Here is a 54340-nt window from a genome sequence, read left to right as displayed (position 1 = left end):
TCATCGGCGCGAGCATGAAGCGGTTGGCCATGCTCGGGCCGTGGGCGAAGGTCAGCGGTTCAAAGGCCGAGGCGGGCATGCGTTCGCCAGGCATAGCACGCTCGTTTTGTTCGGACGAAGGCTCACTCCGACCGCTGGGGAGGCTCGGTCCGGCGTAGGCGTTGGGGCGAGCTCCGAGGGATGCGCTCGAGCTCTCCCCGAGCCTCCAGATCTGTCTTTGTGTAGCGGGTGTAGTTCGTCATTCGACCCTTGGGGAAGCGCTCGTGCGAGCCGAGCTGGTCCTGGACGACGACCTGGACGTCGCGCAGCAGGACCTCACCAGAGGGGTCCGCGAGGGCCTCGACGGCGTCGAGGATGGCGCGGCGGAGCAGGGTGTACTGCTCCGCTTCGATGGTGAAGGCCTCCGAGTAGTTCGGCTTGTTCGCGTTCAGGATCAGCGCTCGACCCTCGCTCCAGGCCTGGGCGACCCTCGCCTGGACCTCGGCGCTGAGTTGACGGCGCGCGCGTCGACTGAGCCCCGAGCTGTCGAGCTCGTCCTTGGGGGTCCTGGGAGGGCGCTTGGCCACGGCTCCGCCCTGCTCAGAAGTGTTTTCCGGCGAAGTGGAAGTTGCGCACGAGCTCGAGCCGGGCCTGCTTGCCGCGGCCGGGCTTGGGACCCAGGCGCGCGAGCACGTCCCCGGCCGGCGTCGCCCCGCGCTCGACCTGGGCGTCGAGGGCGTCGAGGAAGCGGGCCTCGGTCCGGCCCTTGGAGTCGCGGACGTCGAGGCGCTCGAGGCCGCCCCGGGCCAGGGTCAGGAGCTTGCGGCACTTGTCGAGGACCTCGGGGTCGCTCAGCCCGTCGGTGCGGCCGCGCTTCCACAGGTCCATGCGCCCGGCGAAGTCGAGGTTGGCGACGAGCTCCCAGGCGCCCTCGCGGGCGTCGTCGTCATAGAGGATGCCCTTGCACAGGGCCGGGAGCGCGCACACGGTCTTGCTGCCCACGGAGTCGGCCCCGCGGATCTCGATGAAGGGCTTGATCCGCACCTCGGGGAACAGGGTGCTCAGGTGCAGCTCCCAGTCGGCCTGGGTGGCGCGGTGGGTGGTGCCGGCCTCGTCGGTGTAGCCCTCGGCCAGGAAGCGCCGGAAGGGGACGTGGTGGGCGTTGTAGCGGCCGCCGCGGTAGACGAAGAACATCGGCACGTCGAGGGCCCAGTCGACGTAGCGCTGCCAGCTGAAGTCCGGCTCGAACACGAAGGGCAGCAGGCCGCAGCGGTCGGGGTCGACGTGCTCCCAGGTCGCCGAGCGCATCGAGCGGGTCCCGCGGTGCTCGCCCTCGACGTAGGGGGAGTTGGCGAACAGCGCGGTGATCAGCCCGGAGATGCCCATGATCATGCGCAGGCGCAGGCCGCACTGGGCCTCGTCGCGGTAGTCGAAGTTGGCCTGCACGGTGCAAGTCCGGAACATCATGTCCAGGGCTCGCTCCCCCTTGGTGGGCAGGTAGGACTTCATGACCGCGTAGCGCCCCTTGGGCATCACGTCGATCTCGCCGCGGGTAGCGAAGGGGTGGAAGCCGCTGGCGATCCAGGCCACGCCCATGGGCTCGGCGACGGCGTGGAGCTCGTCGTAGTGGGTGCTGAACTCCGCGCAGGTGTCGTGGACCGTGGGCAGGGGGGCGCCGCTGAGCTCGAACTGGCCGCCGGGCTCGAGGGTGATCGAGGCGCCGTCGCGCTCGAGGGCGATGAGCTCGCCGTGGATGCCCCGGGACTTGGACTCGCGCCAGCCAAAGCGATCGCGCAGCCCCTCGAGGGTGGGCAGGACGTGCTCGCGGTAGCGGACCGGGGTCGGCACGTCGGCCTCGCCGTCGACGGTGCTCAGGTAGAGGCCGAACTTCTCTTGCTCCGTGCCGATCAGGTGTCCGTCGGGGCGGCAGGCCTTCTCGAACCACTGGACGAGCTCGTCGGTGTGCTCGATGGTCGTTGCGCCTCCGCGCCAGGTCGCCTCGCTCATCGCCGGAGGCTCCGGGCCAGGGCGGGCGAGGGGAGGGGAGCGGAGACAGAGGCGGACAGCTGGGCTCGAGTCACGGACTTTCCGATCGGCGTTCGGGGCCGGGTACGGCCGTCTATCGTTTGCGTTACGTGGACGGAGCGTTCCGGCCCGGGCGGCTTCTAGCACTCCGCTACCCCCGAGCCCAGCCAGAGGGCCGAAAGAGAGATCTCATGGCCGCGCACTGGCCCCGCGATGGGTGTTTCCCAGTGGTTGCCTACGCGCGCTGGGATCGGGTGTGCCGCGGCGGCCCACGGGACCCCTCGCAGGAGGCAAAAGAGCTCGAAAACAGCCTGTAGACGCTATTTCGCGCGGCTTCTGAACGCCCGCGAGTTGTCTTGACCCAGTGGGGGCGCGGTTGTAGCCTGCGTCGGCTCGCTCCCCCGAGGACCTTTCATGGCAATTTCCACGGCTCCGGACGCCCCTTGCGTCATCGGCAATCAGATCACCATTCGAGGCACCCTCGTCGGCGAGGAAGACCTCCTCGTCGAGGGACGCGTCGAGGGCGCGGTCACTCTCGCTGGCCACCTCACCGTCGCCACCCAGGGCATCGTCGAGGCGAACCTCGACGTCGACAGCGTCGAAGTCCGCGGCGAGGTCGTCGGTGACATCTCGGCCACGCGCTCCATCACCATTCATCAAGGCGCGCGCGTCCGGGGCAACATCTCCGCCCCCCGCGTGATCGTCCACGACGGCGCGGGCTTCCGCGGCTCCGTGGCGATGACCGTCGACCTCCCCGAGGATCTCGCAAAGGCCCTCGCACGGTCCTGATCCTTTCTGCTCCCACCCTTTCCAGCACAGAGTTTTCGGAGAACACCTCCCATGGCCAACACCGTCATAGGCTCCACCATCGTCATCGACGGCGAGATCACCGGCGACGAGGATCTGGTCATCCTCGGCACCGTCAAGGGGCAGATCAGCCTGCGCGAGAACATCGTCGTCGAGCGCGACGGCGTCGTCGAAGCCAACGTCGAGACCGCCACGATCACCGTGCACGGCTCGGTGACCGGCGACATCCAGGCGACCGATCGCGCCGAGCTGCGCGCCGAGTGCCGCGTCGTCGGCGACATCCGTGCCCCTCGCATCCTCATCGCGGACGGAGCCTCCTTCAAGGGCAACGTCGACATGGACGGCTAGTCGATGGCGACGCCGCGTAGCACTGGCGACGAGGTCGCCGAAGAGACCCTGGTCGGGCCCGACATCGCCATTCGTGGGCGCATCGAGGGTGAAGAGGACCTGCGCGTCGAAGGTCGCGTCGAGGGCTCGGTCTCGCTGACCGAGACCCTCTACGTCGAGCCCTCCGGCGTCGTGATCGCCACCATCGAGGCCCGCGACGTCGTCGTGTCCGGCATCGTCCTGGGCGACATCACGGCGGGCAACAGCGTGACGCTCAACAAGAACTCGAAGCACGTCGGCAACATCCGCGCCCCGCGGGTCATCATCGCCGACGGGGCCAGCTTCCGCGGCGACGTGGCCATGGGTGACGAGCCCATGCCGACCACCCGCGAGCGCAGCCGGGCCACGAACACCGCCCCGCGCAGCAGCCTCAGCAGCAGCCGGACCAGCCGCCCCCGCCCGGCGACCCGCAGCAGCGCTGCTCCGTCGGCGCCGTCGCGCCGCGAGGGCTCTGGGCCCCGCGCCTCCGCGGCCCCGGCCCCCGCCCCCCGGCGCAAGAAGAAGGACGACGACGACGTGACCGTGGTCATCAAGCACGCGTCCATGCGCAAGGGCGAGGCTCCCCCGGAGGAGGACGAGCCCAAGCGCCGCCGCGCCAAGAAGTCGGCTCGCATGCCGGCCCGAGGCCGCCGCAAGGCTGGTCGCAAGTCCTAGGCTCGGGCCAAAAGACCAGTCGAGAACACTCGACCTCGAGAGAGCTCGCCGAACCCGGCGAGCTCTCTTCGTTTGTCGCTCGCATGCGCACACGAGGAGCAAAAACGGGTACCATCGGCCGCATCGAGGTCAGCCCATGCGCAAGTACGTGCTCCGTCCCCTGTTCGCCGCGCTGCTCGCGGTCTCCGTCGCTTCCACCGTCGCTTGCAAACAGGGCGATCCCAACGCCCTAGAGACCCACGTCAAGAAGCTCGACGACGAGGCCGCCCGCTCGGAGGCCTTCAACCAGCTCGAGCGGATCGTCAGCGGCATCGTCACCGACCCCGAGGATCCCCGGCGCAAGGAGTTCGCCGAGAAGGTCCTGCCGAAGTTCGAGGAGATCTGGGACGGGGCCGAGCCCTACCGCGAGCAGATGCTGACCATGGCCCTGCAGATGGAGCGCCCGGAGGCCGCCGGCATCTGGTCCAAGGCGGTCGTCACGGACGGCAGCGCCGAGGGCCACAAGCAGGCCCTGCTCGCGCTCCAGGGCGTCCGCGTGGCCAACGCCACGGGCGCGGCCGGGGCCATCGTCGCCGAGTTCAAGAACCTCTCGGACAACCCCAGCAAGGACATGGGCGCCGGCCAGGAAGGCGCGCTGCGCTACGAGATGGCCAAGACCCTCGGCGAGCTCCGGGCCAAGGAAGCGGTCGAGCCGCTGATCGCCGCGCTCAGCATGCCCGAGGAGAAGCAGCCCAAGCCCGTCTACAAGGCGGCCATCGACGCCCTCGGCCAGATCGGCGACCCCGCTGCGGTCGACGCCCTGATCCAGGTGCAGTTCGCCGTCGCCGACGCGCCCGGGACCCAGTCCATCGGCGAGCGGGCCGTCCGTGCCCTCGGCGCCATCGGGGCCCCCGCGGTGCCCAAGCTCATCGAGACGATGGAGGGCAAGAACGAGAAGGTCAACGGCGTCGCGGCCGAGAAGGGCGTCGACGTCCAGATCGTCCAGCAGAGCGCCGTCCGCATCCTCGGCGTGATCGGCTCGGCCGACGCGACCGAGGGCATCGTCGCCTACATGCCGCAAAAGGACTGCGGCGAGGAGCCCGAGGAGATCGACGACGAGGAGAAGGCCCGCGGCGTGGGCCTGCGCGCCTTCGCGGCCAACTCCCTCGGCTACATCGGCGACGCCAAGGCCGTCCCCGCGCTGTGCGGCTGCCGCAACGCGACCCGCAACCCGGGCGACCTGTGGGAGATCACCTCGGCCCTCGGCCGCATCGGCGGCGACGAGGCCTTCGCCTGCCTCACCGACATCTTCACCCAGGGCTACTACGACCCCGAGGAGGCGGTGAACTCCGACTTCAAGTTCCAGATCCGCTGGGAGGGCATGCGCTGGCTGGTGCTCGCCGCCGCCCCGGGTCAGGCCGGCGACATCAAGGCCGCCCTCGAGGGCAACGACGCCAAGGTCAAGGAAGAGGTCGAGAAGCTCGGCTGGTCCAAGGGCGTGGCCGTGCTCGAGGAGTGCAAGGAGGACAAGGCTTGCTACGAGAAGGTCATGGGCGACGCGACCCGTGACTGGTTCGAGCGCGAGGTCGCGGGCTTCAACTACGCCCGCATGTCCGAGACCGGCGACGTCGCGGCCGCGACCGCGCTGGCCAAGGCCTTCAAGACCCGCGACGCCGGCGCGCGCATGAACTTCGCCTGGCTCACGGCCAAGGTCGCCGGCGAGTCGGACTGCCAAGAGTGCGCCGACGCCCTCGAGGGCGTGATGAAGGCCGAGGAGCTGACCAAGGACATGACGATGCAGGGCGCGTGGTTGATGGCCCGCCAGAGCATCGCCAAGGTCGAGGGCGGCGCGGCTGCTGCCGCGGCCGGAGGCGACGCGCCGGCCGAGGAGAAGCCCGCCGAGTAGTCCTCGCTCGGGCGACCCGACGAAAAAGACCACGCCCGCGCGGCGTGGTCTTTTTCGTTTTCGTGATGGGTCAGAGGTCCCGGGCGCTCGCGGGTACGGGCCCTGGGTGGCTCCCCTGGGCCTCGCCCTGAGCCGTCGCGGAGTCGGGCTCGGGGGCCGTCGCCGTGGTCGCGGCGGGTTGGAGCCGGAGCAGCCGTCGCTCGTAGGCCTCGAGCTGCTCGGGGGGCAGGCCCTGCGCGGCCGCGCGCTCGAGGCTGGCCCAGGCGCCGTGGTAGCTGCGCTCGGCGGCCTCGACCTCGCCCGCGAGCTCGGCGAGGGGGTCCTCGGGGGTCTCGCTGGCCTCGCTCGGCGGCGGGGCCTCGCTGCGAGGACTGTCCCGCCAGTTCGACTGGCTCGCGCGCCGATCCTGGAGGGCCTCGCCGAGGAAGCCCGCGGTCAGGGCCGCGGCGGCCAGGATGCCCAGGGCGGCGACCAGGCGCACGCGCTGGCGGGCGGGAGATTGGAGCGCGGGCGCGGGCTGGGGAGCGCTGTGGATCGGGGGCGTGCTCGGCGGGGGAGCGCTGCGCTTGGAACTCGCCACGGCTCCAGCATACCCATGCGTCGATGCAGCCGGCATGTCATTCTCCCCTCGTGCGACTCGATGCCTCGCCCCTCGCTCGCGCCTGCTTGCTCGTCGTGCTCGGGGGAGCGCTGGGCTGCGCCGCCCAAGTCGGGGGGCCCGGTGGCTCGGCCGCTGCGACGACCAACCCCGACGCGCGTTCGCAGGGCGAGCCGGGATCCAGGGCCCAGCCGGGAAGCCACGCGGACGCGCCCGAGGGCTCGCCCAGCGACTGGGTCGCCCGGGGCGAGGCGGCCCTCGAGGACGGCCAGCCCGCTCGGGCAGCCGCGCTCTTTGCCCGCACCCTCGGCGCGAGCGGGGCCGGCAGCGACGCGAGCGGCGAGCTGGGCCGGGCCTACCTGGGCCTGGCCCGCGCGCAGGAGCAGCTCGGCGACTTCGAGGCCGCGATCCGAGCCTACGACGGCTTCATCGCCCGCTTCCCCGACGACGCGCAGCTCGCCACCGTGCTCGCGCGCCGCGGAGCCTGCGAGGCCGAGCTCTACCAGTGGGAGCGCTCGGCGGCCTCCTTCGCCCAGATCCTCACCCTCGGCGAGCAGCTCCTGCCCAGCGAGCGCGTCGAGGCCCTCGCCCGCGAGGGCCTGGCCCTGTTCCAGCTCGACCGCCTCGACGAGGCCGACGCCCGCTTCGCCGAGGCCGACGCGATCTACACGGAGGCGAGCGAGAGCGGCACGGAGCGCTTCTCCGACACCTACTTCGTCGCCATGGCTCGCTTCTACCGGGCCGCGGTCGTCCACGTCCGCTTCCGCCGCGCGCCGATCCGCCTGCCCGAGGCGCAGATGGCCAAGGACTTCGACGCCAAGCTCGAGCTGCTGCAGGAGGCCCAGGAGGCCTACAACGAGGTCATCCGGACCCGCCACGTGTTCTGGGTCTCGGCGGCCGGCTACCAGCTCGGGACCCTGTTCGAGGAGTTCTACGACGCGGTGATGCACGCCCCGGTCCCGGACTGGCTCGACGAGAGCCAGCGCGCGGTCTACTACGCCGAGCTCGAGGAGCAGCTGCGCCCCGTGGTCGAGAAGGCCGTGTGGGTGTTCGAGAAGAACCTCGAGACCGCCCGCAAGCTCGGCTACGAGAGCGACTTCATCGCCCAGACCCGAGATCGGCTCGCCTCCCTTCAGGCGGTGATGCTCGGGCGTGACGGCGGGGGGGCTCCGGTCCCGCGTCTCGCGCCGACCCTGGCCCCGGAGACCGGGGCCGCGGAGCCCACATCGGCCCTGGAGAGCCTCCCAGGCGTGGAGAGGAAGCTCTTCGTGCCCATGCCGACCACCCTCTGAGGGGCAACGAAGGCGCTGGGGAGGCCCTCGAAGGGGCGCTCCGTCCTTGGCTAAGCGATCGAAAATAGTGAGTTTTCGGCCACTTTCGGGATGCCGGACGGCCCGGTGTGGCGCCTTGACCCCCGGAAAAACCGACGCTATACACCGCCTCCACTTCGCCCAATCGGGCGGAGGAACCCCCAGGCTTCCACCTCCACGGAGAACCCCCCGAGCATTCACGCTGGCGTAGCTCAACTGGCAGAGCACCTGATTTGTAATCAGGCGGTTGCGGGTTCGACTCCCACCGCCAGCTCTCAGAGCCCCAGCCTACCAACCCGAGAACGAGTCTGACCTACATGGATGGGTGCCCGAGTCGGCCAAAGGGAGCGGACTGTAAATCCGCCGCGTTTACGCTTCGAAGGTTCGAATCCTTCCCCATCCACTCAACCTCGCGGGAGTAGCTCAGTTGGTAGAGCGTCAGCCTTCCAAGCTGAATGTCGCGAGTTCGAACCTCGTCTCCCGCTCCATTTTTTGCGAAGCACACGGCCCCAGCCCTCTCACAGATCGCGTAACCGGGTCGTTACGCCCTTGTAGCTCAGTTGGTAGAGCGCATCCTTGGTAAGGATGAGGTCAGCGGTTCAAGTCCGCTCAAGGGCTCCATTTTCATCCCCTGCTCCATCGAGCCAGTCAGTCGAAGAAATCAAGGCGAGACCATCATGTCGAAGGAAAAGTTCGTCCGCGAAAAGCCCCACGTGAACATCGGGACGATCGGTCACGTGGACCACGGCAAGACCACGTTGACCGCGGCCATCACCAAGGTCCTGGGTGACCGCGGTTGGGCCGAGAAGGTCGACTTCGAGAACATCGACAAGGCTCCGGAGGAGCGCGAGCGCGGCATCACCATCTCGACCGCGCACGTCGAGTACAACTCGGAGATCCGCCACTACGCGCACGTCGACTGCCCCGGGCACGCCGACTACATCAAGAACATGATCACGGGCGCGGCGCAGATGGACGGCGCGATCCTGGTCGTGTCGGCGCCCGACGGCCCGATGCCGCAGACGCGCGAGCACATCCTGCTGGGCCGCCAGGTCGGGATCCCGGCGCTGGTCATCTTCCTGAACAAAGTGGACCAGCTGGACGACGAGGACGAGGAGATGCTCGAGCTGGTCGAGGCCGAGTCGAGGAGCTGCTCGAGAAGTACGAGTACAACAAGGACGGGGTGAGCTCGCCGATCGTCCGGGGCTCGGCGCTCAAGGCCCTGCAGGCGCCGAGCTGGGAGCACGAGGACGCGAAGTGCATCTTCGAGCTGATCACGGCTTGCGACACGCACATCCCGGAGCCGCAGCGCGAGCTGGACAAGGACTTCCTGATGCCGATCGAGGACGTGTTCACGATCTCGGGTCGGGGCACGGTGGTCACGGGCCGGATCGAGCGCGGCAAGCTGCACGTCGGCGACGAGATCGCGATCGTGGGTCTGCGCGAGACGCAAAAGACCACGTGCACGGGCGTGGAGATGTTCCGGAAGCTGCTCGACGAGGGCTTCGCGGGCGACAACGTCGGCTGCCTGCTTCGTGGCGTGAAGCGCGACGAGGTGGAGCGCGGCCAGGTGCTGTGCAAGCCGGGTTCGATCAACCCGCACACGACCTTCAAGGCGGAGGTGTACATCCTTCGCAAGGACGAGGGCGGACGTCACACGCCGTTCTTCAAGGGCTACAAGCCGCAGTTCTACTTCCGTACGACGGACGTGACTGGTTCGGTGACCCTGGAAGAGGGCACGGAGATGGTGATGCCGGGCGACAACGTGACGTTCACGGTCGAGCTCGGGAAGACCATCGCGTGCGAGCAGGGGTCGAAGTTCGCCATCCGCGAGGGTGGTCGTACGGTCGGCGCCGGCATCGTCACCGCCATCATCGAGTAGCCTCGAACTCATCGGCCTCGGCGCTCAGGCGTCGGGGCTCTTTGGCGACAGAAGGCGTGGGATCCTCTGGGACCCACGTCTTCTCCGTCTCTGGAACCCTCGGGCGTGATCGGCGCCCAACTGCTCAAAAGTCCCGTTTGTGTGCGTGAGAGGGCCCTCGCTGGGCGCTCAGCACCCCAACCAGAAAAACAACCCCAAGAGCTTGAATGCTGGAACGCGGCTTGCTACAAGCCTCCTCCTCGCAGCCAAGGACTCCTCATGGCCAAAGCTGGAAATCGAATCATCTTCTCACTCGAGTGCAAGGTCTGCAAGCGTCGGAACTACTCGACCACCAAGAACAAGCGGACGAACCCTGAGAAGGTGAAGCTCAAGAAGTACTGCGCCTTCTGCCGTCGCCATACGGAGCACAAGGAGACCAAGTAGGTCTTCGTCGGGGCGTGGCTGGCCAACCCCGCCAGCCACCTCGAAGGGCGTTAGCTCAGCTGGTAGAGCAGCGGACTCCAAATCCGCAGGCCGCGGGTTCGATCCCTGCACGCCCTGCTCCTTCCTCTCCGCCCCGACCGCTCACCCCTCAGCCGCCACGTCGGTGCCCTTGGCGCCGGTCCGTGAGCGGCTGGATCCCCATCCAGGCCCCCATTTCACACCTGAACCCCGCCTCCCCAGACCCCACCCGGTCAGATCGCAAGGTAGCAATGCCATCTTGCCCGCGGGAGTGACGAAGAAACATGGCGCGAGCACGAAAACGCAACAAGCCTGTCGGCCCGAAGGAGTTTGACCCTTCGCGGTGGGCACACGTCGTCTTCGCCGCTTTTGCGGGGATCTCGGCCTGGGTGTTTGGCAACCTCGTCGAGAACGTCTGGGGTTGGGGCTGGGCCCAGTGGCCGGCGACGATCCCTCGACCCAACGAGTTTTGGGCCCAGGGCATCGGCGCCATCATCGGCATCTCGCTGATCGTCTACCTCTGGTCGCGCGAGCAGCACTTCAAATTCATCTCCGACGTGGCGACCGAGGTCTCTCAGATCGTCTGGCCGACCCGCGCGGAGACCCGGGCTGCGACCGTGGTCGTCGTCATCATCACTCTCATCTGCTCCGGCATCTTGTGGCTCATGGACACCTTCTGGAGTCAAGCCACCAGCTGGCTCTACGAGCTCTGAGCCGGACCCACCCCAAGCGCCGCCATGCCTGAAGCAACGACCGATACTCCGCTGCAGTGGTTCATCGTGAACACCTTCTCGGGGTACGAGAACACGGTCAAGAAGTCGCTCGAGGACCGCATCAAGAAGAACGAGCTCGAGGAGTGCTTCGAGGACATCCTCGTGCCTTCCGAGCAGGTCATCGAGCAGCGTGGCAAGCGCCAGGTGAAGCAGACCCGCAAGTTCTTCCCAGGCTACATCTTCGTGCGCATGCGGCTCACGAAGCCGGCCTGGCACCTGGTCAAGAACACCCCCAAGGTCAGCGGCTTCCTGTCTAGCGGCAAGACGCCCAAGCCCGTCTCGCAGCGCGAGATGGACCGCATGCTCGGCAAGACCGAGCCCAAGCAGGTGACCGAGGAAGAGGTGGTCGTGCCCGACATCGACTACTCGGTGGGCGACCAGGTTCGCGTCAAAAGTGGCGCCTTCGCCAACTTCAGCGGTGAAGTTGAGGAGGTGAACACCGAGAAGCGAAAGATCAAGCTCTCGGTCTCGATCTTCGGGCGTCCCACCCGAGTCGAGGTCGACTTCTCCGAGGTCGAGCCGGACTCCCCGAGCTGAACGACCCCAACCCCCGCGATTTCCACTCTAGATTCGAGCGAACAAAGCCATGAAGAAGGTCACTGGGCAAATCAAGCTGCAGATCAAGGCTGGCCAGGCCAACCCCGCGCCCCCCGTCGGCCCCGCCCTGGGTGCCAAGGGCGTCAACATCATGGACTTCTGCAAGCAGTTCAACGCGCGCACGCAGAAGGACCAGGGCATGGTCATCCCGGTGGTCATCACGGTCTTCTCGGACCGCTCCTTCACCTTCGAGACCAAGAGCCCGCCCGCCGCGGTCTTGCTCCTGAAGGCCGCCGGCATCCCCAAGGGCTCGGGTGAGCCCAACAAGACCAAGGTCGGCAAGGTCACCGAGGACGATCTGCGCAAGATCGCCGAGACCAAGATCAACGACATGAACGCCTACACCATCGAGCAGGCCATGCTCAGCATCGCTGGCACCGCTCGGTCCATGGGCCTCGAGGTCGTCTGAGTTCCCGAACTCTTCTGAGTTCAACCAAACAACCTTCAGACCGGGGGAGGGGGCGAGCGCCCCTGCATGGACCCCGGGGAGCACACCAACATGGGTAAGAAGTACAAAGAGGCGCGGTCCAAGATCGACCGCGATAAGCGCTACGGCCTCGTCGAGGCCTGCGAACTGGTCAAGGTGGTCGCCCCCGCCAAATTCGACGAGACCGTCGAGTGCGCGGCCCGTCTGGGCGTCAACCCCCGCCACGCCGATCAGATGATCCGCTCGTCGGTGTCCCTGCCGCACGGCACGGGCAAGAGCGTCCGCGTGCTGGTGTTCGCCAAGGGCGACCGGGTCAACCAGGCCAAGGACGCGGGCGCGGACTTCGTCGGCTCCGACGACATCGTCGCCAAGATCCAAGAGGGCTGGCTCGACTTCGACGTCGCCATCGCCACGCCCGACATGATGGGCCTCGTCGGCCGCCTCGGCCGCATCCTCGGACCTCGCAACCTGATGCCGAACCCGAAGGTCGGCACGGTCACGATGGACGTCAAGAAGGCCGTCACCGAGCGCAAGGCCGGCCGCATCGAGTTCCGGACCGAGCGCACGGGCATCATCCACGCGCCCATCGGCAAGGTCAGCTTCGAGGCTGTCAAGCTTCAGGAGAACCTCGAGACCTTCCTGCGCACCCTGCAGCGCCTCAAGCCCGCCACGGCCAAGGGCAAGTACTTCAAGAGCGTGTCTTTGTCCTCGACCATGGGTCCCGGCATCCGCCTGGACACCAACGAGGTCCAGAGCATGGTCACCGCCGAATAATCCGCCAACCCAAACCAAGATACGAAGACCCAAGGAGGCCATAGCACCGCAAGGTCATTGACCCACACGCCCCCGGGACCGTTCATCGGGGGCACTCCTGCTCGAGACAGCCGGTGGTCCATCTGGACCTCAATTTCCGGCCTAAGCGGGGGAGAGGAACGAACGGCACAGCGGCCAGAGCCCGCCGCGCTCGAGAGAGCAGGGGGGTAGACACTGGTGCAGCAGCCGGCCTCTCTCGCGCAGACAGCCGAGAGCGAGCCGGCTCCCCAAGCGGGAAGGGAGACAACCATGGAAAAGAGCATCAAATACGCCCAATCCGCCGCGCTCCGCGAGGAAGTCGAGGACCTCACGGCCCTCGTCGTCGTGGAGTACGACCGGCTCACGGTGGCCGAAGCCGAAGAGCTTCGTGGCCAGTTCCGTGACGCCGGCTGCACCTACCGTGTCTACAAGAACTCGGTGATTCGCTACGCGATCGCCGGGACCTCCCACGAGCCCCTCTCGCCCTTCCTCAAGGGTGTGTCCGGGCTCGCCTACAACGCCGACGATCCGGGTGCTCCGGCCCGCGTCGCGCGTGACTTCGCCAAGAAGAACGACAAGCTGCGCCTCAAGGCCGGCGTCGTCGAGGGCGAAGTTCTCGAGGGCGAAGCTTGCAACAAGCTCGCCGACATGCCTGGCCCCCGCGAGATCAAGGCCAAGCTGCTGATGCTGTTCAAGACCCCGGCAACCCGCATGGTTCAGGTCATGCAGGCCGCGCCGCGGGACTTCCTCCGAGTGCTCAACGCCAAGAAGAAGAAGGACGAGGAGGCGGCCTGAGCCGGCCGTACTCCAGTCCCTGATTGGCAAACCAGGTTTCCTAGAAAGAAGAAGAACAAAAAATGTCCGACAACATCACCCGTGAGCAGGTCATCGATTTCCTCAGCAACCTCTCGGTCATGCAGATGGCCGATCTGGTCAAGGAGCTCGAGGACAAGTGGGGCGTCGAGGCTGCCGCCGGCGGCGCCGTGATGGTCGCTGGCCCGGCCGCCGAGGAGGCCAAGGAAGAGCAGACCGAGTTCGACGTCGTGCTCAAGTCCTTCGGCGCCAAGAAGATCAACGTGATCAAGGCCATCCGCGCCCAGATCTCCGGCCTGGGCCTCAAGGAGGCCAAGAGCCTCGTCGAGAGCGCTCCCGTGGCCGTCAAGGAGGCCGTCTCCAAGGAGGAGGCCGAGGAGCTCAAGAAGATCCTCGAAGAGGCCGGCGCCGAGGTCGAGGTCAAGTAGTCCTCGAACGGCCGCGCCTGCGCCCCGTGGACGGGGAGCGCAGGCGCGTCCGTGCGTTTTTGAGAACCCCGTCCACACCCCCAAAAACTGAATTAACCCGCGAGGGCGGTCTGAGACCGACAACACAGCGAGGAGACCGGATGGCGCGAATCCAGAACAACTTCAGGGTCCGAAAAAACTTCGGCAAGCTCAAGAAGATCATCGAGGTTCCCAACCTCATCGACATCCAAAAGCGCTCCTACGACAAGCTTTTGCAGGCTGACGTCCCCGCTGACGAGCGCGAGATGGTCGGCCTTCAGGCCGTGTTCAGCTCGGTCTTCCCGATCAAGGACTTCGGCGAGACCTCGAGCCTCGAGTTCGTCAGCTACTCCCTCGACCGTCCCAAGTACGACGTCGACGAGTGCCGCGCCCGCGGCATGACCTTCGCGGCGCCGATCAAGGTCGTCGTCCGCCTGGTCGTGTGGGACGTCGACGACGAGACCGGCACCCAGTCGATCCGTGACGTGAAGGAGCAGGAGGTCTACTTCGGCGAGATCCCGCTGATGACCCAGCACGGCACCTTCATCATCAACGGTACCGAGCGCGTCGTCGTCTCGCAGCTGCACCGCTCGCCCGGCGTGTTCTTCAACCACGACCGCGGCAAGACCCACAGCTCCGGCAAGAAGCTGTTCAGCGCCCGCGTGATCCCCTACCGCGGCAGCTGGCTCGACTTCGAGTTCGACCACAAGGACTTCGTCTACGTGCGCATCGATCGGCGTCGCAAGCTGCACGCCTCGGTCATCCTGCGCGCGCTGGGCTACTCCACCCAGGAGCTGCTCGACTACTACTACGACAAGGAGACGATCCACCTCCGCGACGGGAAGATCTCGCGCGAGGTGGACTACGACTTGATCGCGGGCCAGCGCTCCACCCAGGAGATCCGCGACCCCGAGAGCGGGCAGGTCCTGGTCAAGAAGGGCAAGAAGCTCAACAAGGTCCTCATCAAGCGCATGCGCAACGCGGGCATCTCCGAGATCCCGCTCGAGCCCGAGGAGCTCATCGGCAAGGTCGCCGCCGAGGACGTGTTCGACGAGGACACCGGCGAGGTCCTGCTCAACTGCAACGACGAGGTCACCGAGGACGTCCTGGCCAACATCGTGGAAGCGGGCATCGACTCCTTCCGGATCTTGTTCATCGACGACTTCAACGTCGGCTCCTTCCTGCGCGACACCCTGATCGCCGACAAGCTGACCTCCTCGGAGGACGCGATCATGGAGATCTACCGGCGCCTGCGCCCGGGCGATCCGCCGACCATCGACACGGCGCGCAACCTGTTCGAGTCGCTGTTCTTCCGCTCCGACCGCTACGACCTCTCGACGGTCGGCCGCCTCAAGCTCAACCACAAGTTCGGCATCGACGAGCCCCTCGAGACCAAGGTCCTGACCAAGCGGGACATCCTCGAGACCGTCCGCTACCTCGTCGAGCTCCGCAACGGCCGGGGCAAGATCGACGACATCGACCACCTCGGCAACCGCCGCGTCCGCGCGGTCGGTGAGCTCATGGAGAACCAGTACCGCATCGGCCTGGTTCGCATGGAGCGGGCCATCAAGGAGCGCATGAGCATGTCCCAGGAGATGGACGCGCTCATGCCCGCCGACTTGATCAACGCCAAGCCCGTCTCGGCCGTGGTCAAGGAGTACTTCGCCAGCTCGCAGCTGTCGCAGTTCATGGATCAGACCAACCCGCTGAGCGAGGTGACCCACAAGCGTCGCCTCTCGGCCCTCGGGCCCGGCGGTCTGACCCGCGAGCGCGCCGGCTTCGAGGTCCGCGACGTGCACGCCACGCACTACGGCCGCATCTGCCCGATCGAGACCCCGGAGGGTCCGAACATCGGCCTGATCGCGTCGCTGTCGACCTACGCGCGGATCAACGAGTTCGGCTTCATCGAGACGCCCTACCGCACGGTCGAGGGCGGCAAGGCCACCAGCGAGGTCGCCTACTACTCGGCGCTCCAGGAGCAGGGCCACTACATCGCCCAGGCCAACTCGCAGATGGACGCGGCCGGCAAGTTCATCGGTGAGACGGTCCAGTGCCGTCACAACGAGGAGTTCGAGATGGTCTCCCCGGCCGAGGTCACGCTGATGGACGTCTCGCCCAACCAGCTGGTCTCCGTCGCCGCCTCGCTCATCCCCTTCCTCGAGCACGACGACGCCAACCGTGCGCTCATGGGCTCGAACATGCAGCGGCAGGCGGTCCCCTGCCTGCGCACCGACGCCCCGCTGGTCGGCACCGGCATCGAGACCAACGTCGCCCGCGACTCGGGCTCGACCGTCGTCGCCCACCGCGACGGCATCGTCGAGCAGGTCGACGGCGGCCGCATCGTCGTCAAGCCGGTGTCGGGCCGCGGCGAGGAGGATCGCAGCATCCTCGGCGCCAAGCCCGATATCTACAACCTGGTCAAGTTCCGCCGCTCCAACCAGAACACGGCGCTCAACCAAAAGCCGATCGTCAACGTCGGCGACCGGGTCAAGTCGGGCGACGTCATCGCCGACGGGGCGGCCACGGAGCGCGGCGAGCTGGCGCTGGGCCAGAACCTGCTCGTCGCCTTCATGCCCTGGCAGGGCTACAACTTCGAGGACTCGATCCTGGTGTCCGAGCGGCTGATCCGCGAGGACGTCTACACCACGATCCACATCGAGGAGTTCGAGTGCGTCGCCCGCGACACCAAGCTGGGCAAGGAGGAGATCACCCGCGACATCCCGAACGTGGGTGAAGAGGCCCTCAAGAACCTCGACGACGCGGGCATCGTCCGCATCGGCGCCGAGGTCCACGCCGGCGACATCCTGGTCGGCAAGATCACGCCCAAGGGCGAGACCCAGCTCAGCCCCGAGGAGAAGCTGCTCCGCGCCATCTTCGGTGAGAAGGCCGGCGACGTCCGCGACACCTCCCTGCGCCTGCCGCCGGGCGTGTCGGGCATCATCATCGACGCCCGCGTGTTCGCCCGCAAGGGCGTCGACAAGGACGTCCGCGCCCAGCAGATCGAGGACGCCGAGCGCGAGCGCCTGAGCCAGGACCACCACGACAACGTGGCCATCGTCTCGGCCGGCTACCACAACCGCATCAAGGAGATCCTGCTCGGCAAGACGACGGCCGCCAAGCTCGTCGACGACCAGGGGGCGATGCTCGTCGACGCCAACGTGCAGCTGACCGCTGCCCTGGTCGACGCCGCGCCGCGCAAGTACTGGTCGCAGTTCTCCCTGACCACCGCCGAGGACACCGAGCTCATCGAGGCTCTGGGTCGCCGGCTCGAGAAGGACCTCGACGAGATCGAGACCATCTACCGCGAGAAGCTGGCCAAGCTGACCAAGGGCGACGAGCTGCCGCCCGGCGTCATCAAGATGGTCAAGGTCTACGTCGCCATCAAGCGCAAGCTGCAGGTCGGCGACAAGATGGCCGGCCGCCACGGCAACAAGGGCGTCATCTCGCGCATCCTCCCGACGGAGGACCTGCCCTACCTCGAGGACGGCACCCCCGTGGACATCGTCCTCAACCCCCTGGGCGTCCCCTCGCGCATGAACGTCGGCCAGATCCTCGAGGTCCACCTCGGGTGGGCCGCGCGCGAGCTCGGCAACCAGATCAACGCCTACATGGAGACCAACTACTCCGCGGAGGTGCTGCGCGCCCAGCTCAAGAAGATCTACGAGACCGAGGAGGCCATGCGCTTCATCGAGCAGCTGCCCGATGACGACGTGATCCGCTTCGCGGACAAGGTCCGCCGGGGCATCCACGTGGCCACGCCGGTGTTCGACGGCGCCCACGAGAGCGAGGTCAAGGGCTTCCTGCAAAAGGCCGGCCTGCCCGACTCGGGCCAGGCGATCTTGTTCGACGGCCGCACCGGCGAGGCCTTCGAGGAGGACGTGACCGTGGGCATCATGTACATGCTCAAGCTCCACCACCTCGTGGACGACAAGATCCACGCCCGGAGCATCGGGCCGTACTCGCTGGTCACCCAGCAGCCCCTGGGCGGCAAGGCCCAGTTCGGCGGTCAGCGCCTCGGTGAGATGGAGGTCTGGGCCCTCGAGGCTTACGGGGCCGCCTACGCCCTGCAGGAGCTGCTGACCGTCAAGTCGGACGACGTCGTCGGGCGCATGCGCATGTACGAGTCGATCGTCAAGGGTCAGCCGACCATGCAGCCCGGCGTGCCCGAGTCCTTCAACGTGCTCCTCAAGGAGCTCCAGGCCCTGTGCCTCGACGTCGAGCTCATCAACGTCGAAGACCCCGGCTACCGTCGCGGCCCCCTCTCGGCGGCCGAGTGATCCGAACTCCCGAATCCGCGTGAACCCACGCACCGCAGGTCGGGGACGCCCGGCCTGCACCCCCGCGGGCCGAGGACGCTCGACCCGCACCACAGGAAGGAACCCCGATGCGCGACATCTTCAGCTTCTTCGAAAAGCCCAAAGAGGCCGAGGTCTTCAACGCACTGCGGATTGGCGTCGCTTCGCCCAAGGCGATTCGCGAGCGCTCCCACGGTGAGGTGAAGAACCCCGAGACCATCAACTACCGGACCTTCAAGCCGGAGCGGGACGGGCTGTTCTGCGCGAAGATCTTTGGCCCGATCAAGGACTACGAGTGCTTGTGCGGCAAGTACAAGCGCATGAAGCACCGCGGCGTCGTGTGCGAGAAGTGCGGCGTCGAGGTCATCCACTCCAAGGTCCGGCGTGAGCGCGCCGGCCACATCGACCTGGCCACGCCGGTCGCCCACATCTGGTTCCTCAAGAGCCTGCCCTCGCGCATTGGCACCATCCTCGACATCCCGCTGACCAAGCTGGAGAAGGTGCTCTACTGCGAGAGCTACATCGTCATCGACCCCAAGGACTCGGGCCTCGAGGTCGCCGAGATCCTGTCGGAGGAGCGCTTCGATCAGCTCTACGACGAGATCGGGCTCGACGCCTTCGACGCCGGTATGGGCGCCGAGGCGATCAAGGAGCTGCTCTCGCGCATCGACCCCGTGGTCGAGGCCCGCACCGTCCGTGCCGAGCTCGCCGCCGCGACCTCGGAGGCCAAGCGCAAGAAGCTGGCCAAGCGCCTGCGCGTGCTCGAGGCCTTCCGCAACAGCGGCAACAAGCCCGAGCACATGATGCTCGACGTCATCCCGGTGCTGCCGCCGGACCTGCGCCCGCTCGTCCCCCTGGACGGCGGCCGGTTCGCGTCCTCCGACCTCAACGACCTCTACCGCCGGGTCATCAACCGCAACAACCGGCTCAAGCGCCTGCAGGAGCTCGCCGCCCCGGAGATCATCATCCGCAACGAGAAGCGGATGCTGCAGGAGGCCGTCGACGCCCTGTTCGACAACGGCCGCCGCGGCAAGACCATCACCGGCCCCAACAAGCGCCCGCTCAAGTCGCTCTCGGACATGCTCCGGGGCAAGTCGGGCCGCTTCCGCCAGAACCTGCTCGGCAAGCGCGTCGACTACTCGGGCCGCTCGGTCATCGTCGTCGGCCCGGAGCTCAAGCTCCACGAGGTCGGCCTGCCCAAGAAGATGGCGCTCGAGCTGTTCAAGCCCTTCATCTACAACAAGCTCGAGCAGCGCGGCCTGGTGACCACCATCAAGTCCGCCAAGCGCATGGTCGAGCGCGAGGCCGAGGAGGTCTGGGACATCCTCGAGGAGGTCATCAAGGAGCACCCCGTGTTCCTCAACCGCGCGCCCACGCTGCACCGCCTGGGCATCCAGGCCTTCGAGCCCGTGCTCATCGAGGGCAAGGCCATCCAGCTCCACCCGCTGGTCTGCACCGCCTTCAACGCCGACTTCGACGGCGACCAGATGGCCGTGCACGTGCCGCTGTGCATCGAGGCCCAGATGGAGGCCCGCGTGCTGATGATGTCGACCAACAACATCCTCAGCCCGGCGTCCGGCAAGCCGATCATCGTCCCCTCCCAGGACATCGTCCTCGGCCTCTACTACATGACCCGCGAGCGCTACTTCGCCCCGGGTGAGCGCAACGAGGATCCCGGCAAGGACGGCTTCTTCGTCGGCATGTACGGCTCCCCCGAGGAGGTCCGCATGGCCTACGACCACGGCTCGCTGCACCTCCAGGCGCGGATCAAGGTCCGCATGGAGCCCGGCGCCCCCATGGTCGACACGACCTGCGGCCGCGTCCTGCTCTACGAGGGCGGCATCCCCAAGAAGCTGCCCTTCGAGATGGTCAACAAGCCGCTGGGCAAAAAGCAGCTCAACGACCTGATCGACCGCTGCTACCGCGTGTGCGGCCAAAAGGCCACGGTGCTGATGGCCGACTACCTGCGCAGCACCGGCTACACCGAGGCGACCAAGGCCGGCATCTCCATCTGCATGGACGACATGGCCATCCCGGCCGAAAAGCGCACGCTGCTCGACAACGCCAACAACGAGGTCCGACAGATCAGCGAGCAGTACGCCGACGGCCTGATCACCTCGGGCGAGCGCTACAACAAGGTCGTCGACATCTGGGCCAAGGTCTCCGAGGAGATCACCAAGGCGATGATGGACGGCATCTCCAAGGAGGAGGCCGTCGACCGGCGGACCGGCGAGAAGAAGACCCAAAAGTCCTTCAACTCGGTCTACATCATGGCCGACTCCGGCGCCCGTGGCTCGAAGCAGCAGATGCGCCAGCTCGCCGGCATGCGCGGCCTGATGGCCAAGCCCTCCGGCGAGATCATCGAGCAGCCCATCACCACGAACTTCCGTGAGGGGCTGACGGTCCAGCAGTACTTCATCTCGACCCACGGCGCGCGCAAGGGCCTGGCCGACACGGCGCTCAAGACCGCCAACTCCGGTTACCTGACCCGCCGCCTCGTCGACGTGGCCCAGGAGGCCGTGATCACCGAGTACGACTGCGGCACCTTCCAGGGCATCGAGGTCTCGGCGCTGATGGAGGACACCGAGGTCATCGAGGCCCTCGGCGACCGCATCCTCGGCCGCGTGGCGCTCGAGCCGGTGTACCGCCCCGGCACCGACGAGATCCTCTCGGACGAGGGCGAGCTCATCGACGAGAAGACCGCCAAGCTCATCGACGAGGCCGGCATCCAGACCGTGGTCCTGCGCTCGGTCCTCACCTGCGAGGCCATGCGGGGCATCTGCGCCAAGTGCTACGGCCGCGACCTGGCCCGGGGCCACCTCGTCGACGTCGGCGAGGCCGTGGGCATCATCGCCGCGCAGTCCATCGGCGAGCCCGGCACCCAGCTGACCATGCGCACCTTCCACCTCGGTGGTGCGTCGATGACCACCGTCGCCAAGAGCGAGCTCGAGGCCCGCTTCGGCGGCAAGGTCCAGATGGTCGACGCGCAGCTCGTCAAGCGCTCGCGCGTGGATCCCAAGACCGGCAACAACGTCGACTACTGGGTGGTGATGAACCGCCACTCGCAGATCCACCTGCTCGACGAGCGCGGCCGCGTGCGCGAGCGCTACGATCTGTTCTACGGCTCGCACGTGCTCGTCGGCGAGGGCGACACGGTGTCCGAGAAGACCGTGCTCGCGCGCTGGGACGCCCACGTCATCCCGATCCTCACCGAGGCCAGCGGCACGCTCGCGTTCGGCGACATCGTCGAGAACGTGACCATGCGGATCACCACCGACGAGGTCACCGGGCACAGCTCGATGGTCATCGTCGAGAGCCGCGACAAGGACTCGCGCCCGCGCCTGGTCATCCAGGACGACGACGGCGAGACCGTGATGATCGGCCGTCACCCCGCCCGCTACTTCCTGCCCGTCGGCGCCGTGTTCAACGTGCAGGAGGGTCAGAAGGTCGAGGCCGGCGACGTGCTGGCGACCATCCAGCGCGAGGCCCAGAAGACCAAGGACATCACCGGCGGTCTGCCCCGGGTGGTCGAGCTGTTCGAGGCCCGCACGCCCAAGGAGCACGCGATCATCGCGACGACCGACGGCATCGTGTCCTTCGGCAAGGACAAGGGCGCCAAGCGTCGGGTGATCATCTCCCCCGAGGACGGCAGCGAGATCCACGAGTTCCTCGTGCCCAAGCTGCGCCACCTCCAGGTCCGCGAGGGCGACCGCGTGCGCGCGGGCGAGAACCTCATGGACGGTCCTTCGAACCCCCACGACATCCTCGCGGTGCTCGGTGAGAAGGCCCTGGCGACCTACCTGCTCGATCAGATCCAGGAGGTCTATCGCCTGCAGGGCGTGAAGATCAACGACAAGCACATCGAGGTCATCGTTCGCCAGATGATGCGCCGGGTGAAGATCATCGATCCGGGCGACACCAACTTCCTGGCCGAGGATCACGTCGAGCGGAAGCTGTTCCGTCAGGAGAACCTGCGCGTGTCCTCCCTCGGCGGCGCCGAGGCGACGGCCCAGCCGCTGCTGCTGGGCATCACCAAGGCCTCGCTGTCGACGGAGTCCTTCATCTCGGCGTCCTCCTTCCAGGAGACGACCAAGGTGCTGACCGAGGCCGCGCTCCAGGGCAAGGTCGACTACCTGCGCGGGCTCAAGGAGAACGTCATCATGGGTCGCCTGATCCCGGCCGGCACCGGCCTGTCGGTCTACGAGCGGCTCAACATGGAGACCGACGACCGCACCGGCGAGTCTGGCGAGCCGACCGTGCGTCGCGCGAGCGACCGCGAGGCCGCCGACTGAGCTCCGAGCTCGAGGCTCGAAGCAGGAGCGCCGTCCGCACAGCGGGCGGCGCTCTTTGCTTGCCAAAAGAGCCCGAAACCGGCCCCCCAACCTGCGCGTAGGGCGGATGATCTTTGGATCTACTCGGGATCAGTTCAGGATCTGCCCAGAGTTGGGCCCGGATCGCCCTCGAGATCCCACGAATCGTGCGGAAGCCCCCATTTTAACCCCCACTCAGCGCACTGATCCCCTTGATCAGCGGGGCAACTTCCATATACTCCGCCTCCCACCGCCGCGGGCTAGGTTCCGCGGCGGAGCTTTGTTACCGCAAAGACCGAGATACCAAATGCCCACGATTCAGCAGCTCGTCCGCAAGGGACGCCAGCGTCAGCCCAAGAAGGAGACGGCCCCTGCGCTCAAGGGCTGCCCGCAGCGGCGTGGCGTCTGCGTTCGCGTCTACACCTCGACCCCGAAGAAGCCGAACTCGGCGCTGCGCAAAGTCGCGCGTGTTCGCCTGACCAACGGCATCGAGGTCACGAGCTACATCCCCGGTGAGGGGCACAACCTTCAGGACCGCAGCATCGTGCTCGTCCGCGGCGGTCGCGTGAAGGACCTGCCCGGCGTTCGCTACCACATCGTGCGCGGCACCCTCGACACCGTCGGCGTCGACGGTCGTCGTCAGCGCCGGTCGAAGTACGGGGCCAAGCGTCCCAAGTGACGCCCTGCCGTTCGGAGTAAACCAAGATGTCGCGCAAGGGAATCAAGGCCAAGCAGCGCAAGCGGATCATCTACGAGATCCGCTACACCGACCACCCCGCGGACGTGAACCGCAACATCGCCAAGTTCGTCAACGTGGTGATGCTCGACGGCAAGAAGTCTGTCGCCGAGAAGATCGTGTTCTCCGCCTTCGAGATCATCTCGGAGAAGACCAAGGACGACCCGGTCAAGGTGTTCGAGAAGGCCATCGCCAACGTTCGCCCCCGCCTCGAGGTTCGCGCCCGTCGCGTCGGCGGCTCGAACTACCAGGTGCCCATGGAAGTCCGCTCCGAGCGGAGCCAGGCCCTGGCCTTCCGCTGGCTCGTGGGCTTCGCCCGCAAGCGCCCCGAGAAGACCATGCGTGAGCGCCTCGCCAACGAGATGCTCGACGCGGCCCAGAACCGCGGTCTCGCCGTCAAAAAGCGCGAAGACGTGCACAAGATGGCCGACGCCAACAAGGCCTTCGCTCACTACCGCTGGTGATCTGCACCGAATGAACTGAGCCAACCCCACAGCTTTTGATGGCGATGTCGCCGACGCACGGACCGTGCGCCGGCTCAGCCACGCCGGGCCCGGGCCCTGCCACACCCCCTCCCCCTTGGAGACGGATGGCAGCCCCCGCGGCCCTAGCTCAGTTTCCGACTTCGATCCCGCCCTTTCTCTCCCCCCGCCTTTCCCGCACCTCGTCATGAGCGCCAAGTACGACGTCGAGCTCGGCATGATCCGGAACATCGGGATCATGGCCCACATCGATGCGGGCAAGACCACGACGACCGAGCGCGTGCTGTTCTACACGGGCAGCTCGCACTACATCGGCGAGGTCCACGACGGAGCCGCGCACACGGACTTCGACGAGGAGGAGCAAAAGCGGGGCATCACGATCTACTCGGTCGCCACGACCTGCTTTTGGAAGCCCGGCGACCCCGAGGCCCACACCGCCGAGGACGGTGCGCACCGCATCAACCTCATCGACACCCCCGGGCACGTCGACTTCACCGTCGAGGTCGAGCGATCGCTGCGCGTGCTCGACGGGGCCATCGCGGTGTTCGACGCCGTCGCCGGCGTCGAGGCCCAGTCCGAGACGGTCTGGCGCCAGGCCGACCGCTACTCCGTCCCGCGCATCTGCTTCGTCAACAAGCTCGACCGCGTCGGCGCGACCCTCGATCGCACCGTCTCGATGATGCGCGAGCGCCTGGACGCCCACCCCATCGTGATCGCGCTCCCCGTTGGCCTCGAAGGTGACTTCGAGGCCATCGTCGATCTGGTCACCATGGAGCTGCTGACCTGGCCCAAGGCCGAGGACGACAAGGACAAGGGCCGGACCTTCACGCGCGCCTCGCTGCCCGAGGAGCACCCGATCTTCGAGGACGCCACCTTGGCCCGCGAGGCCATGATCGAGGCCCTCGCGGACGTCGACGACGAGATCATGGAGGTCTTCCTCGGCGAGGCGACCGACTCGCTGAGCGTCGAGGACATCCGCGCTGGGCTGCGCCGAGCGACCTTGAGCCTCAAGGGCTTCCCGGTCCTGTGCGGCTCGGCGCTCAAGAACCGCGGCGTGCAGCTGCTGCTCGACGCGGTCATCCACTACCTGCCCTCGCCCCTCGACATGCCCCCCGTCGAGGCCGAGATCACCGCGGGCCGCGGCCAGGGCGACCGGGTCATCCGCGAGGCCGACCCCGACGGGCCCCTGCTCGCGCTGGCCTTCAAGCTCGTCCAGGACTCGCACCGCGGCGCCGTCGTGCTGTTCCGGGTCTACTCGGGCACGCTCAGGGCCAAAGACCAGGTCCTCAACGTCACCCGCGACCGCAAAGAGCGCGTCAACAAGCTCTTGCTCGTGCTCGCCTCGAAGACCGAGGAGATCGACGCCGTGGGCCCGGGCAACATCGCCGCCGCCGTCGGCCTGCGCTTTTCGACCACGGGTGACACGCTGATCCTCTCGAAGGACAAGCAGCGCGTGGTCCTCCCGGGCATGAGCATCCCGGACCCGGTCATCTTCCGCTCCGTCGAGGCGCGCAGCGCCGCGGACCAGCGGGACCTCGACCAGGCCCTCGAGCGGATCCAGAAGGAAGATCCGAGCTTCACGGTCTACGAGGACAAGGACTCGGGCCAGACGCTGATGGCGGGGCAGGGCGAGCTCCACCTCGAGGTCATCGTCAACAAGCTGCTGCGCGATTACCGGGTCGAGGCTCGGGTCGGCAAGCCGCAGGTCGCGTACCGCGAGAGCAGCCGCGCGCCTGCGCGCACGGACTTCGAGTACGCCCGCGAGGTCGGCGGTAAGCGCCAGTACGCCAAGGTCAGCGTCGAGATCGCCCCCCGCGAGCGCGGCGAGGGCAACCTCGTCGAGTCCGGGCTGCCGGAGACCGACGAATACATCAAGTTCCCCAAGGAGTTCGTGGCCGCCGCCGTCGAGGGTATCTCTGACGCGCTCACCCGCGGGCCGATCTTGGGCTACCCGGTGCTCGACGTCGCTGTGCGTTTGGTCGCTGCCGAGTACATCGAGGGCGACTCCAGCGTGGCCAGCTTCCGGGCTGCGGCGACCATGGCGACCAATAAGCTGGTCGTCGAGGGCGGCGCACAGCTGCTCGAGCCGGTCATGGACGTCGAAGTGGTCGGTCCCGACGAGTTCGTCGGCAACGTCCATTCAGATCTGAACACTCGCCGAGGTCGCGTTCTGGGCATGAACCCCCGTGGGAATGCCCAGGTCGTCGAGGCCCGCGTGCCCTTGGCAGAGATGGTTGGCTATGCTACTGCGCTTCGCTCCGTGACCCAGGGGCGGGCGAGCCACACGATGCAGTTCGCCGCCTACTCGGAGGTTCCGAGCAGCCTCCAGGAAGACATCGTCAAGAAGGTCCGCGGTTACTGACCGGACCCCAAGTTCTCACTCGCCTCATCAGGCACCAGGAAAGTTCGTCATGTCGAAGGAAAAGTTTGTCCGCGAAAAGCCCCACGTGAACATCGGGACGATCGGTCACGTGGACCACGGCAAGACCACGTTGACCGCGGCCATCACCAAGGTCCTGGGTGACCGCGGTTGGGCCGAGAAGGTCGACTTCGAGAACATCGACAAGGCTCCGGAGGAGCGCGAGCGCGGCATCACCATCTCGACCGCGCACGTCGAGTACAACTCGGAGATCCGCCACTACGCGCACGTCGACTGCCCCGGGCACGCCGACTACATCAAGAACATGATCACGGGCGCGGCGCAGATGGACGGCGCGATCCTGGTCGTGTCGGCGCCCGACGGCCCGATGCCGCAGACGCGCGAGCACATCCTGCTGGGCCGCCAGGTCGGGATCCCGGCGCTGGTCATCTTCCTGAACAAGGTGGACCAGCTGGACGACGAGGACGAGGAGATGCTCGAGCTGGTCGAGGCCGAGGTCGAGGAGCTGCTCGAGAAGTACGAGTACAACAAGGACGGGGTGAGCTCGCCGATCGTCCGGGGCTCGGCGCTCAAGGCCCTGCAGGCGCCGAGCTGGGAGCACGAGGACGCGAAGTGCATCTTCGAGCTGATCACGGCTTGCGACACGCACATCCCGGAGCCGCAGCGCGAGCTGGACAAGGACTTCCTGATGCCGATCGAGGACGTGTTCACGATCTCGGGTCGGGGCACGGTGGTCACGGGCCGGATCGAGCGCGGCAAGCTGCACGTCGGCGACGAGATCGCGATCGTGGGTCTGCGCGAGACGCAAAAGACCACGTGCACGGGCGTGGAGATGTTCCGGAAGCTGCTCGACGAGGGCTTCGCGGGCGACAACGTCGGCTGCCTGCTTCGTGGCGTGAAGCGCGACGAGGTGGAGCGCGGCCAGGTGCTGTGCAAGCCGGGTTCGATCAACCCGCACACGACCTTCAAGGCGGAGGTGTACATCCTTCGCAAGGACGAGGGCGGACGTCACACGCCGTTCTTCAAGGGCTACAAGCCGCAGTTCTACTTCCGTACGACGGACGTGACTGGTTCGGTGACCCTGGAAGAGGGCACGGAGATGGTGATGCCGGGCGACAACGTGACGTTCACGGTCGAGCTCGGGAAGACCATCGCGTGCGAGCAGGGGTCGAAGTTCGCCATCCGCGAGGGTGGTCGTACGGTCGGCGCCGGCATCGTCACCGCCATCATCGAATAATCACTGAGGCCCCTAGCCCAAGGTAAGGAAACACCGTGGCCAACAAGCTTCGCATCACCCTGAAGGCCTACGACCACAAGCTGCTCGAGCAGTCGGCGACGGAGATCTCCGAGACCGCGCGCCGGGCCGGGGCCCAGGTGGTGGGACCGATCCCACTGCCGACCAAAATCAACAAGTACACGGTCCTCCGTGGACCTTTCATCGACAAGAAGTCGCGCGAGCAGTTCGAGATCCGCACGCACAAGCGTCTCCTCGACATCATCGAGCCCAACCAGCAGACCCTGGACGCGCTCATGAAGCTCGACCTTTCGGCCGGCGTCGACGTCGAAATCAAGACCTGAGGTAAGCATGGCCAAGCTCAACGTCAAAGACCTAGAGGGCAACGACGTCGCGGAGATCGAGGTCTCCGACGAGGTGTTCGCCGCGGAGGTCAAGGAGCACCTCCTGTGGGAGGTCGTTCGCTGGCAGCGGGCCAAGAAGCGCGCTGGCACGGCGAAGACCAAGGAGCGCAGCGAGGTCCACGGGACCCGCTCGAAGATGTACCGCCAAAAGGGCACCGGTAACGCCCGACACGGCTCGCGCCGCGTCAACGTGTTCCGGGGCGGCGGCCAGGTCCACGGACCGCGCCCCCGCGACTACACCTTCTCGGTCAACAAGAAGGCTCGCGCCGGCGCCCTGCGCTCGGCCCTGAGCCTGCGCGCCTCCGAGGGCAACCTCGTCGTCATCCGCGACTTCGAGGTCCCCGACGCCAAGACCCGCAACCTCGCGGCGGCCCTGGGCAAGCTCAACGCGCCCAAGTCCCTGCTCGTCGACGGCGGCGACAACATGTCGCTGGCTCGCAGCGCTCGCAACCTGCCGACGGCGCAGCACATCGTCCCCGAGGGCGTCAACGTCTACGACATCCTGCGCTTCCCCAAGCTGCTGATCTCCGAGAGCTCGCTGCGCGCGCTCGAGGCCCGGCTGCTCGGGACGCCGGCCGAGCCCGCGAAGGAAGGTGCCGCGTGACCCCGCAAGAGATCATCATCCGCCCGATCCTGAGCGAGAAGAGCACCCAGCTCGAGGCGATCAACAACCAGTACACCTTCGAGGTGCACCGCCAGGCCAACAAAATCGAGATCCGCAAGGCGGTCGAGATGGTCTTCGGCGTCCGCGTCGAGAAGGTCCGGACCATGGTCATGCGCGGCGACCTGCGCCGCGTCGGTCGCTTCTACGGCAAGACCCGCCAGTGGAAGAAGGCCGTGGTCACCCTCCACCCCGGCGACTCCATCGAGCTCTACGGAGAGGACTGAGCCATGGGCATCAAGAAGTACAAGCCGACCTCCCCGGGCCGTCGCAACATGACGTCGACGGACCGCGCCCAGGTCACCGCCAAGAAGCCGTTCAAGAAGCTCGTCTCGATCAACCACCGCAAGGCGGGTCGGAACAACTACGGTCGCATCACCTCGCGCTTCCGCGGCGGTGGTCACAAGCGCCTGTACCGGCAGATCGACTTCAAGCGCGACAACTACGGCGTGCCCGGCAAGGTTGCGACCATCGAGTACGACCCCAACCGGACCACCTACATCGCGCTGATCCACTACGCCGACGGCGACAAGCGCTACATCCTCGCGCCCGAGGGGCTGACCGTGGGCGACACGATCATCAGCTCGGCCAAGGCCGACATCAAGCCCGGCAACAGCATGCCGCTGTCGGCCATCCCGGTCGGCACGATCATCCACAACATCGAGATCAAGATCGGTCGCGGCGGTCAGTTCGTCCGCTCCGCTGGTGTCGGTGCCCGGCTGATGGCCCGCGAGGGCAACTGGACCCAGATTCGTCTGCCCTCCGGCGAGGTCCGCCGCGTGCACGTCAAGTGCCGCGCGACCATCGGCACGCTCAGCAACGGCGAGCAGGCCAACGTCAACATCGGCAAGGCCGGCCGCACGCGCTGGCTCGGCCGTCGCCCGCACCAGCGCGGCGTCGTCATGAACCCGGTCGACCACCCCATGGGTGGTGGTGAGGGCCGGACCTCGGGCGGCCGCAACCCGACCACTCCTTGGGGCAAGCCCACCAAGGGCTACCGCACCCGTCACAACAAGCGAACTGACGTGTTCATCGTCTCGCGGAGGAAGAAGTAATGCCGCGTTCCATTCGCAAGGGGCCGTTCGTCGACCAGAGCCTCTACAACAAGATCACCACCGCCATCGAGGCCGGTGGCCACAAGCCCATCAAGACCTGGTCGCGCCGCTCGACCATCCTCCCGGAGTTCGTCGGCGCCAACGTCATGGTCCACAACGGCAACAAGTTCATCCCCGTCTACGTGACGGAGAACATGGTTGGCCACAAGTTCGGCGAGTTCGCGCCCACGCGGACCTTCAAGGGCCACGCGGCCGACAAGAAGAGCAAGCGTTAGTCATGGCCGTCGCACGACTCAGGAACCTCCGAATCGCGCCTCGCAAGGCTCGCATCATCGCCGACCTCGTGCGCGGCAAGGACGTGAGCTCCGCGATCAACAGCCTGCGCTTCATGAACAAGTCGGGCTCGCGCGAGTTCTTCAAGCTCATCGTGTCGGCCGTCGCCAACGCGGAAGACCAGGGCAACGCCGACGTCGACAACCTGGTCATCACCCGGGTGACCGTCGACCAGGGCCCGACCCTCAAGCGCTGGCGCCCCCGGGCCCAGGGCCGCGGCACTCGCATCCAGAAGAAGACCAGCCACGTCACCCTCGAGGTCCAGCCGGCGCAAGCCGAGGCCTGAGCCCTCCTCAAGAACGGACAGGAATATGGGCCAAAAGACTCATCCCATCGGCTTCCGCCTCGGCATCGTCAAGACCTGGAACTCGCGCTGGTTCGAAGAGGGCCGCTACAAGCAGTGGCTCCACGAGGACCTGCAGCTGCGCGGCTTCCTCAAGCGCAAGCTGATCTCCGCCAGCATCTCCGAGATCACCATCGAGCGCGCCGCCAACAAGGTGAAGATCAACATCTTCTCCGCGCGCCCGGGCATCATCATCGGAAAGCGCGGCGCCGAGGTCGAGAAGATCCGCCGCGAGGTCCAGAAGATGACCGACTCCAAGGTCTTCCTGAACATCCAGGAGGTCCGCAAGGCCGAGGTCAACGCCCAGCTCGTCGCCGAGAACATCGGCCAGCAGCTCGAGCGCCGCATCGCCTTCCGCCGCGCCCTCAAGCGCGCCGTGCAGACCGCGATGAAGTTCGGGGCCAAGGGCATCCGCGTCAACGCGGCCGGCCGCCTCGGCGGCGCTGAGATGGGTCGCCGCGAGTGGTACCTGCAGGGCCGCGTGCCCCTGCACACCCTCCGCGCCGACATCGACTACGGCTTCCACGAGGCCCGCACCCCCGCCGGTCGCATCGGCATCAAGTGCTGGATCTTCAAGGGCGAGGTCTACGGCTCGATGAGCGGCGTCGATCCCCGCTTCCCCCGCCCTGCGAACAAGCGCAGCTAGAAAGGACCATCGACCATGCTTTCGCCCAATCGCGTCAAGTATCGGAAGATCCACAAGGGTCGCATGAGGGGCACCGCCAAGGGCGGTACCGAGGTCTCCTACGGCGACTTCGGCCTTCAAGCCCTCGAGTGCGGCTGGCTGACCTCGCGCCAGATCGAGGCCGCTCGTATCGCCATCAACCGCCGAGTCAAGCGCGGCGGCAAGCTCTACATCCGGGTGTTCCCGGACAAGCCCATCTCCAAGAAGCCCGCCGAGACCCGCATGGGTAAGGGTAAGAGCGGCCCCGAGTACTGGGTCGCCGTCGTCCGCCCTGGCCGGATGCTCTACGAGATCGAGGGCATCGACGAGGAGCTCGCCCGCAAGGCCTTCCTGCTCGCCCACCACAAGCTCCCGATCAAGACCCGCTTCGTCAAGCGCGAGCGCGTGGTCTGAGGAGGTATCGAACGATGAAGCCCTCCGAACTCCGTGACAAAGACGACGCCGAGCTGGTCGAGCTCGAGACCTCGCTGCGCGATCAGCTGGTCCGACTCCGCATCGGCAAGGCCACCAGCAAGGCCGTGAACACGGCCGACTTCCGGCGCATCCGGCGTGACATCGCCCGGATCAAGACCATCCAGACCCAGCGCGCGAGCGCGGGCGCCAAGGACTGAAGGCATGAGCGACACCAACAGCAAGTCACAGCGCCGGACCCTGAGCGGCGAGGTGGTCTCGGACAAGATGGAGAAGACCATCGTCGTCCAGGTGATCCGCCGCTACCGCCACCCGCGCTACAAGAAGTACGTCCAGGAGCGCATCCGCTACAAGGCGCACGACGAGAACAACGAGGCGCGCACGGGTGACACCGTCCGCATCATCGAGGCTCGTCCCCGCTCGAAGGACAAGCGCTGGGCCCTCCAGGCCGTGCTCGAGAGGAGCGTGGGCTGACATGATCCAGGTCGAATCGGTTCTCGACGTCGCCGACAACTCCGGCGCTCGCAAGCTCCGCTGCATCAAGGTGCTCGGCGGCTCCAAGCGTCGCTACGCCAGCATCGGTGACGTCATCGTGGTCTCGGTCCGTGAGTCCCTGCCCAACTCCAAGATCAAGAAGGGGCAGGTCATGAAGGCCGTGATCGTGCGGACCAAGCAAGGCGTTCGCCGTCACGACGGCAGCCTGATCCGCTTTGACACCAACAGCGCCGTGCTGATCAACAACGATCGTCAGCCCATCGGCACGCGCATCTTCGGGCCGGTCGCGCGCGAGCTTCGCTGGAAGCGTTTCCTGCGGATCGTCAGCCTGGCCCCGGAGGTCCTGTAATGCAGAAGATTCGCAAGGGCGACTCCGTCGTCGTCATCACCGGCAAGGACAAGGGCAAGAGCGGCGAAGTGCTGCGCGTGCTCCCGTCCGACAACCGGGTCCTCGTGCAGGGGGTCAACGTGATCACCAAGCACGTCAAGCCCACCCGCCAAAACCAGCGTGGCGGCCTCGAGAAGCGCGAGGCTCCGATCCACATCTCCAACGTCATGATCGCCGATCCCCGTGACGGGGAGCCGACCCGGGTCCAGATCAAGACCCTCGAGGGTGGCCAGAAGGTGCGCGTGGCCGTTCGCTCCGGCGAACAGATCGACAGCTGAGGTTTGAACCATGGCCAAGGCAGCAGCTACCCAGAAGAAGAAGCCCGAAGCGGGCTACGCCTTCAAGTTCCCGAAAGTCCGCAACGAGCCCGTCGATCGCGGCGACTTCGTGCCGCACACCCGCACGCTCTACCGTGAGAAGGTGATCCCGGCGCTGAAGGAGGAGTTCGGCTACAAGAACCCGAACACCATCCCGACCGTCGAGAAGGTCGTGCTCAACATCGGCCTCGGCGAGGCCATCAAGCAGCCCAAGCTGCTCGAGCAGTCCTTCGAGTGCCTCGGCAACATCACCGGCCAGCGCCCCGTCGTGACCCGAGCCAAGAAGTCCATCGCCGGCTTCAAGCTGCGCGAGGGCATGAAGATCGGGGCCATGGTCACCCTGCGTCGCACCGCGATGTGGGACTTCCTCGACCGTCTCTTGATGGTCGCCCTGCCCCGTACCCGCGACTTCCGTGGCGTCAGCCGCAAGGCCTTCGACGGGCGCGGGAACTACACCCTCGGGATCAAGGAGATCTTGATCTTCCCCGAGGTCGACATCGAAAAGTTGAACGCCGTCCCCGGCATGAACGTCTGCATCCACACCTCGGCCAAGACCGACGACGAGGCGCGAGCACTGCTCAAGCACCTCGGGATGCCCTTCCGTCAATAAGGAGCGCGAGCACCATGTCCATGACCGATCCCATCGCCGACATGCTGACCCGCATCCGGAATGGTCTGCGTGCAGGCCACCGTGCCGTCACCATCCCCGGCTCCAAGGCCAAGCGCCGCATCGCCGAGATCCTCCAGCAAGAGGGCTACATCGAGGGCTTCGAGTGGTCCGAGGATGGCCGCCAGGGCCAGCTCGAGCTCCAGCTTCGCTGGGTGGGCGATCAGCCCGCCATCGAGGGCATCTCCCGCGAGAGCCGCCCTGGCCAGCGTCGCTACGCCCGTAGCAAGGAAATCCCGCAGGTCCGCAACGGCCTCGGCATCATGGTCATCAGCACCTCTCGGGGGATGATGACCGACCGCGCGGCTCGCAAGGCCGGCATTGGTGGCGAGCTGATCTGCAGCGTCTGGTAGCCACCCGGCAGCCCAAGGAGTTTCGCAATGTCCCGCATTGGCAACGCACCCATCGAGATCCCCAAGGGGCTCAAGGTCAAGACCGAGGGCCAGACCATCGCGGTCGAGGGGCCCAAGGGGAAGCTCAGCTTCGACGTCCCCGAGCCCATCACCTTTGGCATCGAGAACGAGGTCATCACCTTCAAGCGTCCCAACGACGAGCGCAACGTCCGTGCCCTGCACGGCATGGCGCGCGCCATGACCAACAACATGGTCGTGGGCTGCTCGGTGGGCTTCAAGAAGACCCTCGAGATCATCGGCGTCGGTTACCGCGCCATCGTCAAGGGCAAGAACGTCGACCTGACCCTGGGCTTCTCGCACCCGATCAGCTACCCGCTGCCCGAGGGCGTGACCGCCGAGGTCGACAAAGAGGGCAAGCTGCACCTGAGCTCCGCCGACAAGGCGCTGCTCGGGTCGGTCGCCGCCGACATCCGTCGTTACCGTCCGCCGGAGCCCTACAAGGGCAAGGGCGTCCGCTACGCTGGCGAGCACATCATCCGTAAGGAAGGTAAAGCTCGCGGCAAGAAGTAACTCGCACCCGCCGACCCGCTCCCAGCCTCTGGGGGCTCTGCGGCGGCGGTATCCGAGACGAGACACATGGCCAAGAAGAACAAGATTCAAGCGCGCCTGCGCCGGAAGAAGAGCATCCGCCGTCGGATCACCGGCTCCGCCGAGCGTCCGCGCATGTCGGTCTTCCGCAGCAACAAGCACATCTACGTGCAGGTCATCGATGACGACGCGGCGAAGTCGCTGCTCACCGTCTCCGACCTGGGCAAGGACCTCAACACCGAGCTCGAGGCCTGCGAGAGCAAGGTCGACCGCGCCAAGGTCGTGGGCCGCGCTGCGGCCAAGGCCTGCCTCGACAAGGGCATCACCAAGGTCGTGTTCGACCGCAACGGATACCTCTACCACGGGCGCGTGAGCGCCCTTGCCGACGCCGCCCGCGAGGCCGGCCTTCAGTTCTGAGAGAGCACCCATGATCGACGTCGAATCGCTCGGAGATCTCGTCGACCGCGTGGTCGACATCAACCGCGTTGCCAAGGTCGTCAAGGGCGGCCGTCGCTTTGCCTTCTCGGCCCTCGTGGTCGTCGGCAACGAGAACGGCTGGGTCGGCTACGGCTACGGCAAGGCCCGCGAGGTCCCGGAGGCCATCCGCAAGGCCAACGACATCGCGCGCAAGAACCTCTTCCAGGTCCCGCTCCAGGGCGCGACGATCCCCCACCGGATCGTCGGCCACTTCGGCGCCGGTGAGGTCCTGCTCGTCCCCGCCTCCCCCGGTACCGGGGTCATCGCTGGCGGCGCCGTGCGTGCCGTCGTCGAGTGCGCGGGCATCCACGATGTGCTGACCAAGTGCATCGGCAGCAACAACCCGCTCAACGTCATCCACGCCACGGTGACCGCGCTCAAGGGCCTTCGCAGCCCCGAGCAGGTCGCGCGCCGTCGCGGCATGACGGTGAGCCAGATGATGGAGGCCTGAGATGGCGCTCAAGCTCAAAGTCACCCTGGTCCGGAGCCCGATCGACCGGACCAAGAAGCAAAAGGACACGGTCCGCGGCCTCGGCCTTCGACGCATGAACCACTCCGTGGTGCTCGAGGACACGCCGTCGATTCGCGGGATGATCCGCAAGGTCCAGCACCTCGTCGCCGTCGAGCCGGCTGACGACGCCAGCTAGTCAGGAGTCTCAGATGGGTACCGAACTGCACAACCTCAAGCCCCCCGCCGGCGCGCGCAAGCGCAAGAAGCGGGTCGGTCGCGGACCGGGCTCCGGCAACGGCAAGACCTCCGGTCGCGGCATGAAGGGCCAGCGCGCCCGCAACACCGTCCGCCTGTCCTTCGAGGGCGGTCAGAACCCGATCCACCGTCGGGTTCCCAAGCGCGGCTTCACCAACATCTACCGCGTCGAGGTCCACGGCGTGAACGTCGGTCGCCTCGACCAGCTCCCCGAGGGCACCGAGGTCACCCCCGAGCTCCTGCACGACAAGGGGATGGTTCCCAAGAAGGCGACCATCATCAAGGTGCTCGGTGACGGTGAGCTGACCAAGAAGCTGACCATCAAGGTCCACCGCATCAGCGGCAGCGCCAAGAACAAGGTCGAGGCCGTCGGCGGCACCGTCGAGCTGATCTCGGCCAAGCCCGCCCAAGAGGGCGAGTCCGGCGAGTCGGGCGACGCTCCCGCCGCGAGCGAGTGAGCCGAGCTCTCTCCAGGAAAGCCCCAGCGCCCACCGGCCTGGGGCTTTTCGTGCAACTGAGCGCTGCATGCGCGCTCGCAACGGTGTAAATACGGGCGTCGCCCAGTCCCATCTCGCGTCGTCGCCCCTGTCAGAAAGGCGCGGCGGTCCGGCAAACTGAGCGCCATCGAGGAAGCCCCATGGGCGTCATCATCAACATTTTCAAGCTGCCTGAGCTCCGGCGCCGCGTCCTGTTCACGCTGGCGATGCTGGCTGTCTATCGCTTCGGAATCTTCGTCGCCGTCCCCGGCGTCGACCGGACCGTGATGGACAAGCTGGTCTCGCAGCAGACCGGCGGCTTCCTGGGCTACTTCAACATGTTCTCGGGCGGGGCGCTGTCCAACCTCTCGGTCTTCGCCCTCGGGATCATGCCCTACATCAGCGCCAGCATCATCATGCAGCTGATGACCGTCGTCATCCCGAAGCTCGAGCAGCTTCAAAAGGAAGGCGAGACGGGCCGGCGCAAGATCAACCAGTACAGCCGCTACGGCACCGTCGGCTTGGCGTTGGTCCAGGGCTACTTCATGGCCAGCTGGCTCGAGGGCCAGAACACGCCCGGGCAGACCCTGGTGCTCGAGACGGGCCTGCCCTTCAAGCTGATGACCATGCTGTCGCTGACGGCGGGCACCTGCTTCCTGATGTGGCTGGGCGAGCAGATCACCGAGCGCGGGATCGGCAACGGCATCTCGCTGATCATCTTCGCCGGCATCATCGCCGACATGCCCACGGCCAGCTATCAGCTGGCCCAAAAGGCCATCGACGACCCCGAGAACTTCGGCCCGCTGCCCCTGGCCATGCTCTTGGTCGTGGTCCTCGTGGTGATCGCCTTCGTGGTCATCATGGAGCGGGGCCAGCGGCGGATCCCGGTCATCTACGCCAAGCGCGTCGTCGGCAAGCGGATGTTCGGCGGGAGTCAGAACTATCTACCGCTGCGCATCAACAACGCCGGCGTCATCCCGCCCATCTTCGCCTCCTCGATCATCATGTTCCCCGCGCAGATCGCGGGCATGACCGGCAACCCCTACCTGCAGCGCTTCGCGGCCGCGTTCAGCTACGGCAACTGGCTCTACCTGACCGTCTACGTCGCCCTGTGCATCTTCTTTTGCTACTTCTACACGCAGATCCAGTTCAACCCCGTTGACCTGGCGGACAACCTGAAGAAGCAAAACGCGTCGATCCCGGGCGTGCGCCCCGGCAAGCGGACGGCCGAGCACATCGAGGCCATCCTCGGGCGCCTGACCTTCGCCGGCTCCTGGTACATCTCCGCGGTCTGCGTGCTCCCGGTCTTCCTCCAGACCGAGTTCAACGTGCCCTTCTACTACGGCGGCACCTCGCTGCTCATCGTCGTCGGTGTCGCCCTCGACACCGCCCAGCAGATCGAGAGCCACCTGGTCACCCGCAGCTACGAGGGCTTCGCGGGGCCCAAGGGTCCCCGGATCCGCGGCCGCAAGAACTAGGCTGCGCGGGCTCTCGAGGCCCAGGCACCGAAGGCTCCTCTGTCCGGCTGGGCAGACGGGGCCTTCGGCCGTTCAGTAGCCTTTCTCTCTGGCCAGTGAGCCTGTTCAGCGGGAGCGAACCAGGCGCCGCAACGGCTCGAAAAACCTGTGAAAAACCTCAACTGGGGAGGTTGGCATGGCCAGCTCAGCGGGTGGACACCCGGCACACCCGGTGGCATTGTCCACCGCCCCCGGTCCTCGGACCGGGCTTACTGCATTGCAGTCCTAGCTTCCATGACTCCTCCAGCCACCCTCGAGGCGACGGTCGTCGCTGAGTTGCCCCAGCAGCTGTTTCGCCTCGACTCCAACGAAGGTCAGCTCGTCGCTGGTCCCTCCGAGGAGTTCCGGCGCTTGGGAGTCTCCATTCGGACGGGGCAACGTGTGCTGGTCCGCCGGGCCAGCCTCGATCCGGGCCGCGGCGTCATCCTCGGACACGCGCGCGGCTGAGGTGAGAAATGAAAGTACGAGCAAGCGTCAAGAAGATCTGTGACAAGTGCAAGGTCGTGCGCCGACGAGGAGTCGTGCGTGTGATCTGCGAGAACCCCAAGCACAAGCAGAGGCAGGGCTAGATGGCACGCATCTCTGGAGTCGACCTCCCCCGCAACAAGCGTGTCGAGATCGCGCTGACCTACATCTACGGTGTGGGCCGCACGACCTCTCAAGAGATCCTCGTCAAGGCAGGCGTCGGCGGCTCGATCCGCACGGACGACCTCAACGAGGAGCAGCTGAGCGCCATCCGCCGGGTCATCGAGTCGGACTACAAGGTCGAGGGTGACCTCCGCCGCGAGGTCCAGACCAAGATCAAGCGCCTGATGGACCTCGGCTGCTACCGCGGCCTCCGTCATCGCCGCAGCCTCCCCGTCCGCGGCCAGCGGACGCACACCAACGCGCGCACCCGCAAGGGCCCCAAGCGGGGCCAGGTCGCCATGAAGAAGAAGTGAGCTGAGCGATGGCACAATCTCGCGGACGCAAGAAAGTCAGGAAGAACATCCCCACCGGGATCGTTCACATCCGTTCCACCTTCAACAACACCTTGGTGACGATCACCGACGTCAACGGCAACACGATCTCGTGGGCCTCGTCGGGCGTGCGTGGCTTCAAGGGCTCGCGCAAGTCGACGCCCTTCGCCGCCCAGCTCGCCGCCGACCAGGCCGCCCGCGCGGCGCAGGACCACGGCATGCAGAGCGTCTCGATCCGCGTGTCCGGTCCCGGCGCGGGTCGTGAGCAGGCGCTGCGGGCCATCCAGTCCGCCGGCCTGCGCGTCACGTCCATCAAGGACGTCACCCCCATCCCCCACAACGGTTGCCGCCCGCCCAAGCGGCGGAGGGTCTGATCCATGGCTCGTTACACTGGACCCGTGTGCCGGCTGTGCCGGCGCGAAGATCAGAAGCTGTTCCTCAAGGGCGACCGCTGCTTCTCCGAGAAGTGCGCCTACGACCGCCGCCAGTACCCCCCCGGCCAACACGGCCAGGGTCGGCGCCGCCGCCCGAGCGACTACGGCCACCAGCTGCGCGAGAAGCAGAAGGTCAAGCGCATGTACGGCCTGCTCGAGAAGCAGTTCCGCGGCTACTACTTCAAGGCTGCGCGCATGAAGGGCATCACGGGTGAGAACCTGCTGAGCCTGCTCGAGCGCCGCCTCGACAACGTCGCCGTGCGCTGCGGCTTCGCTGCCAGCCACGCCGAGGCCCGCCAGCTGGTCCGTCACGGCCACTTCACGATCAACGGCAAGAAGGTCAACATCCCGAGCTACCAGGTCCGCGAGGGCGAGGAGATCGTGGTGCGCGAGAAGAGCCGCAAGATCCAGAAGATCGTCGACGCGCTCGCCAAGCTGGACCGTTCGCCGTTGCCGACGTGGCTCGAGATCGACCGCGACAACTTCAAGGCCAAGATCAAGAACGTGCCGCAGCGTTCGGACATCAGCGCTGACATCGATGAGCAGCTGATCGTCGAGCTCTACAGCAAGTGATCCGAGGGGGACCCGCATGCAGGACTACAACACCATCGCCCGCAACTGGCGGGATCTGATCCGGCCCAAGAAGCTGGACGTCGACAACGACTCGCTGACGGACAGCTACGGCAAGTTCACCTGTGAGCCGCTCGAGCGTGGATACGGCATCACGATCGGCAACAGCTTGCGCCGCGTCTTGCTGTCCAGCCTGCAAGGCGCCGCGGTCACCACCGTGCGCATCGAGGGGGCGCTCCACGAGTTCACCTCGATCCCCGCCGTCGTCGAGGACGTCACCGACATCATCCTCAACATCAAGGCGCTGCGCCTGTCCATGGACGACGCCACGCCTCGGACCTTGCTGATCAGCAAGACCGGTGAGGGCCCGGTGACGGCCGCCGACATCCAGGCGCCCAGCGGCGTGCACGTGCTCGATCCCAGCCAGCACATCGCGACCCTGAGCAAGGGCGGTCGCCTCCAGATGGAGATGACCTGCGCCATGGGCCGCGGCTACGCCACCGCTGACCAGAACAAGACCGAGGGCATGCCGATCGGGGTCATCCCGATCGACTCGCTGTTCTCGCCGATTCGCAAGGTCAACTACCGCGTCACCAACGCGCGCGTCGGTCACCGCACCGACTACGACCGGCTGATTCTCCAGGTCTGGACCGATGGCTCGGTCAAGCCCGACGACGCCCTGGCCTACGCGGCCAAGATCGTCAAGGAGCAGCTGTCGATCTTCATCAATCACGAGGAGATCGAGGAGACCCAGGCTCCCAGCCAGAGCGAGCAGGACAAGCTCAACGATGTCCTGTGGCGCTCCGTCGACGAGCTCGAGCTCTCCGTTCGCTCGGCCAACTGCCTGCAGAACGCCAACATCCACTACATTGGCGACCTCGTGCAGCGCACCGAGGCTGAGATGCTCAAAACCAAGAACTTCGGGCGCAAGTCCCTCAAGGAGATCAAGGAAATCCTTGCTCAGATGGGGCTCTCGCTCGGCATGAAGATCGAAGGTTGGCAGGGTCCGCCCCCCAACCGTGAAGGGGAGTAAGCCATGCGCCACCAAAAATCTGGCCGCAAGTTCAACCGGAACTCGAGCCACCGCAAGGCGATGTTCCGCAACATGGTGACCTCGCTCATCGAGCATGAGCGCATCACCACCACGGCCGCCAAGGCCAAGGAGCTCCGGGGCAAGACCGAGCGCGTGATCACCCTCGCGCTCCGCCTCGGGGACCTGCTCGACAAGCCCAAGGAGGAGCGCACCCGCGAGGAGCAGGTCCGCTACGCCCACGCGATGGCGCAGGCCGGCAAGGTCATCCGCACGCGCGAGGTGCTCCACAAGCTGTTCGAGGAGGTCGCGCCTCGCTACCGCACCCGCCCGGGTGGGTACACCCGCGTGATCCGCCTGGGTCAGCGTCGGGTCGGTGACGCCGCCGAGATGGCGATCATCGAGCTCGTCGAGGCCCCCAAGGCCACCGCCGAGTAGCCGACTAGCCGAGTAGTCGACCCAGTCGACTCGAAGAGGAGCCCGCGTCTTTGGACGCGGGCTCTTTGCATTGGTTGGGCTGCGGTTGGATGCTGGGCCTCGCGACCATGAGCAAGGACGACCCCGCGCTGCCTCCCGAGCTGGGCCTCGAGCCCGAGCGCCTCCTGGACCTGGTCCGGTGGCGCATGCCCTTTGGCAAGTACGCCGGCGTGGCGATCCTCGACCTGCCCGAGCGCTACCTGCTGTGGTTCCGGGACAAGGGCTTCCCGGCGGGGCGCCTGGGCGAGACCATGGCTCTGGCCCTCGAGGTCAAGCTCAACGGCCTCGAGCCTCTGCTCGCGCCGCTGCGTAGGCCCCAGTAGGCCGCTGAAAATCCGAAAATTCGCCTGCTGGAGCCAGCTGCGTAAGCTGCTGGCCGATCATGGTGATGGACGCGTTGACCTTGGCGGTGGCGGGGCTGGGACCGATGCGCTCGGTCGTGGGGTTGCTGCTGGTCTTGCTCGCGGGGCTGACCTGGCTGAGCCGTCGCCAGGGAGGACGGGCGAACGCCAGCCCGAGCCCGATCGCGCTGACCAACCAGCACGCCGTCCACGTCGTCGAGCTCGAGGGCCGGCGCCTGTTGATCGGCACCGGCCCGAGCGGGGCGCCGCAGCTGATCACCGAGCTCGAGGCGGCGCAGGCCGACGCGCCCGAGCCCGTCGCCGCGGAGCTTGGCGATGAGCATGGCGACGACGCCCGGCCCGCGTGGGTGCGCGCGGTGGCCTACGGAAAGGGCGTGCTTCGGGCCGAGGCGAGCGGCGATGGGCGCTGAGGCCTGGCTGGAGCTGTCCTGGGCGGATCTGGGTCTGTCGCCGACCTTGGCCGCGTGGCTGGTGCTCGCGGCCTTGCCCCTGGTGCTCGCGGCGTGCACGGCCTTCACCAAGATCGCCATCGTGCTGGCCGCGGTGCGCCAGGGCTTGAGCGCCGATCGCCTGCTGCCGGTGAGCTCGATGCTCGCCCTGGGCGTCGCGCTCACGGCCGTGGTCATGGCCCCGGTCGCGGGCGCGTGCGCCGAGGCCCTGGCGGCGCTGCTCGACGCGAGCGCGGCGGGGGAGGGCGTGGCCCTGAGGCAGTGGCTGGGAACCCTCGAGCCCCTGCGCGGGTTCATGGCGACGCACACCGATCCGGCCGAGCTCGAGCGCCTCGCCGCGGCCAGCGAGCGGGGCGTCGACGACCCGCTGATCCTCGTCCCCGCCTTTTTGGTCAGCGAGCTCGGGGCGGGCCTTCAGCTCGCGGTCTTGGTGCTCTTGCCCTTCGTCGTCATCGACCTGATCGTCGCCGAGGTCCAGGCCCTGCTCGGCCTGCAGCAGACGCCGAGCGTGACCTTCGCGCTCCCGGCCAAGGTCCTGGTGTTCCTCGCCGCCGACGGTTGGCATTTGGTGGTCGTGGGTCTGGTGGAGGGCTACCAGTGAAGGTCGAGGCCCTCGAGCTCGCGCTGCGCGAGGGCCTGGCCGTGGTCATCGCGGCGCTCTCGCCCGTGCTCGTGACCGTCGCGGTGGTCGGCGTGATCGTGGGCCTGGCGAGCGCGCGCCTGGGCCTGCGGGATCCGGCGGTGGCTCAGCTCGCCCGGGCGCTGGCGGTGTGCGCCTGCCTGGGCCTCGCGGCTGAGCCCCTCGCGACGCTGGCGGTGGACTACGCCCGGGCGAGCTGGTCGAGCTTGGGGCGCGTGGACACAGCGGAGACCCCGTGAGCGCCTGGCTGCTCGCGCTGGCGAGCGCGCGGGTGTTTGCGATCGTGCGCGCCCAGATCAGCTGGCGCGCGGCCGTGGGCCAGCCGCGCTGGGAGCTGTGCAGCGCGATCTTGGCGGTCGGGTTGAGCCTGGCGTGGCTGCCCGCGCTCGGGCTCGGGATCGCGCTCGAGAGACCCCCGGACGCCGCGTCGATGGCGGTGGCGATCGGCGTCGAGCTGTTGATCGGCGCCGTCATGGGAGCGGGCGCGAGCGTGCTCTCCGGCGCCTTGGTCGGCGCGAGCCAAAGCTGCGAGGCCCGGCTGGGCGCAGGACCGGTGGGCCTCGAGCCCGGTACGGGCGGGAGCCTGTCGGCGCTGCTGATCGCGGCCTCGCTGGCGGCGAGCCTCAGCCTCGGCCTGCACCTCCCGGCCCTCGTCGCGATGCGCGGCTTGTTGACCCGGGTGCCCCTCGGCGCGGGGGCGCGGCTGCTCGACGGCGCGGGCGCATCGCTCGACGCCCTCGCGATCGCGACCGAGCTCGGCGGGGTGGCCTTCGAGGCCTGCGTGCTCGGGCTGGCCCTGGCGACCCCGGTGTTGTTGACCCGAGCGGTCGTCGACCTCGGCGTGGGGGTGCTCGGCCGCGGGCCCGACCCGGCGCCGGCCGTGGTCGAGGCGCTGAGCCCGGGCCTGCGCCTGCTCGCCGCGCTCGTCGCCCTGGGCGCGGCGTGGTCGATCCACCCCGAGGCCTACGTGCGCTACGCGGTCCTGTGAGCGGCAAGAGCAGTTCGTGGCACACTCGGGGTCGATGGCGGCTCTCGGGCGATCGAGTCGAGGGGCGGCGCGGGCTGGGCTCGCGGCCGTGGGCCTGAGCTCGGTCTTGGTCTTGGCCCTGGGCGCGGGCTCGTGCGCGGCCGAGGCCGAGGACCCGCCCCTGGACCGGCTCGAGCTGCCCACGGGGCTCGCCCTCAGCCCCGCGGGGCGCTGGCTCCTGGTCACCAACGGCAACTGGGATCGGAGCCGCCTCGGCAGCAGCTTGGTGACCCTCGACCTCGACGCCCTCGAGCAGTCCATGGCGAGCGCGCCGTCTTCGAGCTGCCGGAGCGCGCGCGCGGACGGGGCCAGCTTGCTGCGTTGCGAGGCCGCCGACTTCATCGACGCGGGCCGCGGGCTCCGGCTGCCCTCGGGCGCGGGCAACATCGCCGTCGACGAGGACGGCGCGCCGGGAGGCAACGCGCGCTTGTTGATCCCCACGCGCATCTTCCCGAGCGTGGGCTGGATCGACGTGCTGGGCGAGGGCGACACGCTGAGCCTGCGCTGCGGGCAGGACCCGCGGGCCTACTGCGACCTCGACCACCTCGTCCCCGATCTGCCCGAAGATCCCGGGCGGCTGAGCCTCGACGAGCAGGGCTTCGCCTTCGCCTACCTGCCTCACCTCGTCGATCGTCGGCTGAGCTTGCTGAGCCTGGACGCCGAGCGCGGGCCCGTCGTCGTCGACGTCGAGCAGCAGTTCTTCCGCTCGGAGGAGGAGTCTGGCAACCTGCTCGGCGGGGGCTTGGCCGTGGCCCAGCGGGCCTGCGACCTCGAGTCCGGCAACGCGCCGGCGGACAGCCAGGACTGCGCGCGGCCCTACCTCGTGGCCAGCCAGCGCTTTTGGCCGGGCCTGCGCCCCTTTCGGGTAGCGACGGGCCTCGACGCGATCTTGCCGGGGGTCGAGGTGCGCATCGACAGCCCCGCGGCTTCGCTGGCCGTGGACGAGCCGGTGCTCGGCGATCTGGGCTTCGAAGATCCGGACCAGGGCGAGCGCCTGCTGGTGGTCAGCACGACCCCGCCGATGCTGCTGCGCTTCGACACGAGCCTCGACGAAGGCGGCGACCCGCGCTTCGACCTCGTCGACAGCGTGGGCCTGTGCCGCAACCCCAACGTCCTGAGCGTGCACCGGCCCGCGCCCGGCGAGCCCGGGGCCGCGCTGGCCCTGGTCAGCTGCTACGCCGACGACCAGATCGCCGCCGTCGATCTGCTGACCTTCACCGTCGTGGCCTCCGTGCCCGTGGGCGACGGGCCCAACGAGCTGCTGATCGACGAACAGCGGCGCTGGCTCTACGTGGCCAACACCGCTGGAAGTTCAATCTCGATCGTCGAGCTCGACGCGAGCTCGACGGACTACTTGCGAGTCCTCGCCGAGCTGGGTTGAAGGATGGACGCGGGGTAGGGGTTCAGGGCATGCCGCCGCAGTAGCCGGTGGTGGTCTGGCCCTGGATGTTGAGGTTGAAGCAGGTCCCCTCGACGCCGATGCAGGGCGCCTCGATGGGCTCGCAGATCGCCGTGCAGCAGCTCGCGGCGTCGTTGGGGCAGGGGACGGCGTGGACCGCCGCCTCGGTGCACAGCAAGCCGATGTCGCAGTCTTCGTCGAAGTCGCAGGCGTCGCCGTCGGCGGCCGCTCCGAGGTTCAGCGTGCACGCGGCGCGGGCCGAGTTGCCCGGCCCGGTGACCACGTTGCAGCCCTCGCTCGGGCCCGCGCAGTCCTGGGCCACGAGGTTGCACTCGGCCAGGCAGATGCCGGGGATCGGGTCGGTCGCGGCCGCGCAGACTTCCCCGTCGGCGCAGGCTCCGGGAAGGTTGGGATCTTCCTCGTCGAGGAGGGTGATGTCACAAGGCTGAGCGCAGAGCTCGCCGGTGCACACCAAGCCTGGAGAACAGTCGAGCTCGCTGGTGCAGGGGTCCCCGGTGTTTCCCGTGCCCGTCGTGGGCGAGCACTCGAGGGTCTCGAAGCTGCACTCGGCGTTCTCACCACACTCCTCCAGCGGATCGGCCCAGGGGTCGCAGCCGGTTCCCATGTCCTCGACGACGCCAGTGTCTGAATCGGTGTCCGTATCGTCCGCAACGCCCGAGCCGGCCGAATTCCCGGCGCCGGCGGTCATCGTGGTGGGCCCGCTGCCGTTGGCTGGAGGATCACCCAATTGAGGGTCCTCGGCCGGGCATCCGAGCACCGTGCCGAGACCTAGTGCCAGGAGCGAGAGGGTGACCAACTCAGACCGTACGCGCATGCGCGCATACTAGTGCACGACCTTTCGGCCACCAAAAATCAAGTGAGCTCACTCCCGGTCAAAACTGCCCATGGAGGCGCCGGGAGCGGGGTAGGATGCGAGCCATCGCCCTTGCTGCGGTGCCGGCCACAAAAAAATCCACCCGCACCTGCAGGAAGTCTGCACTGGCAGACCGGGACTCCTGCCGCTCGGCGGCAGCAAAGAAAATCAAGAATCAAGGACTGGGACATGAAGCGACTACTGGAATCGAACTGGAAGCGTATTGGACTGCAAGTTGGCCTACTCGCCGGCATCGGCCTGGCCTTCGCCGTGGGCACTCACGAGGAGCCGGCTCAGGCTGGCTTTGACTGCCCCGAGGAAGGTGAGTGCACCTTCAAGAAGCCGAACATCATGTTCATCGTCGACAACTCCACGTCGATGAACGAGATCTGGGACACCGACAACAACCTGACCCGCTGGCAGGTCTCCGTCGCGGCCCTTCAGCAGATCGTCCAGCCGGGCAGCTTCCTGAGCCAGAACACCCACCTCGCGCTGATGCGCTTCGGCCACGACCCCTCGCCGGCCGAGGGCACCACCATCCCCGCCGACAGCTCCGGCATCGTCGACGGCCAGGCCCTCGACGTGGCGTGGGACGACGACAACGCCGCCTACTACCCCTGCAACGGCCAGGCCCTCCTCGACGCCCTCGACGCGACCCCGGCCCCGGCCAACGGCGCGCTGTTCGGCATCGGCACCTGGACCAACGGCGCCCTGCAGGCCGTGTCCGACGAGATCGACGCGACCAAGGCCGACCACCCCGCGGACCAGGCGGACCCGGCTCGCGCCTACGTCAACGTCCTCCTGACGGACGGCGCGTGGACCGGCCAGGACGGCACCACGACCCTGTCGCCCGCCAGCCAGAACCCGGCCAACACCACCGCCGATCTGTTCGACAACCAGGACATCTCGACCTACGTCGTGGCCGTGGCCGGTGATCCGGCCGCCGAGATGGCCGCGGACGAGACCGCGGCCGCTGGTGGCACCGACGCCGCCATCGACGGCAACACCCCCGAGGAGCTCGAGCAGGCCCTCGCCAACGTCGTCCAGAACATCATCAGCTCGGTCGTCGCGCCGGAGTGCATCGGCGGTCTGCCCCGCGTCATGATCCTCCTCGACGCCTCCAGCTCGATGCTCAACATCGGCGGCGGCACCATGGCCGGCGGCATGGGCGAGACCGGTTGGGACCAGGCGCGCGAGGCCCTCGCGGGCGAGCAGGGCCTGTTCGACATCGACGTCGGCATCGGCGCTGCCGAGGACGTCACCCAGCTCGGCCTGGCCGTGTTCGGTCACAACCAGCCCGCCCCCGGCGAGCAGAACATCCTGGTCCAGTACGCCCCCTGCGCGAAGGACAACTTCGCCTGGGCCCTCGACCCGAACTCCTCCTGCGTCGAGCCTGGCTGCACCGATCCGTGGGGCGGCCCGCCGATCGCGTGGACCTACTCCGACGGCCAGCAGGACCCGCCCGGGTTCGACATCCCGACGACCAGCCACATGCCGCAGTGCGCCGGCAACACCTTCTGCTCGGGCTCGGGTACCTACACCCACCTCGGCCTGCAGCTGATCAAGGACAACCAGGTGCAGTACCAGGCCGACGGCCTGATGGACGGGGCCGAGTTCCCGACCAACGACGAGACCATCTACTTCAACATCCTGATCACCGACGGTCAGTACAACGGCTACTCGACCAACGCCCAGGTCCAGGGTGAGCTGGAGGAGATGTACAACGACGGCATCACGACCTACGTCATCGGCTTCGGTGACGGCGTCGACACGCCGGCGGCCATGGCTCAGCTCCAGAACATGGCGCAGTGGGGCTCCGGCGACTCGGAGAACTACTACGACGCCAACAACCAGGCCGAGCTCGAGGCGGCTCTGACCTCCATCTTCGGCGGCCTGGAGTTCGACCCCTGCTGCGCCTTCAACGACTGCTCGGAGACCCCCGAGCCGACGACCCTCGAGCCCGACCCCATCCCGGACGACGACGGCACCACCGACGGTCCCCTCGACACCGACACCGGTGACACCACCGAGGAGGAGACCACCGAGGAGGGCACCACCGAGGAGACCACCGAGGAGGGCACCACCGAGGAGACCACCGAGGAGGGCTCCACGGACGACACCACCGAGTCCACCGGCGAGGAGTCGACCTCCGACGACGGCAACGACGACGAGATCGGCGCCGAGGAGACCGGGACCGGCGACGCCGGCTCCGGCGACATCGGCGAGGACGACGGCTGCAACTGCAGCACCTCCGACGACGACAACAAGACCCGCGGCCTGCTCGGGACCTTCCTGGTCCTCGGCTTCGCCGGCCTCATCCGTCGCCGCCGCCGCGACTGAGCCTGAGCGAGCCGGCCTCGTCCGGCTCGTCCAGCGAGAGAGCCTCCGCCTCGGCGGGGGCTCTTCTCTTTTGGTTCAGCCTGGCCCAAGCCCGGCCTAGCCAGGTCCAACTGAGCCCAACTGAGCGTCACGTCTGGGAGATGAGCACGAGCAGCCAGGTGATACCCGCGGCCATCAGCGCGACGGCGGCGAAGATCAGCGTCTGGCTGACCTCGACGCGCTTGCGCTCTTCCTGGGTGCTGGCGAGGATCGTGCGCTGGGCTTCGCTGAGCTCGCGGCTGAGGTCCTCGGGGCGCATCACCGGGGCGTCGGGGTCTCGCTTGCGCCGGCGGCTGCTGCCGACGTGTCGGCGCGAGCTCGACGAGGAGCGCCGCGAGGAGGAGCCCGAGTTGGAGCCCGAACCCCCGATCTCGCCGGCGATGCTCGCCAGCTCGTAGGTGCCCGACTGGTTCGAGTGCTCGCCGGACTCCTCCGCCGGGTTGTAGATGCTGTTGACCTCGCCCGAGATGCCCAGCTCCGAGTGCAGCTCCTCGCTCGACATCCGCCGCGTGGGCGCGTCGGTGCCCTGGGAGATGGCCTGGGGCCGGAGCTCGGACAGCGCCTTGGCGAGGGCCTGGCCGTCCGGGATGCGCTTGTGCGGGCGCGGGGCGACCATGCGCTCGAGCAGGGCGCCGAAGGCCGGGTTGACGGCGGCGCGGTCTTGCCAGCGCAGGCGCCCGCCGGTGCCGCGCAGCTCCGAGGGCGTCGCGCCGGTCAGCATGACCAGGGCGGCGAGGCCGAGGCCCCACACGTCCGAGGCCGGGGAGGGGTCGGTGAACACCAGCTCGGGGGCCGAGCGGATCAGGTCGTTGGCCTGCTTGGAGCTGCGCGCGACGACGTCCGGGAGGGTCGAGACGTTGGTGCCGAGGTCGAGGACCATGAAGCGCCGGTCCTCGGCGCGCCGGAGGATCGTCTTGGGCGAGAGCTTGCCGTGGACCAGGGGCGGGTCGGCGGCGTGGAGTTGCGCGAGCAGGACGCTGAGCTCGTTGAGCATGGCGAGGACCTGGAGCTGGCCGCTGGGGCGGACGAACTCGGGGTCCTCGATGGTCAGGCCGTCGACGCGCGCGTGGACGATCCACAGCTCGCCGGAGTGTTTGACGCGGACCGTCCGCGCGCCGATCCACGTCGGCAGGGTCGGGTGCTCGAAGGCGGCGCGGCGAGCCAGGAGGCCCTCGAAGTCGGGCTCGTCCTCGTCCTCGTCGGCGCGCACCCGGAAGCTGACGTAGCGCGCCCGCGCGGGCCGCTCGTGATCGCCGTCGAACCAGGTGGCGTCGTAGCAGGCGCTCACCCCGTCTTGCTCGATGCGCTCGTCGAGCCGGAGCCGACCGCCGGCGACCGCGTCGAGCCACGCCGGCGCGCCGCAAGAGGGGCAGGCCTGACCGTCTCCGGTCTGCTCGATCTCCCGCTTGCAAGCTGCACAGAACATGGTCGGATAGCCGTCACCGTCGAGGTCGAGCGTAGCAGGCCGCGCGCTGTGGCTCCACAAGCCACACACGGGGCCACGGAAGGGAGCTCTGAGGCGGCCGGTCGACTGCCCACCCATCCCACGACTCGGGCACGGGGCGGGACTCGAAGGGGGCGCTCGCTCCCAATGGTGCGGGCGATGACCGTCGTCTGATTCGTGTTCGGGCCCGGGAGTTCACGGCGGCCGAGGGCGTCGGGTCGCGTGCTCGAGGTCGCGGCATCGCGCTTGGCTTGGGAGCGCGAGGGGGCTGCGTCGTCGTCATCCGCGAGGGCGAAGTCGGGAGCGCGGGTCGACGTCGAAAAAAATTCTGGTTCGATCGCGGAGCGAGAGCCTATGATTTCGACGCCGACATGACCCGCCGACACCACGACTACGAGACCCAGAGCGCAGCGATGCGTTCGTCTCGCGTGCAACGTGTCTCGGGTCGCGCCGACTTCCTTGGACTCGGCGCGCGTGGATCGGTGGCGAGTGATCGTCGTGCAAGGCACGACGATCGCGACTCGTCATCGACGAAGGTGCACGCGCGTCGTCGGACATGGCGAGGCTCGGGCTCGGGGTCGTGACGGCCGGTACCGCTGCGGGCGCGCCCAAGGAGGAGGGGGGCGCGCCCGCGCCGGTGCCTCATTGCGTGTGCGCGCGGCTCGATCGTGCGAGCGCGCAACTCGGGCACGAAGCGCCGAAATCGGCGTTTAGTGCAGCAGTTTTGGGTTCGCGGGTCCGCGCGGTGGATCGCCGCGTCGACGCCTCGATGGCGTTGGCGTGACAACTACTCGCGAGGTCGGGCGGGCCGGTTGGGACGCGGCCGAGGGACGCGGCCGAGCTCGACAGTCGAGCGCGCGGCTTGAGCTGCGCGGCCGCGTGCTGGCATGATGTCGGAGCACGATGGCAGTACGAGGCATCCTCTCTCGGATCAGCGGCGAGGCCCCGCGCGGCGTCGACGAGGTCGAGCTGATCGTCGGCAACCTCCGCGCGCTGCTCAACACTCGGCTCGGCGACGCGGTGTCCGCGGAGGGCTTCGGGGTGGTGGATCTCGTCGACATCATCCACGACTTCCCGGCGGCGGCGCAGATCATGCAACGCAGCATCCGGGCGACGGTGGCCAAGTACGAGCCGCGCCTGCGCAACGTCTCGGTCCGCCTCGTGCCCAACGAGGACCCGCTGATCCTGACCTTCGAGATTGCGGGCCGCCTGGTCGGAGACCGGCGCCGCGGCGTCGTTCGACTGCGCAGCGAGATGACCCACGGCGGTCGCGTGTCCGTGAGCTGAGCGCCCGGGCGCCTCGGGGGGTTCAGGGGCGGTCACGCTCGCGCCTTGGGGCGCTCCGATCCCTTCGCCCGGTCGGGTCGCGTGACACTCTGGTGGCGTCCGCTACTGGGCCTGCTCTGGCGCCGGAGGCCAACCCCGCGCCGATCGACACCGCTGGGCGGAGTGGGCGCGTCAAGCGGTCGAAATCCTAGTACCATCGCTGGGCGAGGAGGAGCGACAGGCTGCGCCCTCGCCAAGGCCGACCGATGTTCGCCAAGTTCTACCAAAGCGAGCTGACCTACCTGCGCGAGATGGGCCGCGAGTTCGCGGCCGCCCACCCAAATAGCGCGGGCCTGCTGTCCGAGCGCAGCGACGACCCGGACGTGGAGCGCTTGCTCGAGGGCTTCGCCTTCCTCAGCGCGCGCATCCGCGAGCGGGTCGACGACGCGGTCCCCGAGATCGTCCACGGCCTCGCCGAGATGCTCTTGCCCCAGTACCTGCGCCCGCTCCCGGCGATGTCGATCGTCGAGTTCAAGCCGCAGATCAAGGCGCTGCGTGGCATCCGGAACGTGCCCCGCGGTCGGTCCGTGGGCACCAACCCCATCGAGGGCACCTCCTGCACCTTCCGGACCTGCTACGACGTCGACCTGCTGCCCCTCGAGGTGCTGTCCGTCGACCACGACGAGGCCGTGGCCAACCGCCCGACGCTGCGGGTCAAGCTCAAGACCACCGAGGCCGGGCGCCCGGTCATCGCCCGCGAGGAGGGCATCCGCTTCTTCCTGGCGGGGGACTCGGCCCTGGCCTCGACGCTGCTGCTGTGGCTGCTGCGCTACTGCGAGGCCGTCGAGGTTCGCTCGAGCGAGGATCGCAGCGTGCCGCGCAACGAGCCGCTGCGCGTGCTGACCCGCGAGCACATCCGCCCCGTGGGCCTGCGCGCCGAGGAGGCCGTGGTGCCCTGGCCCAAGTTCGCCCCGGCCGGCTCGCGCTTCGTCCAGGAGTACTTCGCGCTCCCGTCCAAGTACATGTTCGTGGACGTCCGCGGCTTCGAGGAGCTCGAGTTCCCCGGGGACTACATCGAGCTGTCGTTCGTGTTCGAGCGGCCCCCGGACCTGCCCTCGCCGGTCACCGACGAGAGCTTCCGGCTGCACTGCACCCCGGTCATCAACCTGTTCGAGTGCTCGGCCGAGCCCGTCAAGGTCGACCCGCTGCTGCCCGACCAGCTGCTGCGCGCCTCGGGCATCAAGCCGGGGCACATGGAGATCTACGACGTCAGCTCCGTGGTCGGCGTGCGTCCGGGTCGGGGCAACCGGCGCAACTACTCCAACTTCTACACCTTCGCGCACACCCGACCCAACGCCGACACCGACGGCTACTACGTGCTCCGGCGGGCGCGCTCGCCCATCGACGAGGCCACGGACGTGTCGATCCGCGTGGCCAAGGGCGGCCCCGGCCAGGCCCAGGGCGACAAGCGAGCCGAGCGCGAGGACGAGGAGACCCTGTCCGTCGAGCTCGTGTGCACCAACCGGGGGTTGCCCAACGAGCTGACCATCGGGGACATCTGCAAGCCCGTGCGCGGCAGCTCGGTGCCGCCCTTTTCGAACATCACGGCGGTCAGCCCCCCGATCCGCGCGCCCCTGGGCGGGGAGCTGCAGTGGCGCTTGCTGGCGCACCTGGCCCTCAACCGCAAGCGCGTGACCGAGCCCGACACCCTGCGCCTGCTGCTGTCTCTGTACAACTTCCAGGCCGGCTCGGGCTCGCCAGCGGGCCGAGCCAACGAGCTGCGCGTCGAGGCCATCCGCGGCACGGAGTTCGACGCCGTCACGCGGATGATGGAGGGCGCGCCGGTGCGCGGAGCCGAGACCACCGTCGAGCTCGACGAGACCCGCTTCGCCAGCCCCGGCGACGCCCACCTGTTCGGCCTGGTCCTCGACGAGCTGCTCTCGACCTACTGCAGCATCAACTCCTTCCACCAGCTCCGGGTGCGCCTGCACCCCTCGAAGGTCGAGTTCCGCTGGCAGCCCCGGAACGGCCACCTCAGGATCCTGTGACCGACAACGCACCCCAAAACGGCGCGGATCCTGCCTGGCTCGACCGGCTGCTCGATCAGCCCCGGGCCTTCGACCCCTTCGTGGTCGCGCGCCTGCTCGAGGGCCTGCACCCCGAGGCGCCCAAGGTCGGCGGCGACGGCCCCTACGACGAGGAGGCCCTGCGCTTTCGTCACTCGCGCTCGCTGGCCTTCAAGCCCGGCGACATCCACGAGGTCGAGCGCCAAGAGGACGGGCGCAAGGTCGAGGACGGCCGCGCCGAGGCCTTCGACCTGACCCTCAACATCGTCGGGCTGATCGGCACGAGCAGCCCGCTGCCGACCTACCTGGCCAGCGAGGCGGCGGTCCACGACGAGGAGGGGCAGACCAAGGCCGACTTCTTCGACCTCTTCCACCACCGGATGCACAGCTTGCTGTACCGGTCGCTGGACAAGTTCGACTGGGCCTCGGCGCACCAGGAAGAGGGCGACATCTGGGCCTACCGCCTGCTCGCCCTGCTCGGGGTCGACAGCTACGACGGCCCGCCGCTGCAGTACATCCGCCCCCTCGACCTGCTGCGCATCGCCCCGCTCATGGCCAGCCCCGCGCGCACGGCCAAGACCCTGGAGCTGGCGATCATGGAGATCCTCGCCCACGAGCTCGACGGCGCGACGGTCGAGGTCAAGCAGTTCAAGGGCGAGTGGGCCGAGATGGACCAGGACCACAAGGTTCAGCTGGCCGTCGAGAACTCCAACCTCGGCATCAGCGCGGTCATCGGCGACATGTGCATTCACCGCGCCGGCAAGGCGCGGGTCGTCGTGGGCCCGCTGGACCAGGCCGGGCTCAAGCGCTTTCTGTCCGGGGGCACGGCCTTTCAGGCGGTGCGCGAGCTGCTTGATCTCCTCGCCTTCGAGCTCGTGGACTTCGAGCTCGAGCTGATCTTGGCCAAGGACGCGCGTACGGGCACGATCTTGGGGGTCAGCAAGATTGGGGACGACGCCTGGCTCGAGTCCGGCGATGATGAGGCCAAGACCGAGGAGACGCGTATGATCGTGTCGCTCAGCGAAGCCCTCGACATGGTCAAGGAAGGACAGGTCTAACGTGCGCGCCCTCAAGGTACAGGTCTACGACTCGCAGACCGGCCGGACCCGCGCCGAGCGTTACCAGCGCTCGCCGGTCCGCATCGGGCGGCACCCGTCCAACGAGCTGTGCCTGAGCTTCGGCTTCGTCTCGGGTCGCCACGCGCAGATCGACTTCGACGAGCGCGGCGGGACCTTCACCGACGTCGGCTCGACGAACGGCTCGACCATCAACGGCCAGCGGGTCACGGCCAACCAGGCGATCGCGATCGGCGACGGCCTCAACGTGACCATCGGCAAGCTCGAGATGCGCTTTGGCTGGGAGCAGGTCGACAAGCCCTCGGCCCCGAGGCCGCCGAACCTGGTCGAGTCGGGGGTGCCGATCCGGACCCGCTCGCCCCGCCAGCCGACCCAGCCCATCCAAGCCGTCAGCGCCGAGCCGCCGACGCTGCGCGGGCCCGTCGAGCCCACGGACCGCACGCCCATGGACTCCGGCCCGCCGATGATGGGCGGACCGCCGCGCATGGGCGCGGGAGGACCGCCGCGCATGGACGCGCCGCCGCGCCTGGACGCGCCGGCTCCCCCGATGATGGGCGGCGGCCCGCCGCGCCTCGACACCAGTGGCCCCCCGAGCCTCCAGGAGGGTCCGCCCCGGATCATGGATCCCGGCGGCTCGTCGATCGGACCGCCGCCCCTGGGGCCCGGTCCGGGCGCGGGCTCGGGACCCAAGCCCATGCCCACGCCCGACGCTGGCCCGCCGCCGATGCTGGGCGGTCCGCCGATGATGGGTGGCGCGCC

At 67.7% G+C, this 54340-nt stretch carries 61 protein-coding genes, 5 tRNA genes and 2 pseudogenes (1 of these 68 cut by a window edge); 62 read left to right on the top strand and 6 right to left on the bottom strand.

Features of this window, described 5'->3' with window-relative positions; translation table 11 throughout:
* The 3 genes in view from PPSIR1_RS27370 to PPSIR1_RS27360 are tightly spaced (at most 43 nt apart) and all read right to left on the bottom strand, a layout consistent with a single transcriptional unit that may run on beyond the window.
* Positions 1-79, bottom strand: partial view of an NADH:flavin oxidoreductase gene (locus PPSIR1_RS27370; protein WP_006974445.1) — the start only. It extends 1019 nt beyond the left edge of the window; the window shows 79 of its 1098 coding nt (coding positions 1-79); its start codon is at positions 77-79; its stop codon lies beyond the left edge, outside the window.
* A 43-nt stretch (positions 80-122) separates the two neighbouring features.
* Positions 123-566 (bottom strand): DUF6958 family protein, encoded by a 444-nt coding sequence (locus tag PPSIR1_RS27365; RefSeq protein ID WP_006974444.1) that lies wholly within the window; start codon positions 564-566, stop codon positions 123-125.
* 13 nt (positions 567-579) lie between these two features.
* Positions 580-1986 (bottom strand): glutamate--cysteine ligase, encoded by a 1407-nt coding sequence (locus PPSIR1_RS27360; protein WP_006974443.1) that lies wholly within the window; start codon positions 1984-1986, stop codon positions 580-582.
* A 432-nt stretch (positions 1987-2418) separates the two neighbouring features.
* Here PPSIR1_RS27360 and PPSIR1_RS27355 point away from each other — a divergent pair, with 432 nt between their 5' ends.
* The 4 genes from PPSIR1_RS27355 (at position 2419) to PPSIR1_RS27340 (ending at position 5737) form a co-directional block, all read left to right on the top strand.
* Positions 2419-2793, top strand: a complete 375-nt coding sequence (locus PPSIR1_RS27355) for a bactofilin family protein (RefSeq protein ID WP_006974442.1) — start codon at positions 2419-2421, stop codon at positions 2791-2793.
* A 51-nt stretch (positions 2794-2844) separates the two neighbouring features.
* Complete coding sequence (locus tag PPSIR1_RS27350) at positions 2845-3159, top strand: bactofilin family protein (RefSeq protein WP_006974441.1); 315 nt, start codon at positions 2845-2847, stop codon at positions 3157-3159.
* 3 nt (positions 3160-3162) lie between these two features.
* Positions 3163-3852, top strand: a complete 690-nt coding sequence (locus tag PPSIR1_RS46605; RefSeq protein ID WP_006974440.1) for a bactofilin family protein — start codon at positions 3163-3165, stop codon at positions 3850-3852.
* Positions 3853-3988: 136 nt separating this feature from the next.
* Positions 3989-5737 (top strand): HEAT repeat domain-containing protein, encoded by a 1749-nt coding sequence (locus tag PPSIR1_RS27340; protein WP_006974439.1) that lies wholly within the window; start codon positions 3989-3991, stop codon positions 5735-5737.
* A gap of 70 nt (positions 5738-5807) precedes the next feature.
* Here PPSIR1_RS27340 and PPSIR1_RS27335 read toward each other — a convergent pair whose 3' ends face one another.
* Positions 5808-6317 (bottom strand): hypothetical protein, encoded by a 510-nt coding sequence (locus PPSIR1_RS27335; RefSeq protein WP_045116843.1) that lies wholly within the window; start codon positions 6315-6317, stop codon positions 5808-5810.
* A 50-nt stretch (positions 6318-6367) separates the two neighbouring features.
* Between PPSIR1_RS27335 and PPSIR1_RS27330 the strand changes: the two genes are divergently transcribed.
* From PPSIR1_RS27330 to PPSIR1_RS27080, 53 genes and pseudogenes are all read left to right on the top strand, one after another.
* Positions 6368-7627, top strand: a complete 1260-nt coding sequence (locus PPSIR1_RS27330) for a tetratricopeptide repeat protein (RefSeq protein ID WP_198154624.1) — start codon at positions 6368-6370, stop codon at positions 7625-7627.
* Between the two features lie 219 nt (positions 7628-7846).
* Positions 7847-7919, top strand: a tRNA-Thr gene (locus PPSIR1_RS27325).
* Positions 7920-7964: 45 nt separating this feature from the next.
* Positions 7965-8048 (top strand) — tRNA-Tyr (locus PPSIR1_RS27320).
* A gap of 9 nt (positions 8049-8057) precedes the next feature.
* A tRNA-Gly gene (locus tag PPSIR1_RS27315) sits at positions 8058-8133 on the top strand.
* Between the two features lie 57 nt (positions 8134-8190).
* A tRNA-Thr gene (locus tag PPSIR1_RS27310) sits at positions 8191-8266 on the top strand.
* Between the two features lie 56 nt (positions 8267-8322).
* Positions 8323-9527, top strand: a pseudogene (gene tuf, locus PPSIR1_RS48330) (elongation factor Tu).
* Positions 9528-9785: 258 nt separating this feature from the next.
* Complete coding sequence (gene rpmG / locus PPSIR1_RS46590) at positions 9786-9950, top strand: 50S ribosomal protein L33 (RefSeq protein ID WP_006974434.1); 165 nt, start codon at positions 9786-9788, stop codon at positions 9948-9950.
* Positions 9951-9994: 44 nt separating this feature from the next.
* Positions 9995-10067, top strand: a tRNA-Trp gene (locus tag PPSIR1_RS27300).
* A 290-nt stretch (positions 10068-10357) separates the two neighbouring features.
* The gene (gene secE / locus PPSIR1_RS27295) at positions 10358-10681 is read left to right on the top strand and encodes a preprotein translocase subunit SecE (protein ID WP_006974432.1); all 324 of its coding nucleotides are present in this window, start codon (positions 10358-10360) and stop codon (positions 10679-10681) included.
* 24 nt (positions 10682-10705) lie between these two features.
* On the top strand, positions 10706-11278 hold the full coding sequence (gene nusG / locus PPSIR1_RS27290; RefSeq protein ID WP_045116842.1) for a transcription termination/antitermination protein NusG: 573 nt from the start codon (positions 10706-10708) through the stop codon (positions 11276-11278).
* A 49-nt stretch (positions 11279-11327) separates the two neighbouring features.
* Entirely contained in the window at positions 11328-11747 is a 420-nt protein-coding gene (gene rplK / locus PPSIR1_RS27285) for a 50S ribosomal protein L11 (protein ID WP_006974430.1), read from the top strand.
* Between the two features lie 66 nt (positions 11748-11813).
* The gene (gene rplA / locus PPSIR1_RS27280; protein WP_006974429.1) at positions 11814-12539 is read left to right on the top strand and encodes a 50S ribosomal protein L1; all 726 of its coding nucleotides are present in this window, start codon (positions 11814-11816) and stop codon (positions 12537-12539) included.
* Between the two features lie 288 nt (positions 12540-12827).
* On the top strand, positions 12828-13352 hold the full coding sequence (gene rplJ / locus PPSIR1_RS27275) for a 50S ribosomal protein L10 (protein ID WP_006974428.1): 525 nt from the start codon (positions 12828-12830) through the stop codon (positions 13350-13352).
* Positions 13353-13414: 62 nt separating this feature from the next.
* A complete protein-coding gene (gene rplL, locus PPSIR1_RS27270) occupies positions 13415-13798 on the top strand; it encodes a 50S ribosomal protein L7/L12 (protein ID WP_006974427.1) in 384 nt (127 codons plus the stop codon).
* A gap of 140 nt (positions 13799-13938) precedes the next feature.
* Positions 13939-18093, top strand: coding sequence for a DNA-directed RNA polymerase subunit beta (gene rpoB, locus PPSIR1_RS27265; protein ID WP_006974426.1), 4155 nt, complete (start codon positions 13939-13941; stop codon positions 18091-18093).
* Positions 18094-18200: 107 nt separating this feature from the next.
* Positions 18201-22403 (top strand): DNA-directed RNA polymerase subunit beta', encoded by a 4203-nt coding sequence (gene rpoC / locus PPSIR1_RS27260; protein ID WP_006974425.1) that lies wholly within the window; start codon positions 18201-18203, stop codon positions 22401-22403.
* A gap of 325 nt (positions 22404-22728) precedes the next feature.
* Positions 22729-23100, top strand: a complete 372-nt coding sequence (gene rpsL / locus PPSIR1_RS27255) for a 30S ribosomal protein S12 (RefSeq protein WP_006974424.1) — start codon at positions 22729-22731, stop codon at positions 23098-23100.
* Between the two features lie 26 nt (positions 23101-23126).
* Positions 23127-23621 (top strand): 30S ribosomal protein S7, encoded by a 495-nt coding sequence (gene rpsG, locus PPSIR1_RS27250; RefSeq protein ID WP_006974423.1) that lies wholly within the window; start codon positions 23127-23129, stop codon positions 23619-23621.
* Between the two features lie 205 nt (positions 23622-23826).
* On the top strand, positions 23827-26001 hold the full coding sequence (gene fusA / locus PPSIR1_RS27245) for an elongation factor G (protein ID WP_006974422.1): 2175 nt from the start codon (positions 23827-23829) through the stop codon (positions 25999-26001).
* 49 nt (positions 26002-26050) lie between these two features.
* Positions 26051-27256 (top strand): elongation factor Tu, encoded by a 1206-nt coding sequence (gene tuf / locus PPSIR1_RS27240; protein WP_006974421.1) that lies wholly within the window; start codon positions 26051-26053, stop codon positions 27254-27256.
* 35 nt (positions 27257-27291) lie between these two features.
* A complete protein-coding gene (rpsJ, locus tag PPSIR1_RS27235; RefSeq protein ID WP_006974420.1) occupies positions 27292-27597 on the top strand; it encodes a 30S ribosomal protein S10 in 306 nt (101 codons plus the stop codon).
* A gap of 7 nt (positions 27598-27604) precedes the next feature.
* Entirely contained in the window at positions 27605-28261 is a 657-nt protein-coding gene (gene rplD / locus PPSIR1_RS27230; protein WP_006974419.1) for a 50S ribosomal protein L4, read from the top strand.
* Positions 28258-28545 (top strand): 50S ribosomal protein L23, encoded by a 288-nt coding sequence (gene rplW / locus PPSIR1_RS27225; protein WP_006974418.1) that lies wholly within the window; start codon positions 28258-28260, stop codon positions 28543-28545. Before rplD ends, rplW begins: the two co-directional genes overlap by 4 nt.
* A gap of 3 nt (positions 28546-28548) precedes the next feature.
* A complete protein-coding gene (gene rplB / locus PPSIR1_RS27220) occupies positions 28549-29373 on the top strand; it encodes a 50S ribosomal protein L2 (RefSeq protein WP_006974417.1) in 825 nt (274 codons plus the stop codon).
* Entirely contained in the window at positions 29373-29648 is a 276-nt protein-coding gene (gene rpsS, locus PPSIR1_RS27215; protein WP_006974416.1) for a 30S ribosomal protein S19, read from the top strand. Before rplB ends, rpsS begins: the two co-directional genes overlap by 1 nt.
* A 2-nt stretch (positions 29649-29650) precedes the next feature.
* Positions 29651-29992 carry a 50S ribosomal protein L22 gene (gene rplV, locus PPSIR1_RS27210; protein WP_006974415.1) on the top strand — a complete coding sequence of 114 codons (342 nt, stop codon included), beginning with the start codon at positions 29651-29653 and terminating at the stop codon, positions 29990-29992.
* A 25-nt stretch (positions 29993-30017) separates the two neighbouring features.
* Complete coding sequence (gene rpsC / locus PPSIR1_RS27205) at positions 30018-30695, top strand: 30S ribosomal protein S3 (RefSeq protein ID WP_006974414.1); 678 nt, start codon at positions 30018-30020, stop codon at positions 30693-30695.
* Between the two features lie 15 nt (positions 30696-30710).
* Positions 30711-31127 (top strand): 50S ribosomal protein L16, encoded by a 417-nt coding sequence (gene rplP / locus PPSIR1_RS27200; RefSeq protein ID WP_006974413.1) that lies wholly within the window; start codon positions 30711-30713, stop codon positions 31125-31127.
* A 14-nt stretch (positions 31128-31141) separates the two neighbouring features.
* Complete coding sequence (gene rpmC, locus PPSIR1_RS27195; protein ID WP_006974412.1) at positions 31142-31345, top strand: 50S ribosomal protein L29; 204 nt, start codon at positions 31142-31144, stop codon at positions 31343-31345.
* A 4-nt stretch (positions 31346-31349) separates the two neighbouring features.
* The gene (gene rpsQ / locus PPSIR1_RS27190; RefSeq protein ID WP_006974411.1) at positions 31350-31619 is read left to right on the top strand and encodes a 30S ribosomal protein S17; all 270 of its coding nucleotides are present in this window, start codon (positions 31350-31352) and stop codon (positions 31617-31619) included.
* A 1-nt stretch (position 31620) separates the two neighbouring features.
* Positions 31621-31989: a 50S ribosomal protein L14 gene (gene rplN, locus PPSIR1_RS27185; protein WP_006974410.1), complete on the top strand. Its 369-nt coding sequence runs from the start codon at positions 31621-31623 to the stop codon at positions 31987-31989.
* The gene (gene rplX / locus PPSIR1_RS27180) at positions 31989-32306 is read left to right on the top strand and encodes a 50S ribosomal protein L24 (protein ID WP_006974409.1); all 318 of its coding nucleotides are present in this window, start codon (positions 31989-31991) and stop codon (positions 32304-32306) included. The genes rplN and rplX overlap by 1 nt, the downstream gene beginning before the upstream one ends.
* 109 nt (positions 32307-32415) lie before the next feature.
* Entirely contained in the window at positions 32416-32955 is a 540-nt protein-coding gene (rplE, locus tag PPSIR1_RS27175; RefSeq protein ID WP_045116849.1) for a 50S ribosomal protein L5, read from the top strand.
* Positions 32956-32969: 14 nt separating this feature from the next.
* On the top strand, positions 32970-33365 hold the full coding sequence (gene rpsH / locus PPSIR1_RS27170) for a 30S ribosomal protein S8 (RefSeq protein ID WP_006974407.1): 396 nt from the start codon (positions 32970-32972) through the stop codon (positions 33363-33365).
* 27 nt (positions 33366-33392) lie between these two features.
* Positions 33393-33935, top strand: a complete 543-nt coding sequence (gene rplF, locus PPSIR1_RS27165) for a 50S ribosomal protein L6 (protein WP_006974406.1) — start codon at positions 33393-33395, stop codon at positions 33933-33935.
* 66 nt (positions 33936-34001) lie between these two features.
* Positions 34002-34370, top strand: a complete 369-nt coding sequence (gene rplR / locus PPSIR1_RS27160) for a 50S ribosomal protein L18 (protein WP_006974405.1) — start codon at positions 34002-34004, stop codon at positions 34368-34370.
* A gap of 10 nt (positions 34371-34380) precedes the next feature.
* The gene (rpsE, locus tag PPSIR1_RS27155) at positions 34381-34881 is read left to right on the top strand and encodes a 30S ribosomal protein S5 (protein WP_006974404.1); all 501 of its coding nucleotides are present in this window, start codon (positions 34381-34383) and stop codon (positions 34879-34881) included.
* Position 34882: 1 nt separating this feature from the next.
* Positions 34883-35077 (top strand): 50S ribosomal protein L30, encoded by a 195-nt coding sequence (gene rpmD / locus PPSIR1_RS27150; RefSeq protein ID WP_006974403.1) that lies wholly within the window; start codon positions 34883-34885, stop codon positions 35075-35077.
* 13 nt (positions 35078-35090) lie between these two features.
* On the top strand, positions 35091-35594 hold the full coding sequence (rplO, locus tag PPSIR1_RS27145; RefSeq protein ID WP_006974402.1) for a 50S ribosomal protein L15: 504 nt from the start codon (positions 35091-35093) through the stop codon (positions 35592-35594).
* A 179-nt stretch (positions 35595-35773) separates the two neighbouring features.
* Positions 35774-37090, top strand: a complete 1317-nt coding sequence (gene secY / locus PPSIR1_RS27140; RefSeq protein ID WP_006974401.1) for a preprotein translocase subunit SecY — start codon at positions 35774-35776, stop codon at positions 37088-37090.
* Between the two features lie 273 nt (positions 37091-37363).
* Positions 37364-37576, top strand: a complete 213-nt coding sequence (locus PPSIR1_RS27135; RefSeq protein WP_045116841.1) for a hypothetical protein — start codon at positions 37364-37366, stop codon at positions 37574-37576.
* Between the two features lie 8 nt (positions 37577-37584).
* The gene (gene rpmJ / locus PPSIR1_RS46585) at positions 37585-37698 is read left to right on the top strand and encodes a 50S ribosomal protein L36 (RefSeq protein ID WP_086001737.1); all 114 of its coding nucleotides are present in this window, start codon (positions 37585-37587) and stop codon (positions 37696-37698) included.
* The gene (gene rpsM / locus PPSIR1_RS27130) at positions 37699-38070 is read left to right on the top strand and encodes a 30S ribosomal protein S13 (protein ID WP_006974399.1); all 372 of its coding nucleotides are present in this window, start codon (positions 37699-37701) and stop codon (positions 38068-38070) included. It abuts the gene before it with no gap.
* An 8-nt stretch (positions 38071-38078) separates the two neighbouring features.
* On the top strand, positions 38079-38462 hold the full coding sequence (gene rpsK, locus PPSIR1_RS27125) for a 30S ribosomal protein S11 (protein WP_045116840.1): 384 nt from the start codon (positions 38079-38081) through the stop codon (positions 38460-38462).
* A 3-nt stretch (positions 38463-38465) separates the two neighbouring features.
* Positions 38466-39095: a 30S ribosomal protein S4 gene (gene rpsD, locus PPSIR1_RS27120; RefSeq protein WP_045116839.1), complete on the top strand. Its 630-nt coding sequence runs from the start codon at positions 38466-38468 to the stop codon at positions 39093-39095.
* Between the two features lie 16 nt (positions 39096-39111).
* Positions 39112-40125 carry a DNA-directed RNA polymerase subunit alpha gene (locus PPSIR1_RS27115; RefSeq protein ID WP_006974396.1) on the top strand — a complete coding sequence of 338 codons (1014 nt, stop codon included), beginning with the start codon at positions 39112-39114 and terminating at the stop codon, positions 40123-40125.
* Between the two features lie 3 nt (positions 40126-40128).
* Positions 40129-40536 (top strand): annotated as a pseudogene (gene rplQ, locus PPSIR1_RS27110) (50S ribosomal protein L17); the annotation flags it as partial.
* Positions 40537-40667: 131 nt separating this feature from the next.
* Positions 40668-40922 (top strand): DUF3820 family protein, encoded by a 255-nt coding sequence (locus tag PPSIR1_RS27105; protein WP_045116847.1) that lies wholly within the window; start codon positions 40668-40670, stop codon positions 40920-40922.
* Positions 40923-41026: 104 nt separating this feature from the next.
* Positions 41027-41371 carry a flagellar biosynthetic protein FliO gene (locus tag PPSIR1_RS27100; protein WP_157596037.1) on the top strand — a complete coding sequence of 115 codons (345 nt, stop codon included), beginning with the start codon at positions 41027-41029 and terminating at the stop codon, positions 41369-41371.
* Positions 41361-42011: a flagellar type III secretion system pore protein FliP gene (locus PPSIR1_RS27095; RefSeq protein WP_006974392.1), complete on the top strand. Its 651-nt coding sequence runs from the start codon at positions 41361-41363 to the stop codon at positions 42009-42011. The genes PPSIR1_RS27100 and PPSIR1_RS27095 overlap by 11 nt, the downstream gene beginning before the upstream one ends.
* Positions 42008-42289 carry a flagellar biosynthetic protein FliQ gene (locus PPSIR1_RS27090; RefSeq protein ID WP_006974391.1) on the top strand — a complete coding sequence of 94 codons (282 nt, stop codon included), beginning with the start codon at positions 42008-42010 and terminating at the stop codon, positions 42287-42289. Before PPSIR1_RS27095 ends, PPSIR1_RS27090 begins: the two co-directional genes overlap by 4 nt.
* Positions 42286-43038, top strand: a complete 753-nt coding sequence (locus PPSIR1_RS27085; protein WP_006974390.1) for a flagellar biosynthetic protein FliR — start codon at positions 42286-42288, stop codon at positions 43036-43038. The genes PPSIR1_RS27090 and PPSIR1_RS27085 overlap by 4 nt, the downstream gene beginning before the upstream one ends.
* Positions 43039-43126: 88 nt before the next feature.
* Positions 43127-44458: a YncE family protein gene (locus PPSIR1_RS27080; RefSeq protein ID WP_006974389.1), complete on the top strand. Its 1332-nt coding sequence runs from the start codon at positions 43127-43129 to the stop codon at positions 44456-44458.
* Between the two features lie 22 nt (positions 44459-44480).
* Here PPSIR1_RS27080 and PPSIR1_RS27075 read toward each other — a convergent pair whose 3' ends face one another.
* Entirely contained in the window at positions 44481-45224 is a 744-nt protein-coding gene (locus PPSIR1_RS27075) for a hypothetical protein (protein WP_157596036.1), read from the bottom strand.
* A gap of 315 nt (positions 45225-45539) precedes the next feature.
* Between PPSIR1_RS27075 and PPSIR1_RS43915 the strand changes: the two genes are divergently transcribed.
* Positions 45540-47690, top strand: coding sequence for an MYXO-CTERM sorting domain-containing protein (locus PPSIR1_RS43915; RefSeq protein WP_086001735.1), 2151 nt, complete (start codon positions 45540-45542; stop codon positions 47688-47690).
* Positions 47691-47817: 127 nt separating this feature from the next.
* Here the strand turns inward: PPSIR1_RS43915 and PPSIR1_RS27065 are convergent, their stop codons facing one another.
* A complete protein-coding gene (locus PPSIR1_RS27065; protein WP_006974386.1) occupies positions 47818-49155 on the bottom strand; it encodes a serine/threonine-protein kinase in 1338 nt (445 codons plus the stop codon).
* 921 nt (positions 49156-50076) lie between these two features.
* Here PPSIR1_RS27065 and tssE point away from each other — a divergent pair.
* The 4 genes from tssE to PPSIR1_RS43910 form a co-directional block, all read left to right on the top strand.
* Positions 50077-50460 (top strand): type VI secretion system baseplate subunit TssE, encoded by a 384-nt coding sequence (gene tssE, locus PPSIR1_RS27060; protein ID WP_006974385.1) that lies wholly within the window; start codon positions 50077-50079, stop codon positions 50458-50460.
* Positions 50461-50705: 245 nt separating this feature from the next.
* Complete coding sequence (gene tssF, locus PPSIR1_RS27055; RefSeq protein WP_006974384.1) at positions 50706-52487, top strand: type VI secretion system baseplate subunit TssF; 1782 nt, start codon at positions 50706-50708, stop codon at positions 52485-52487.
* Positions 52484-53563 (top strand): type VI secretion system baseplate subunit TssG, encoded by a 1080-nt coding sequence (tssG, locus tag PPSIR1_RS27050; protein ID WP_006974383.1) that lies wholly within the window; start codon positions 52484-52486, stop codon positions 53561-53563. Before tssF ends, tssG begins: the two co-directional genes overlap by 4 nt.
* A 1-nt stretch (position 53564) precedes the next feature.
* A partial coding sequence (locus PPSIR1_RS43910; protein ID WP_006974382.1) for an FHA domain-containing protein occupies positions 53565-54340 on the top strand: 776 nt, incomplete at its 3' end.

The sequence above is a fragment of the Plesiocystis pacifica SIR-1 genome, assembly GCF_000170895.1.
Taxonomy (GTDB): Bacteria; Myxococcota_A; Polyangia; order Nannocystales; family Nannocystaceae; genus Plesiocystis; species Plesiocystis pacifica.
Note: the sequence above shows the minus strand (reverse complement) of the source record. Positions and strands in the feature narration are given on the sequence as shown.

What these genes read in the sequence shown, in the direction of transcription:
- rpmC (WP_006974412.1), top strand. Translation starts at nt 31,142, where the DNA reads ATGAAGCCCTCCGAACTCCGTGACAAAGACGACGCCGAGCTGGTCGAG.
- secY (WP_006974401.1), top strand. Translation starts at nt 35,774, where the DNA reads ATGGGCGTCATCATCAACATTTTCAAGCTGCCTGAGCTCCGGCGCCGC.
- rpsS (WP_006974416.1), top strand. Translation starts at nt 29,373, where the DNA reads ATGCCGCGTTCCATTCGCAAGGGGCCGTTCGTCGACCAGAGCCTCTAC.
- nusG (WP_045116842.1), top strand. Translation starts at nt 10,706, where the DNA reads ATGCCTGAAGCAACGACCGATACTCCGCTGCAGTGGTTCATCGTGAAC.
- rpoC (WP_006974425.1), top strand. Translation starts at nt 18,201, where the DNA reads ATGCGCGACATCTTCAGCTTCTTCGAAAAGCCCAAAGAGGCCGAGGTC.
- rplA (WP_006974429.1), top strand. Translation starts at nt 11,814, where the DNA reads ATGGACCCCGGGGAGCACACCAACATGGGTAAGAAGTACAAAGAGGCG.
- rpsH (WP_006974407.1), top strand. Translation starts at nt 32,970, where the DNA reads ATGTCCATGACCGATCCCATCGCCGACATGCTGACCCGCATCCGGAAT.
- rpmD (WP_006974403.1), top strand. Translation starts at nt 34,883, where the DNA reads ATGGCGCTCAAGCTCAAAGTCACCCTGGTCCGGAGCCCGATCGACCGG.
- rplP (WP_006974413.1), top strand. Translation starts at nt 30,711, where the DNA reads ATGCTTTCGCCCAATCGCGTCAAGTATCGGAAGATCCACAAGGGTCGC.
- rplN (WP_006974410.1), top strand. Translation starts at nt 31,621, where the DNA reads ATGATCCAGGTCGAATCGGTTCTCGACGTCGCCGACAACTCCGGCGCT.
- PPSIR1_RS27065 (WP_006974386.1), bottom strand. Translation starts at nt 49,155, where the DNA reads ATGTTCTGTGCAGCTTGCAAGCGGGAGATCGAGCAGACCGGAGACGGT.
- PPSIR1_RS27135 (WP_045116841.1), top strand. Translation starts at nt 37,364, where the DNA reads ATGACTCCTCCAGCCACCCTCGAGGCGACGGTCGTCGCTGAGTTGCCC.
- PPSIR1_RS27360 (WP_006974443.1), bottom strand. Translation starts at nt 1,986, where the DNA reads ATGAGCGAGGCGACCTGGCGCGGAGGCGCAACGACCATCGAGCACACC.
- rplV (WP_006974415.1), top strand. Translation starts at nt 29,651, where the DNA reads ATGGCCGTCGCACGACTCAGGAACCTCCGAATCGCGCCTCGCAAGGCT.
- PPSIR1_RS27095 (WP_006974392.1), top strand. Translation starts at nt 41,361, where the DNA reads ATGGGCGCTGAGGCCTGGCTGGAGCTGTCCTGGGCGGATCTGGGTCTG.
- rpsC (WP_006974414.1), top strand. Translation starts at nt 30,018, where the DNA reads ATGGGCCAAAAGACTCATCCCATCGGCTTCCGCCTCGGCATCGTCAAG.
- PPSIR1_RS27100 (WP_157596037.1), top strand. Translation starts at nt 41,027, where the DNA reads ATGCGCTCGGTCGTGGGGTTGCTGCTGGTCTTGCTCGCGGGGCTGACC.
- rplK (WP_006974430.1), top strand. Translation starts at nt 11,328, where the DNA reads ATGAAGAAGGTCACTGGGCAAATCAAGCTGCAGATCAAGGCTGGCCAG.
- rplL (WP_006974427.1), top strand. Translation starts at nt 13,415, where the DNA reads ATGTCCGACAACATCACCCGTGAGCAGGTCATCGATTTCCTCAGCAAC.
- rplD (WP_006974419.1), top strand. Translation starts at nt 27,605, where the DNA reads ATGGCCAAGCTCAACGTCAAAGACCTAGAGGGCAACGACGTCGCGGAG.
- rpoB (WP_006974426.1), top strand. Translation starts at nt 13,939, where the DNA reads ATGGCGCGAATCCAGAACAACTTCAGGGTCCGAAAAAACTTCGGCAAG.
- PPSIR1_RS27105 (WP_045116847.1), top strand. Translation starts at nt 40,668, where the DNA reads ATGAGCAAGGACGACCCCGCGCTGCCTCCCGAGCTGGGCCTCGAGCCC.
- PPSIR1_RS46605 (WP_006974440.1), top strand. Translation starts at nt 3,163, where the DNA reads ATGGCGACGCCGCGTAGCACTGGCGACGAGGTCGCCGAAGAGACCCTG.
- rplF (WP_006974406.1), top strand. Translation starts at nt 33,393, where the DNA reads ATGTCCCGCATTGGCAACGCACCCATCGAGATCCCCAAGGGGCTCAAG.
- rpsE (WP_006974404.1), top strand. Translation starts at nt 34,381, where the DNA reads ATGATCGACGTCGAATCGCTCGGAGATCTCGTCGACCGCGTGGTCGAC.
- PPSIR1_RS27355 (WP_006974442.1), top strand. Translation starts at nt 2,419, where the DNA reads ATGGCAATTTCCACGGCTCCGGACGCCCCTTGCGTCATCGGCAATCAG.
- rpsL (WP_006974424.1), top strand. Translation starts at nt 22,729, where the DNA reads ATGCCCACGATTCAGCAGCTCGTCCGCAAGGGACGCCAGCGTCAGCCC.
- rpsK (WP_045116840.1), top strand. Translation starts at nt 38,079, where the DNA reads ATGGCACAATCTCGCGGACGCAAGAAAGTCAGGAAGAACATCCCCACC.
- PPSIR1_RS27115 (WP_006974396.1), top strand. Translation starts at nt 39,112, where the DNA reads ATGCAGGACTACAACACCATCGCCCGCAACTGGCGGGATCTGATCCGG.
- rplB (WP_006974417.1), top strand. Translation starts at nt 28,549, where the DNA reads ATGGGCATCAAGAAGTACAAGCCGACCTCCCCGGGCCGTCGCAACATG.
- rpsD (WP_045116839.1), top strand. Translation starts at nt 38,466, where the DNA reads ATGGCTCGTTACACTGGACCCGTGTGCCGGCTGTGCCGGCGCGAAGAT.
- tuf (WP_006974421.1), top strand. Translation starts at nt 26,051, where the DNA reads ATGTCGAAGGAAAAGTTTGTCCGCGAAAAGCCCCACGTGAACATCGGG.
- rpsG (WP_006974423.1), top strand. Translation starts at nt 23,127, where the DNA reads ATGTCGCGCAAGGGAATCAAGGCCAAGCAGCGCAAGCGGATCATCTAC.
- PPSIR1_RS27350 (WP_006974441.1), top strand. Translation starts at nt 2,845, where the DNA reads ATGGCCAACACCGTCATAGGCTCCACCATCGTCATCGACGGCGAGATC.
- rplR (WP_006974405.1), top strand. Translation starts at nt 34,002, where the DNA reads ATGGCCAAGAAGAACAAGATTCAAGCGCGCCTGCGCCGGAAGAAGAGC.
- rpsQ (WP_006974411.1), top strand. Translation starts at nt 31,350, where the DNA reads ATGAGCGACACCAACAGCAAGTCACAGCGCCGGACCCTGAGCGGCGAG.
- rplX (WP_006974409.1), top strand. Translation starts at nt 31,989, where the DNA reads ATGCAGAAGATTCGCAAGGGCGACTCCGTCGTCGTCATCACCGGCAAG.
- PPSIR1_RS43915 (WP_086001735.1), top strand. Translation starts at nt 45,540, where the DNA reads ATGAAGCGACTACTGGAATCGAACTGGAAGCGTATTGGACTGCAAGTT.
- PPSIR1_RS27340 (WP_006974439.1), top strand. Translation starts at nt 3,989, where the DNA reads ATGCGCAAGTACGTGCTCCGTCCCCTGTTCGCCGCGCTGCTCGCGGTC.
- rpmG (WP_006974434.1), top strand. Translation starts at nt 9,786, where the DNA reads ATGGCCAAAGCTGGAAATCGAATCATCTTCTCACTCGAGTGCAAGGTC.
- tssE (WP_006974385.1), top strand. Translation starts at nt 50,077, where the DNA reads ATGGCAGTACGAGGCATCCTCTCTCGGATCAGCGGCGAGGCCCCGCGC.
- rplJ (WP_006974428.1), top strand. Translation starts at nt 12,828, where the DNA reads ATGGAAAAGAGCATCAAATACGCCCAATCCGCCGCGCTCCGCGAGGAA.
- rplO (WP_006974402.1), top strand. Translation starts at nt 35,091, where the DNA reads ATGGGTACCGAACTGCACAACCTCAAGCCCCCCGCCGGCGCGCGCAAG.
- rpmJ (WP_086001737.1), top strand. Translation starts at nt 37,585, where the DNA reads ATGAAAGTACGAGCAAGCGTCAAGAAGATCTGTGACAAGTGCAAGGTC.
- rpsM (WP_006974399.1), top strand. Translation starts at nt 37,699, where the DNA reads ATGGCACGCATCTCTGGAGTCGACCTCCCCCGCAACAAGCGTGTCGAG.
- fusA (WP_006974422.1), top strand. Translation starts at nt 23,827, where the DNA reads ATGAGCGCCAAGTACGACGTCGAGCTCGGCATGATCCGGAACATCGGG.
- tssF (WP_006974384.1), top strand. Translation starts at nt 50,706, where the DNA reads ATGTTCGCCAAGTTCTACCAAAGCGAGCTGACCTACCTGCGCGAGATG.